Genomic DNA, 57671 nt, shown 5'->3' on the forward strand with positions numbered 1-57671 from the left:
GCGCTTCGATAAGTTATGCAACGGTTCTTTAATCTCATTCATCACTACTATGGCACTGTCTGTCTCCTTTTCTGCCATCAGTTTCTCTGCCAAGGCCACGCGATTATCAGGTCCACAAGAAACCAACATACCGCCCCACAGGATTATTCCTATCAAACTCTTCAATTTCATCTTCAATATCGTGTTATTCATACGAATCCATCATCACTTCTCCAGTCTCTCCATGAATCAATATCACTCTGGCCATATCCGGCTGAATGGAATCGCGTATATCAATCTCCCATACCGGAATACCTTTTTGCCCGTCTATATACTGATTTACACTGACGTGGGTAGTATCTGATAAATTAATATTCCTCAGTTTGGCAAAGATATGAATATCCCTCCATGTATACTTAAAAGCTTTTTCACTTTTTTCGTGCAAACAAGAATCAGACGCCTGTGCCTGCTCATCTTCAGGAAAACGAACTTCTACTTTTTCCAATGCTTTTGTTGTGGTCACCGAATTGATCTTCCGTATTACTCCCCATCCCAGCCAGCCGTCTTCCAACTCCATTTTAAGATAGATGCCTCGTTCACCGCTGAGCCGGTATGCAGAGTCAATGGGCAAGTAGATGCGAGTGTAACGGTCACCTTGTATAAATATCTCCCCGTAAGAAAATGTATTCAGCAACCATGCAGCAGAACGGGGATTGTGACTCTTACGCGTCCGGTCGTGGGGAGCGATATTGACAATTATATACTCACGGGTCTGCACACCGGAAGTAAAACAACTGTTCAGCCAGAACAGAAAAACCACCAGTATATTGGTACACAACCCTACTACGGCAGCTCCACACATAAAAGCATAGACAAAGTTTCTCCAATGATACCATTTCCCTGTACTTCTCTTACGGGTATACGCCATCCAACTGCACATCGTTATCGCCATAAGCACAGCAACAATCTTCTGGTTCAGCCCTAAATAACCACCGGAAGAAAATGCGGTATGCATCAACATCTCTTCTTCCGTATGCCACACCCTACAATGTAGAAGGAAAAGAAAGACGAAAACAGGCACTATGATTTTCCATAGCGCCACTTTTTTCTGCGTATCAGTCGTTTTCCGCATCCTTAAGCATCTGCCTGATTACATCCGCATGATCGAGATAATCGTTTCCTGATAAGGTCAGGACATTGGTCAGACCGATAATATTGCTGTTAGAATCGTAAGAAGTCAGTAAGCAATACATCTCCTGCCCTAATTTATCCTCTTCCACATGAATCTGAACCGGTGCGCTGTATGCTCCGGGCAACTCTGCCAGATACTCAAAGTCTTTTCTGAGAAACGCTTCCAGGATTCTGTCTATATCGGTTTCATCGCGCTTGAACTTCTTCAAGCCCACCTCTTTGATCTTACCCCCACTCTCACTATTATAATAATCGAAATTGCTCAAATACGCTGCAAGCAGGCATATTAATACAGCAATTACTCCGACCGTCCGAACCAACCAACCCGCTACAGGGATAAAACCAGGAAAAATAACAATAATAACAGCGACTACAGCCAGTCCATAATAAAGCATCGGCTTAACATTGTTCTTTCTTTTTTCAAATTTCACCGGGTTTGCTGCATAGAATTCACCCATATAGCTTGGGTAGAGTTTTGTTTGATTTTCCATAAATATTACTTTTTATAATGATTAATAATAGTTCCATCTTTCCTGGTTATCGTATGAAAACAAAAGTAAAAAGTAACCTGTAAATAATGAAACAATCGTGGGGGATAAATGAAGGGGACAACCCACAAACTAAACAACTGTTTTTCAAATAATAACTCAATAGAAAGGATAGACAAATAAGGGGACATTTGCATAAAGTGACTGATTCCACCCACAGCTTTTCATGAAGAACCAATGGAGGAGCAATATTATCTGTCATCAGATATATGCTTTCTTCCTTGTCTCCATATTTTTATAATTACTACTATCTGATCCACTTCTCCGAACCGGATAACATCTTTTTCAGGAATCAGATATTTTCTCCGATTCATCTGCAAGAAAAGCAACTTCCTTTATAACTTGTATTCCCCAAAAAAAACGGGATGATGAAATTTATATCTCATTATCCCGGTATTTACATTCTTAATTACTAATGTTTCATTCTTCCAGCATCAGCCCCACACCTTTCACCGTTTTAATGCTGACTGATGAATCTTCAGCTATCAACTTACGGAGTTTTGTGACGAATACATCCAGGCTGCGGGAAGCAAAATAATCATCTTCCGTATTCCAGAACTTATCAAGAATGGCTTCACGACGTACTACATCCCCTCTGTTCTCACAAAGCATTTGCAACAGTCCTGCTTCACGGGCGGTCAATGTCTTGTTTTCACCGGATGCATGTTTCAATATGGCGTGCGTAGCATCAAGCACATATTCCTTTCCAATCTTGTAACATTCGCTTTCGTCCTTACTCTTTTCACCTTTGGAGAGTTTCAACAAAGCATGAATATGAGCATCCAGTTCTTCGGGAATGAAAGGTTTCTTGATATAATTGTTGGCTCCCAACTCATAGCCTTTCAATACATTTTTGGGAGAAACCAAACCGGAAGAAAAGATTATAGGCGTCTCTTTATCCACCTCACGGATGCGCTTCACCATCTCATAACCATCCATGACGGGCATTTCTATATCCGAGAGAATGACATCGGGACGATGCTCCCTCCACATTGCCAATCCTTCTTCACCATTGGCAGCTGCCAACACCTCATAGCCCTCTATGATATCTTCCAATCCGCTCTGAACGATGTAACGCAGGCTGGGATCGTCCTCAACTAACAATAACTTTATTGTATCCATGTCTTTGATATGAATTGTATTAACTTCCGGTTGTATGCCACAAAAGTAATAAATTATTCGTTAACCCGAAGATAACATTGCGATATCATTCATTCTTATGCTAATTATCGCAAGCATGCTCTTCACAATAGGATATGCACAACAGACTTGCACAACTGGCACATCTCAATGATCCGGTACATATCAAGAAAGATTTAGGAAATCATTTTATCGGAAATGAAAACTTTGGCGGTCTAATCGTAGGGCCTCCACCAAAGTCACCGCCGCCGCGTTTATCAAACACCACGTTGCGCAGAATCTCGTACATTATTCCTCCTACATCCAGTCCCAGCTTAAACTTCTCGAAGCGGTAATAGGGTATCACAACGGGAACCGTCTGCCAACCTCCACGCATGGCATCGTAATAACGCTGGGCACCGACCTCCACACCAAAGCGCTCGGACATATCAAGAGACATCGTAGCACCATAACTATTAGTGCTCATCCCGTAAGAATTACCGATATCATACGAACCGAAGACATTGAAGGCAACCCGGTCGGAAGCACGATAAGTCAGCCTGCCCGCAGTACTGAAGGCTTGCCCGGTGATGTGAGACATATTTATCTTCATGGCATTGGCACGAAGTTGCAATGATAGCCGATCATTAAAGATATGCTGATATCCTAACGAAGCATTATTGAAACGCCCGATGCCCGGAAGACTGGTCTGACTCCCGGAGCCGAATACCGCTCCATGGGGAAATTGCCTTAATACGCCTCCCGTACTATAATCGCCCCGGAATAGCGGAGAAGGATTTATATGATAAGGTATACGGAGTTCCTCTTTCAAGGAGAAAGAAGGCAAATCACCTAACTGTATAGGATTTATCAAAGGATATACGGTTTTTTCGGGAAGCAGGTTGACGGATGGAAGCTGAAATGTAGCTTTCGGCTTTATCAATAGGCTGTCAAGAGTGAAGCGTACACCATCTTCCTGTGCAGAAAGCAACTGCAAACCAGAAATGAACAGAAAAAATAATCCCCAACGAATTGGGAGCCAAGATATGCCAACCCTGCGTGTCATAATCCACCTCCTTTGTTTTTTACGGACTCTGTATACAAAAATAGCAAAACCCTATCTGAATAACAAATAGTTGGGCACATTTCATCTTTACCAGCAGGCTTTTTTAACGCAAGGGGAATTGTAGCGTAAATTCACTGTAACTCCCTTCCACACTTTCTACCTTCACCATACCGCCGTGGGCACTCACCACCTGCAACACATAATTCAATCCTAACCCGAAACCTGATGCACCCGTCTTACGACTGCCGGAAGCAATCCTCTCGAACTTATTGAATATCTTATGTTGTTCGCTCAAAGGAATGCCAATACCGTTATCATGCACTCTGACAATGATCCCATCCTCTGTCTTTGTACCTGAAAGAACGATCAGAACCTCTTCATTAGAGTACTTGACGGCATTGTCCACCAGATTGGAAAGTATCTCACGCAGACAGAAAGCATCCGCATAAACACTACATCCTTCTTCACAATCAATATCAAAATGAACCGTCTTCGCCGCTTTCAACTGATACTTTTCCGCTATATCCCGCAGCAACGGTCTTAGGACAACTTCTTCTTTATGTAGTTCCAATTCTCCACGGTCTATCTCTGTCAGCATTACTACACGATTGGAAAGTGTCAGCAGATGTTCGCACTCATCCCCCATCACTTGCCTGTAACGGGCCAGTTTCTCCGGTTTATCCGCCAACTTACCACCTGCCAGGATATGCGCTCCCATCATGACAGACTGCAACGGTGACTTCATATCATGTATCATGGAGTAAGTAAAGTCCTTCTGAAACTGCTCCAACCGACGCTGTGCCCGCAACATACGTATCTGAAAGAAAACACAGAGAGATACGAAAAGGAAAGCAATAAGCAGCGGCACCTGCATATACCATGTGGCACTCATAATAGTACGTTGTGGTGAACGAACCACAGCAAAGATGCAGCTCGTACTATCCTTATCCAACGGAAACAACCGGGTAGTGATATCCCCGAAGTCAATAGCCGGACTACCTGTATAAAGTATCAACTCCCGGGACGGATATCTGATCCAATGGATATCCGCCCTATCCGGAAAACCTGTTTCCAAAAGCTGTTTTCTGAACACACTGTCGGCAAACTGCAAGGAAAACGGAATAGGCACACGGCTACGCAGACTGATCGTATCCTGTATATCATAAGCCGTCTTCATACGGAAGCCTTCATCAAACTTATTGTAAAGATGCCGAATGGTAAGCAACTGTATTCGGTAGCGATAACCTTTCTCCAGATATACCTTATAAAGCTCGTCCATCATACGCAGCGGATAAGGGAGAAATTCTCCCGGCGAGCTATCCCAATTAAAATCAGGGTTAGCCTTAGTGAAAAGCGGATATCTATGTAAGTCTGCCTCCCGGTAGAAAGCCTCTTCCAATTGCTCCTCCGCCTGATACCGTATCTTTTGAGAGGTCGTGTAATACAAATATCCTGACCAGACAGCCAGCAACAGGAATACTCCCGCCAAGCTGACCATAGAAATTGCTTTAAGAGAAATAGGCCTGCCCGTACTTCTTTGCCGGATTTCTGCTTTGGCATGTGTCAGAGTAGCATTGGTTCTCTCAAAGAGTACGTTGCTTTGTGCCTCTATCTCTTGCCAGTTTTCTGTGGTTATCAAGTTCTTCATCCGGCTGACGGGATGTTTCATTTCTTCGACCAACGTATAGAAGTCCTGTTGTTGTTTCTGCAAGTCATGCCGTTGGCGGAATACCGACTTCATCTGTACAATCAAGGCATAGACAGCCGTACCCAGCAATAGCCATGTAATGAATGACAGTAGCAGGAGTCTCTTCTCCATCTCCTTGGCAGGGAAAGAAAGAATGGCACGGACAGCCTCCCCACGGGATTTAAAGGTGAAAGCTGTTTCGGAAGTAACAGCGGCAAAGTTACGGTTACTTACCTGAGGATTGGTAGTTGCCAGCACCTCATTTGTATTTACATTAATGCGCTCCACGGTCAGCGTTCCATCCATGTCTAACTTCCGCAACTTATTGTGCAACACGCTATCTATGGTGGCCAACGGAATTTCTTTTATTCCATACACCCGTTGCAAAGCCTGTGCCGCCTGCTGGGAAGTACGCTTATTCCTTTCATCCCCATCTATCCGCTTGTATTTAGGATTGGGTGCATACGCTATGATAGCTATTGAATTATCAGGATAAGGAAGGTTGTTCACCAGATTATCCACTGTCTCCGTGAAAGACATCCAGAAGCACTTGTTCAGTGATTTCTCCGCTTCCTGCATCTGTGCATGAAAAGCATAAAGCATTCCGCCCAACTGTATTAACACAACAGCAATCAGACTCACCAGTGAAAGAGAGATGACAGTACGTAATTTCATCTTATCCGTTTATATTCGCCTGCAAAAATAGCAAATAACTATGGATCACGAAGTAATGCACTACTTTTTATATCGGACGAGAATGCGTTCGTTCCAGCCAATGGCAAGGCATGATGAAAAGAAACGAACGGAAATCAGCATCTTACTGATTAAAAGAGGAATATAAAAATACATACAACTCTAAAAAAACAAGAGAGCTCTCCAGAGTCGCAAAAGTGTCGTTAACCTAACGATAACATTACGATAACATTCATCCTCATGCCCCTGCCCTATCTTTGCAACATCAAAAGTAACGAAATATATAACTTAAAAAATAAAACGATTATGAAAGCTTTAGTATTATCAGTAGTATTCGCATTGACAGCAGTAGTAAACGCAGTAAGTGGTAATAGCATAAAAGACTTCGCCTACAACAGTGAGAAACAGGAAAACGGTGTAGAAACCCAGACAGTCTACAAAGTAAAAGAAGGCAAGTACCTGGAACGCCACCTGCAATACAACTACACACGTGATGAAAAAGGACGTGTATCAGCCAAGGAAATCCTGAAATGGAACCAGGACAACAGCCGCTTTGAAAAGCAGTATTGCCTCAACTTCAGCTACACCGACAACGAAGTAAGCGTGGAATATGTAGCATGGAGCAGCAAAGCCGGTGATTATACAAATGTGAAAGCCAAAGCCGTTTATCAGACGAATGAAAATGGCATGAATTACATGGCTTATAACCGGAATGAGAAGGGTAACCTCTAACGATAAACGCCCTCTTTTAAATTCCTAAAGAAATGCGGCTACCGGAAAAGCAATTTTCCGATAGCCGCATTCTTTGATTTATCCAATATACAATTCGGAGGGAATCAGTTTAAAATCCACAAATTGGTTCTCTACCGGATTGGCCTTCAACAAGAAAGGAACGATGCCGTCCGAAGGAAGCGCTTTGCGCGGAAGAGCCGATTGCTTATCGAATTTATAAGTAGCACACCAGGCATCGGCATCACCAGATACACTCCTGCCGATACGGAAACAGAACTCACTCTCGCTATCGCGCAACGTATTAATCAGCTTGCGGCAATCATCCGGCACAGTAGGGCTATCTGACAATTCGCTGATCTTTTCTGCCATTTGCGATAACCATTCCACATCGTGAATGTGCTTCTTGTCGAGGGCAAAAACAAACACTGCCGGATAGTAATCGTTATCTCCCGGTCTCCACAAGGCACTGTTGGCCTGCACCACTGCTGCATATACGACGGGAGACTCTGTATATTTCTTCTTCCAGCGATCCTTGAACAACCAGGGAGCATTGCCTGCCACTGCCCTGAAGAAGGGAGTTTCCATATCCCGGGGTGTTTGCAGATAAGGTTTCAGCCTATCCAGACGAGTAGGATTATCGAAAGTTTCCTCTCCTTCTTCATCATCTTCCGGCACGGAGGGCCTGTTACGCAGTCCGTTTACGTCACACCCTTGCGCTTCCAGTTTCGCAATATCTTCTTCTGTCAGGTTATTCTCCCAGTCTTTGCCGGGGTTCACAAAAAATGCCATAATAATTCTAGTTTAAGAGTTAATATTCTGTCAAATAGTTAATATAATAAATGCATATTGGTTAAGTCTCGATTCATCCGCTACCTGACAAGCAAGAAACACAATAAGCCTATCCTGATATAAAGAAGAATTCCCTGGTTTTCCATAATTTTACTTTCTGATATAGATTAATAGTAGTTCCATCGCAGCTGCCAAGGAGACTGTTACAAAAATAAGAAGATACCCATGAACCGGAAAACAAACAGGGGGGATAAATGAGAAGGGAGTTTAACTTCATAAAAATCTGTTTTTCAACCCGTTATTATCCAGCAAAAGTAAGAGCAAAGGGGATATTTTCAATTTCCAAAAGAAACAGCAGGCGTTTTAAAGGAAAAAAACAAAGAATTCCGACCTTAATCATTCAAAGTTCTTGATTTCACAAAAGCCTGAAGGTTATGATTATTACAAGTGAGTTATTGGCGGAATTAGTTCCTTTTTGTAACGGTTATGATGCACCACAGATTACACAGATTTACACAGATTAGGAAAGATATCTCTGATTATTAATAAATTAAATCTGTGCTAATCTGTGTAATCTGTGGTGAAATAATTCCTTTCTGTACTGTTATGAATATATTTTAGACACGGATTACACTGTTGTTTTTATATACTACAACAGTGTAATCCGTGTCTAAAATCTCATTTATCATTTGATTCATTACTATACCCAATGAATCAATTCCGCCAACAGGTCACAAGTAGGATAAGAAGAGTGATAACCCACTGTAAATAAACCCCGTACCTACTTCTTCAGTAAAGTATAATTAATCAAATATCATTCCGTTATGAAGAAACGTAAGTCTCACTTTATCGGAACATTTGTCTCCTTACTATGAGACATCCGTTTCTTCCCTAAGAAACTTTTGTTCCTTGCCTGTGGAACAAGAGTTTCACAGGCAAGGAACAAAAGTTTCAATAGGGAGAAACAAAACAGAACAAATAGAGGCACGACAAAGCACCTATGTCTCCCTCCCCAGCCACAAGGAAAGACGTAATCTCACGACTATACCTCCCGCTTGACAACAAGCTTATTTGCAGAATTCCACCATCGGATTAAGAAACTCTTTTTATTAACCTAACGATAACATTACGATAACATTCATCCTCATGCCCCTGCCCTATCTTTGCAACATCAAAAGTAACGAAATGTATAACTTAAAAAATAAAACGATTATGAAAGCTTTAGTATTATCAGTAGTATTCGCATTGACATCAGTAGTAAACGCAGTAAGTGGTAACAATGTAAAAGACTTCGCCTACAACAGTGAGAAACAGGAAAACGGGATAGAAACCCAGACAGTCTACAAAGTAAAAGAAGGCAAGTACCTGGAACGCCACCTGCAATACAACTACACACATGATGAAAAAGGACGTGTATCAGCAAAGGAAATTCTGAAATGGAACCAGGACAACAGCCGCTTTGAAAAGCAGTATTGCCTCAACTTCAGCTACACCGACAACGAAGTAAACGTGGAATATGTAGCATGGAACAATAAAATCGGTGACTATACAGACGTAAAAGCCAAAGCTGTTTACCAGACGAACGAACAGGGAGTAAACTACACTGCCTACAACTGGGATAAAAAGGAAAACGCCTGGAACCTAACCGTAGGACAAGATAACCGCTTTACTCTCTAACCGGAAAATAAAGCGTGAACTCACTGAAACGCCCTTCTTCGCTCTCTACTTCCACCCGACCCTCATGCGCTAACATCACTTGCTGCACATAGTTCAGTCCCAGACCGAAGCCCGTAGCTCCTCCCTTACTGCTGCGGGCAGCAGCGACCGAACGCTCAAAACGGTTGAAAATACGTGCAAGGTCTTTCACAGGAATACCCAAGCCATTATCACAGATTTTAATCTTGCTGAAACCTTTCTCCGACTCACAGATGATATCAATCTTTACTTCGTCACGGGAGTATTTTATTGCATTATCCAGAAGATTACTCAGCACTTCACGCAGGCAGAAAGCATCTGCATAAACAGTTTCACAACGATGATAGAGGGTATTGAACTCTATTTTCTTACCGGCTTTCAGTAATATTTTAGCTGTTAAATCGTCAATCAACGGGCATAAGGGAACCTCTTCAATATTCAGTTGCAAATGTCCCTTATCCAGTTGTGTCAAAAGCAATACCCTATCGGATAAAGCCAACAAATGTTCACACTCTTCCGTCATGACTTGCTTATATTTCTGTTCTTTCTCCGGTTTGTTAGCCAGTTTACCACTTGCCAGACTATGCGCTCCCATCAATATAGAGTTTAGTGGAGACTTCATATCATGAACCATAGCATACGTAAAATCCTTCTGGAACTGCTTCAAACGATACTGCATATAAAGTAAATGTATTTGGAAGATGACACATACACATACAAACAGAAAAAGTATTCCCAAGGGCACCAGCAAATACCAAATGGAAGAAAAGATATGTTTGGTAGTTGAGGATACCACACCTTCAATGAAAACGGTGCTGTCCTTATTCAAAGCAATCATATTCGTTCTTAAATCAAGTATACCCGGAAAAGGATTTCCCGTATAAATCATCAATTCCTCAGACGGATAACGACACATACGGATGCCAGCATCGGTTGGCATCCGGTGTTCTTCCAGAAACTGTATAAATAAAGAGTCTGCATAGTGCAAAGAGAAAGGAATGGGTACCTTACTATAAGTATCTATTGCATTCTGGTTGTTATAACCATAATACGCATTATCGCTTATCTCAGACTTTTCACGAATATCCTCAGTACCAACATGTACATGAGTAGCAACCAGAGCTATTTTCTTCTCACGCATAAAGGCATTCAATGCCAGTCTTTGCCTTTCATAATAGGGAGAAAATATCATGGTATCTGACTTTTCCGCTTTTTCTAAGTAATATCCATTAATTTGCCGATAAAGTTTCATCCGACGGATAGTTTCGTTGTAAAACATATTGTCGAAACAATCATTGACCACCTGTGCCATCTTCTTCCGATTATCCTGATACAGATAGCCTGTCCATATCAATAACAATACTAAAGCACTCAATAAAGCGATTAAAGGCAGAACTTTCAATGAAAAATATTTCTTCTTTTCTTTTTGCGCCTCCAATTTAGCTTTAAGAAGAGTCTGTTCCGTTCCATTCAATAAACGGACACTCTGCTCTTCTATCCTACTCCACTCCGATCCGGGGATATCCGAAAGAAGATCTGTAACAGGAGACTTCATACGCTCTGCCAACGTATAAAAACTGTTTCGTTGTTCTTCAATATTATGATGCTGAAAGTTAATAGAACGTATTTGTTTTACAAATGCGAACACCACTATCCCCAATGCCAAAGATGTACCCAAAAACAACAGTAAAATCTTACGTATTCCCCACAAAAAAGGAGTCTGGAGTACAGCTTCTACAGCTATTCCTTTCTCCTTATTTATAAATGCGCGTCTAGAAGTGAACACGCCAATGCCTGCCGACGCATACGGTTGCGTAAATTCCAAATCTTCCCCTGTTTCTGTCTTAAATTTACGGATAGTAATTTTTCCCTCAACGGACTTTTTTTGTAATTTACAAGTTAACAAAGTATCCAGGGTAACTAAAGGAAGTTCTTCAGCATGATACACTTTTTGTAAAATCACTGATGTTTGTTGAGCAAAATAAAGAGTCATTTCATTTTTAGACTCCTTCATCTTTTTGCTCAGATACATGCTATAAGGCATGAAATTCATATGAGTAACAGTTCCTACCGCCAAAGGTAAAGAATTTACCTGCCCACCTATCCCCTCAACAAAAGATTGTTCAAAGCAGTCATCCAAGATGGCTTGGGTCTCTTTTACATGATCACAATAAGCACGATATATGCCTACACCTTGCAAAAGAAATATGAGCAACAAAACAACAATTGAAAAGGAAACAAGTATCCGTACTTTCATTATGCATTTATTTTGGCTGCAAAGGTAACAAATTATTCTATTAACCTAACGATAACATTACGATAACATTCATCCTCATGCCCCTGCCCTATCTTTGCAACATCAAAAGTAACGAAATGTATAACTTAAAAAATAAAACGATTATGAAAGCTTTAGTATTATCAGTAGTATTCGCATTAACAGCAGTAGTAAACGCAGTAAGTGGTAACAATGTAAAAGACTTCGCCTACAACAGTGAGAAACAGGAAAACGGGGTAGAAACCCAGACAGTCTACAAAGTAAAAGAAGGCAAGTACCTGGAACGCCACCTGCAATACAACTACACACATGATGAAAAAGGACGTGTATCAGCCAAGGAAATCCTGAAATGGAACCAGGACAACAGCCGCTTTGAAAAGCAGTATTGCCTCAACTTCAACTACACCGACAACGAAGTAAACGTGGAATATGTAGCATGGAACGGCGAAGCCGATGATTACACAAATGTGAAAGCCAAAGCCGTTTATCAGATGAACGAGAATGGCATGAACTACATGGCTTACAACTGGAATGAGAAAAACAACTCCTGGAATCTGGTAACAGAACACAATGCAACAAATTGGAACAACGCTTTGCTGGCAAACAGATAATTACTCTAACAAGAATTCTCTCTTACAGTTTCCAATGAAAAAACGCGGCTGCCAAAAGATAATCGATAATCTTTATAGGCAGCCGCGTTTGCAATTATTACCTAAAGTCAGTCTTCGTGTTTAGAATATTCAGAAAATTCGCAACCAAACTCTTCTACCATCATATTATCCATCTCATCGGCTTTCAATGCCAGATTCACCAGATTAGTCAGGATTTCATCTTCCGATGCATCCGTAATGTCAGACAGATGTACACGATATGCTATGTAGATCTGGCGTCCTTCAATACCCAGTTTGTAAGGACTGAAATCTTCACCCAGGATATAATCGAGCACCCTTTCCACCTCTTTCTTTGGTAACAGATTGATAGGAGAAACAGCAAACAGATAAGTATTTTCATAAACAAAGATACGCACTTCGGAACTGCCTTTATGGAATGTCCAGGAGTCATAACCGTCACGCGCAAGAACCGGATTAACTCCCATCTCACGGATGGCACGTTCGCAGAAGGTACTCAATGAAGACGGTTCGCGCTCTTCAAAGATACCCTCGGGCAGCTTTTCGCCGCATGAAGGGCAGAATTCTTCCTCTTCCGATATCAGCTCGTCACAACTGTCGCACTGCACCTGAAAAGCTGTACGGTCCACAGCCTCCACAAATTCAAGCAGCTTCCGTAATGCTTCCACACGGATGCCGAAACCCATATTGTCGGCATTACTCAGCTTACTCACCGTTACACCTACCACTTCGTTCTTTTCATTGAAGATAGGACCGCCGGAGTTACCGGGATTCACTGCCGCATCAGTCTGTATATAGTACTTTCCATCCACCAGCTGTTTGGGCGAAGACACAGAGCCTTCGGTCACCGTAAAAGGCATGCCATAAGGATAACCGGCCACACAAACCTTTCCACCGATGGACAAGGAATTATCTCCTGCCAGATTCAGGGAAGGCAGAGCCGAGAAATCACCGTCTACGGACAGCAGGGCTATGTCCAATGAAGGGTTCACCAGTACCACCTTAGCCAGATAAGGATTCCGGTCATTATCATGTACCGCCACTGCATGAAAGCCTTTCACCACATGGTAGTTCGTCACAAAAAGATCATAGTCTTTCAGATAGAAACAGCTGCCTGATCCACCTGCATGGGTTACTTTGAAAACCAACTGATATATATTGTTCTGTTCCATTGATTCATTGTTTTTAATCTGTTATTGTTGTCCGCCAAGTGCCTGTTGCATCATCTTCTGTTGAAGTTCCTGCGCCAGACGCATATACTCGGCCATATCTCCCCTCATCATGGCAGCCTGCATATCGGCCTGCGCCTTCATGATTTCCTCTTGCAGAGATGCTGCCATACCCTGCATTTGTTCGATGGCTTCTGCCGATATCTCTTCCAGGTCATCTTCATCCGGTTCCAGGTCACCTTCCATTATTTTATCCATCGCATTGTAAAGGATTTCAGATGCATCCTCCATCGACTTGCCGCTTGCTTTCTCAAGCGCATGCGAAAGAATCACGTTAATGTCATCCTGCACATCATTATAGAAGTAAGCTTCATAGAAAATATAGAGCAGACGTACCGCACTCCGCTCATAATTTTCCGTCTGAATGGCTTCAGTAGCTTCTTTATAGACACTCATAAAGTTCTCCTGCATATTCTTCAGAGACGAACGGCGCTTGGTAGACACCAATGTATCTACGAAATAAAGATCAGCCGCCAGTTCCTCCTTAGGCATGGCGAGCAATTTCTCAAGGAAAGCCTTTCCTTTCGCTACCACCTCGGCAGTAGGCAGTTCGGCATCCATATCGTCCACCGCTTTATCAAGATCATTCAATAACTGGCCTTGCGGACGGGCAAAGTAGGAAATCTGATAGAAAGTCGTATCGAGCACATTCCAGGAGTAGCCATATTTCCGGTCGGCATCATACTCTTTCACAGCTTCCAGTGTTTCGTGGCCCAAGATTTGCAAACCTTCATAAATGCGGTCTATCTCTTGCTGCGGATAAGGGGTGACCTGCGGCTCATAGCACCGTGTAGCACCGAACTTCGTACAGAACTCGTCATCATATTTATCACCGATATGGCAGATATTCTGTAACACGAAGTACATCTTATGGGGATGGCTCTGCGAGAGAGAACACGTGTACTCCATTCTCAACTTATCGTTGTCCTTCACAAAGCGAGGCAACAGCAGCTTGTTCAGATTCAGGTCTGCAATCTGTCGAAGCATGGCTACACGCCCTTTCTCGGGCAAGTTCAGGAAGTCGGCACTGATACGGTAAAATCCGTCTTTTACAGAAATATGCACCAGGATAGAACCGTGGGGAATATGAAATTCAGTACCATCCGCATTGCCATACTTCGTCCGGAAGTCCGCATTCAGGTAATCCAGCAAACTGTGGAAAGCTTGCAGGTACTCGCCTTGGTTATATAAGTCCACGCTCTTTTCGTAAGCCTCCGTATGAATGGAACTTTGCGTGGAGTCCACTACGGGAGGAATAAATGTAAGTGTTTGTTTCATGTTATAATATGGTTTTAAAGGATATCTGTCACCTGACAGGCAAGGTTTATATCATTGTATATCTCTTCAAGCAGATGTTCATTGTCCAGTGCCCGCTTGCGAAGGCAGAGGAAACCGTCGGGCATCACGCCTGCGTAATAAAAAGTACCTTTGTTGAAAGAGAGCATCATATCGTGCCCGAATGTTTCGCGCAGACGGGTAATCCGGCGCATGACCGCCGGTGTCAGTATCATACGGGCGGTTACTTCGTCATCGGCATAAACCACGAAATACTTCTCGAAATCCGGGTCTTCCAGATGAACGAAGCGGGCATTATAGCGTTTCTTCAAGCCCTGGATATTCTTTGCCAGATAGCCGGCCTTCTGTTCCAGATGGTCGGGCAGGATAATCGTGCTGCCCTTAAAACTACGCTCCAGACGGCACCAGCCAAACATCCCGCGGAAGTTATGCGCACTACTTTCGTACCTGGAGGCGAACAGCGGACGGAGCACATAGCGGTAAAGCATCACGAAATAGCCTGTTACAGAGTTCAGTTCCAACTTATTCATCAGTCCATAGGAAACACCTATATCGGCTATATAAAGGGTACGATCTCCCCGCGGCACTTCCAGATAAGCATAGGTGGTAGCCGCCAGTGCCGGATCGGAGAAAGAAGAGTTAAAGAGCCTGCTACCGGATAATATGCGCTGGTCCAGTTGCGAAGAGAAGGAGAAAAGAACGGATGGAAACATAGCAGACATAATGCTGCGCATGATATTATTTTCCTGCCCTTGGAATTTCATGAGAGAGCGGCTGAATGCGAAGTTCAGCACAATAAATCCCATAAAGACCGGGAAAATGTATTGCGTAACCACACTGTAGTTCTCTAAGCCGATATATCCAACAAGATAGCCGCCAAACAGGACGAACATCATCCAGCAAAACACAAAGAGATAGACTATGATGCTCAGAATACGAACAATCTTCTGCCAGAAATATACACGGGACAGTTCGGTACGAAGCCTTTCGGAAAGGCTTCTGAAGTCAATTGATTCCATATTACATCTACTTTAAAAGTGCACTGACATCCACATTCCGCTGTTCCTGCTCGGGAATATCAATCAGTTCTTCCTGATGATGATTCTGCCGACCGGCTACGATGGAAGAGGGAAACATCTCAATGGAGTTATTATAGTCGGTGACCGCAGCATTATAGGTGCGGCGTATGGCTTGCAGTTGCAATTCCATATCTTCAATGCTCCTTTGCAGTCGGACGAACTGCTCGCTTGCCTTCAGTTCCGGGTAATCTTCTACGGATAATTGAAGTTTGGAGATTAAAGAAGAAAGCTCATTACCGGTTCTTATCTGTTCACTCTCCTGTGAAGGCTGAAAAGTTCGTGAACGAAGTTCTGCGATACGGGTCAGCGTCTCATTCTCATGCCCCATATAGGACTTTACGGCAGCTACCAAATTCGGTATCATATCGTTCCGCTGCTTCAATGCCACACAAATGCCGCTACGGCATTGCTTTACCCGATTCCGTTTTGCAATCAGATTATTGGCAGTCCAGATATACCAAAGTACCAATAAGATGATAAGGGCTATTCCGATATAAAGAAGTATTCCCTGGTTTTCCATAATTTTACTTTCTGATATAGATTAATAATAGTTGTATCGTATCTACTTACGAGAACGGAACAAAAATAAGAAGATAGACATAAAACAGGAAAGAAACAGGGGGGACAAATAGAAAGTAACATTTTCACTATAAACCTATGTTTTTCAACTGATTATTATCATCAGGCAGAGAAGAGGCAAGGGGATATTTTCAATGATAAGGGGAATGGCCCGATAGAATAACAGGCAAAACAGAGGATAATGATCTAATTCATGCTGGAAAAAGAAAGGAATGATTTATTCAGCCAGCAAGTTTTATTAGCGCTTTATACCTTACTAAACTTGCATGCCGACTTATAATCGTTAACCTAAAGATAACATTGCGATAACATTCCTTCTCTCCCTGCCGCCTTACCTTTGCAACATCGAAATAAACCCAATGTATCACTTAAATAATAAACAAGCCATGAAGAAATTTCAGAAAACAGGAATCGTATTGGCAAAAGGCATTGCAATCGTTTTGGCAGTTCACGTATCAATGGTTGTGGTCAATCCTATATATACAGGACTGAAACACGCCATTGCAAATATATTCTTCAATTAATAAAAAGAACAGATGATGAAAGCGGATATCTCAATTGTACAAAGCAAGAAAGGAACCGAAATCATGGTTTCGGGAAATAAGATCAACAAGTATGGAATACTGGCTGCAATCCTCTTTACAGTACCTATATTGCTCCTGTTCCGATGGATACACGGAGAAAATATGGCTCATGTATCATTACTGATATTCTGGTTGTGTGCCCTGATAGGTTTTGGAGTAAATCTATTGCTTCATGCACTTTTCTTCGGAATCTTTTCGCCCAAAGGTTTCCGGTCCATCTCTTTCGTAAAGCATAAGGGAGGCATACGCTTCTGCCACTGCAACGAACCCATCAGAATGTGGCAATATCGCACAACCTGCTTCTTACCTATTCTGTTGTTAGGCATCCTTCCGCTTTTGTACGGCATGGTAACAGGGAGCTATTATTTCACATTATTCGGAACATTCTTACTTATCGGTAGCATAGACGACATCTGCATCCTCTGGAAACTGCGTTCATTCGGCAAAGATGCATTTATCAACGACTGTTCACAGGAGTTGCGATTCCATATATGGTAATGTCAGGATCGTGCCGGAAAATAAAGAGTAAACTCACTGAAACGGCCTTCTTCACTCTCCACTTCTACCCTGCCCTCATGTGCCAGCATCACTTGCTGCACATAGTTCAAACCTAAGCCAAAGCCTGTGGCTCCCCCTTTACTACTGCGTGCCGCCGCCGCAGAGCGTTCAAAGCGGTTGAAGATGCGCGACTGGTCTTTCAAGGAGATACCCAACCCGTTATCGCATACTTTAATTTTGCAGACTCCCCTCTCCGACTCACAGATTATATCTATTTTCACCTCTTCACGAGAATACTTGATCGCATTGTCCAATAAGTTTCCCAGCACTTCACGCAGGCAGAAAGCATCCGCATAGGCCGTCTCACAGCGATGATAAACCGTATTGAATTCCACCCTCTTACCGGCTTTCAGAGAAATCTTCGCAACCAGATCATCAATCAACGGGCGCAGGGCGACTTCTTCCTTATGCAACTCCAAATGCCCTTCGTCCAATTGTGTCAGCATCAATACCCTGTTCGATAAAGCCAGTAGATGCTCGCTTTCTTCCGTCATCACCCGTCGGTATTTCTCTTCTTTTTCAGGCTTATCCGCCAGTTTCCCCCCTGCCAGCACATGTGCCGCCATCAGTATGGAGTTCAACGGAGACTTCATATCATGAATCATAGCGTAAGTAAAGTCTTTCTGAAACTGCTCCAGGCGATGTTGCATCCGAAGCACTTTCACCTGACCGAAGATACAATCGAGCATCACCAGGAATGTAATCCATAGGGGCAACAAAAGATACCAGATAGAAGTCGCCACATAACGATAAGGGTTCTTCACAACTCCCTGCACGCAAAGCGTACTATCTTCTTTCAAAGGAATAAACTGAGAAGTATAATCACCATACTTCCTGGAAGCGTATCCAACCTCTGTAACCGTACTGTCCGAAAAACGGAGAAACTGGCGAATACCACTACGCGACTTCATGCCCAACCGGCTCAAATGCCCGGCAAATACCGAATCCAGGAAGAAAGAAGACATAGGTATCTCTACACTGTCCTGATTGATTCTCTGCTGCACGATCAAGGCTGACCGAAGGCGATAGTTTTGGTCAATCGTGTTATAGGTATGTACCACAAACAAACGGTTTATCACATACTCCGATTCCTTTCCCCGCAGAAACTTCTGTTGCTCTTTAGCGAAAGGAGTCTCTTCTAAAATGCTCACATCTTTGTACGCCCCTACTTTTGTGACATGTGAAAGGAAATGTTGATAACGATTATACATCACCTCATCATAGAAAGCTGCTTCAAAACAATCATTCACCTGATAAGCAGTCTCACGAGCAGCTGTACGGTACAAATAGGCAAACCAAGCTACCATCAACAAACAACTTGCCAACAGACTGACTATGAAGAATACCTTAAATGAATGTTGTTTACGGGCCTGACGTTTCCGTTCCTCTTCTTTAGCCATAGAAAGTGTTTGCTCCGTCATATCCAGAATCTGCCTGCTCGATGTTTCTATGGCCTCCCACTGTTGTTCGGGAATCTGCCTGCGCACCTTACCTATCGGCAATCTCATTTTCTCCGCCAGAGCATAGAAAGCAGAGCGCTGTTCTTCAATCCCCCGGCGCCGGCTGATGATATACTTCATCTGCTGTGCCCAGCTGTAAATGAGGAAAGCAGTCAACAACAAAGTAGGAAGGAACAGGAAAAACACATCCTTTACAAGTGGAAGGAAAGGAGAAATGATGGTAGCTTCTATCGCTTTACCCTTACCTTCATTCAGCCATGCTTGCTCCGAAATAACCGTTTTGAAATGCCTGTAAGCGGAATATTTACTGTGATCTTCTACCGAATCAATCCGTACGGTCCTATCAATGTTCTTCCATTTCAGCTTCTTTTCCAACACCTTCTCCATCTCATCCAAAGGTATCTCCACATGATAAACACCTTCCAAGAAAGAAGCCACTTGCTGATATCCCAGAAATACCAGTTCATCATAAGACATCTTTTCATCTCTACGGATGTACGAATAACAAGGTATGGTATTGTCAGGAAAAGGCAGGTTATTCACCTGATTATCCACCGTTTCTATAAAAGCCTGCCGGAAACATTCGTTCAGTGTACGCTTCGCCTCATTTTTATAGCTGTCATAAGCATATATCATGCCTCCCAATTGTATCACCACAACGAGAAACAATCCTATGATGGAGAGGATATAGAGCGAGCGAAGCTTCATCTTGCTATTGTTTTGGGGACAAAGATAGCGTTTTTCTGCATTAACCTAAAGATAACATTACAATAACATTCATCCTCATCTCCCTGCCCTATCTTTGCAACATCGAAAGAAACAAAAATGTATAACTTAAAAAATAAAATCATTATGAAAGCTTTAGTAATATCAGTAGTATTCGCATTGACATCAGTAGTAAACGCAGTAAGCGGGAACAATGTAAAGGATTTCGCCTATAACACGGAAATGAACGAAGGTCGCGTAAAGACGGAAACCGTATTCAAAGTAGAGAACCGGAAGTATCTGCACAATCATTTGCAGTATAACTATGCGTACAATGCCGAAGGACTCGTATCAGCCAAAGAGGTATTGAAGTGGAACAAGGAGAACCAACGTTTTGAGAAGCAATATTGCCTGAATTTCTCTTATGACGGAACGAATATAAAAGTGGAATACGCAGCATGGAACAGTAAAATGAATGCTTATGCCGACGTGAAAGCCAAAACTGTTTACCAGATAAACGCAATGGGGACAAATTACCAAAGCTACAAATGGAACAAGAAAGATAATTCCTGGAACCTGACGGCAGAACACAGTACGCAAGCGGAAGAAATTATGCTGTTTGCTGAAAAATAATCCGTTGGTTATTTTCTTCCTGCAATATATACTCCCCCTATAATGCAGCCTGCACCAATCAGCGCAATGATCGTCAGATGTTCATTCAGCAGAATTGCAGAGCCCACCAAGGTGAACAGCGGATTGAGATAGATATAGTTGGAAGCACGAACCGTACCGAGGTTTTTCAGTACGACATTCCAGATGGCAAAGCAAACCAATGAAGCAAGTACACCCAAGAATAACAGGTTCAACAGGACAGAAGGCTCCATAAGCAAAGAAAGATCTGCCTGCCAGGGCTGGAACAGGAAAACAGGAAGTATGGTCAATATCCCATAAAAGAATATCTTGCGGGTAATGAAGATTGTATTATACCTCCCTGTCATCTTCTTCATTATCAAACTATAAAATGCCCAGGAAAGAGCGGCAAGCAGAGTAAGAAAATCGCCCAGCGGAGAGATTTTCAAAACAAAACTACCATTATAAACCACCATTGCCACTCCCACCAATGCCATCAGCGAACCGCCTATCAAACTGCGGGTAGCTTTCTCCTTCTTATAAATCATCAAAGAAAAGATAGTGGTGAGCAGCGGAGCCGTACAAACAATGAATGCAACATTAGTGGCCAGCGTGATGCCCAATGCCATATTCTCCGTCAGAAAATAAAAGGAGCCGCCCGTGATACCGCCAAGAAACAGCCAGAGTTCATCTTTCCAGCAGTTTGCAAACAGCTTGCGAGGAGATATGAACCAGATTCCCACATAAGCAATCAAGAAACGAAGCAGGAAGATTTCTTTCGGCGAAAGTCCGTTGGCAATTAAAACTTTGGTGGAGATAAACGTCAATCCCCAGATTCCTACGGTGAGGATTGCTATCAGATGATAGGTGTAATTTTTCTTCTCATTCATACACTCCCTATAAATTGAGGGCAAAGATATATCATTTCTTCTTTTTGTACAATAAAACAGGCGGTTTAATAAACGCGAAAAACGTTTTTAAAGAATTCGGGTGACGTTTTTTAAGAATCTTACCCGCATTTATTAACAACGTGTTTTTAGCCCTTTTCAGCCATTTGGCATAAAAATAAACAAAAAAGGATGAAATCTTCTCAGACTTCATCCTTTGAAATATCCTAAAAACACTTTTGTGTAAAATCCTATTGAATTAACTTAGCCATTTTTTGTATTACATTACTTGAATTAGTTTTAATAAGCACATCACAAATATAAAGAATAAAAAACACTTTGTCAAGTATTTCTCCTGTTTTTTTTACAATTTCTTCTAAGATACTACTAATTAAGAAGATCATCCATTTGAGTTTCTCTAAATCTTTTAGATTTCCTACAAAATCAGTCCTTGCTATTTGATTGTTGTACTATTATCTTTTTCCTGTAATTCCTGACTAAACCTGTTGGCGGAATTCATTCATATCAGTGCAGTAATGAGGCAAATGATAATTTAGCGCAGCCCAAGCCTGAAAGGCTTTCATCTTATAGCCCGGGGCGTTGCCCCGGGAATGAATCGTCCCCCACAATCTTACGCCCTGTAAGGGCAAAAGCCAGTGTGCACTGTTATGCCCTTACAGGGCGCAGGAATAAACATTACTTAATTCCCAGGGCGTTGCCCTGGGAATTAAGATAAAAGGCTTTCAGCCTTGAACTGCGCAATAATCATCTGTTTCATTCATAACCGCTACAGAAACGAATTAATTCCGCCAACGGGTTGACTAAGTTTATTTTCTAACTCCTCAATAGAAGGAAGGCTGGATTTAATATCTTTTGGGTAACGCTCTGCCTAACTCATAATCGGAAATACCTATCGGCTTGTGCACGTCACGTAAAGCGTATTCAGTCATGATACAGTCTTTATTCTGATGTGACCAACGGAAATCGGCATAATCATACAAGGAAAGTAAATAAGTAAGGTGCTTTTTTGATGTACTACGCTACGAATCTGAAAATAAACCCGTAAATTTGCGCCGTTTAATAAAGTATATAACTAAGTATCAACCCTAAAAAACGAAAGAAAACCATTATGGAGTACAATTTCAGGGAGATTGAAAAGAAGTGGCAGCAAAGGTGGGTGGAAGAAAAAACCTACCAAGTGAAGGAAGACGAGACGAAGCAAAAGTACTATGTACTAAACATGTTCCCCTACCCATCCGGTGCGGGACTACATGTAGGACACCCGCTGGGATACATTGCCTCGGACATTTACGCTCGTTACAAACGACTGCAGGGCTTCAATGTACTGAATCCTATGGGATACGATGCTTATGGACTTCCCGCCGAGCAATATGCCATACAGACGGGACAACATCCCGCAATCACTACCATCAACAATATAGACCGATATCGCGAACAGTTGGACAAAATAGGCTTCTGTTTCGACTGGAGCCGTGAAATCCGCACCTGCGAACCGGAGTATTATCATTGGACGCAATGGGCATTCCAGAAGATGTTCAACAGCTATTATTGCAATGATGAAAAGCAGGCCCGCCCTATCGAAGAACTGATACAGGCCTTCGAACAAATAGGTACCAACGGCATGAATGTGGCTTGTGGCGAAGAACTCAGCTTCACTGCCGAAGAATGGAAAGCTAAAAGCGAGAAAGAGAAACAGGAAATCCTGATGAACTACCGCATCGCCTATCTGGGTGAAACGATGGTAAACTGGTGTGCACAGTTGGGTACGGTTCTGGCCAACGATGAAGTGATAGACGGTGTATCTGAACGCGGAGGTTTCCCCGTAGTTCAGAAGAAGATGCGTCAATGGTGTCTTCGTGTTTCTGCCTATTCACAACGCCTGTTGGACGGACTTGATACCATCGACTGGACAGATTCTCTGAAAGAAACTCAAAGAAACTGGATCGGTCGCAGCGAAGGTGCCGAAGTACAGTTCAAAGTGAAAGACAGCGATCTGGAATTTACCATCTTCACGACTCGCGCAGATACGATGTTCGGTGTTACTTTCATGGTGTTGGCACCGGAAAGCGAATTGGTAGCCCAGCTGACTGCTCCTGAGCAAAAGGACGAGGTTAACGCTTATCTGGAACGGACAAAGAAACGTACCGAACGTGATCGTATCACAGACCGCAGCGTGACGGGTGTATTCTCCGGAAGTTATGCCATTAATCCTTTCACAGGTGAGGCAGTGCCCATCTGGATCAGTGACTATGTACTTGCCGGTTATGGTACAGGTGCCATCATGGCTGTACCTGCACACGATAGCCGCGACTATGCTTTTGCCAAACATTTCGGATTGGAGATCCGTCCGTTGGTAGAAGGTTGTGATGTCAGCGAAGAAAGCTTTGATGCCAAAGAAGGTATCGTTTGCAACTCTCCGAGACCTGATGTAACTCCTTACTGTGATCTTACATTGAACGGACTGACCATCAAAGAAGCTATCGAAAAGACCAAGAACTACGTAAAAGAACATAATCTGGGACGCGTAAAGGTGAATTACCGTCTTCGTGACGCTATCTTCTCCCGCCAGCGTTACTGGGGTGAACCGTTCCCGGTTTACTACAAGGATGGAATGCCTTATATGATCGATGAAAGCTGTCTGCCGCTTGAATTGCCGGAAGTTGCCAAATTCCTTCCTACCGAAACCGGAGAACCACCGTTGGGACATGCTACCAAATGGGCTTGGGACATCGTAAACAAATGTGTGGTAGAGAATGAGAAGATAGATAACGTCACCGTATTCCCTCTTGAACTGAATACCATGCCGGGCTTTGCAGGTTCCAGCGCTTACTATCTGCGTTATATGGATCCGCACAACAACAAAGCATTGGTTGATAAGAAAATAGATGAATACTGGAAAAGCGTCGACCTCTATGTAGGTGGTACGGAACATGCTACGGGACACTTGATTTATTCACGTTTCTGGAATAAATTCCTGCACGATGTAGGAGTGTCTATCGTGGAAGAACCGTTCCAGAAGTTGGTTAACCAAGGCATGATACAGGGACGGAGTAACTTTGTCTACCGTATCAAAGATAGCAACAAGTTCGTTTCTCTGAATCTGAAGAATCAGTACGACACTACCCCACTCCATGTGGATGTAAATATCGTATCTAATGATATTCTGGATCTCGAAGCTTTCAAAGCATGGCGTCCTGAATTTGCCAGCGCTGAGTTTATCCTGGAAGATGGCAAGTACATCTGCGGATGGGCCGTAGAGAAGATGAGTAAATCCATGTTCAACGTCGTTAATCCGGATATGATCGTGGAGAAATACGGTGCTGATACATTGCGTATGTACGAGATGTTCCTGGGCCCTGTAGAGCAATCCAAGCCTTGGGATACGAACGGTATCGACGGTGTGTACCGCTTCATCAAGAAGTTCTGGTCACTGTTCTACGACCGCAACGGAAACTATACGGTAACGGATGAGCCTGCAACCAAGGAAGAACTGAAATCTTTACACAAACTGATTAAGAAAGTAACGGGCGATATTGAACAGTTCTCTTACAATACTTCCGTCAGTGCTTTCATGATTTGTGTAAACGAGTTGTTCAGCCTGAAATGCAGCAAGAAGGAAATTCTGAATGAGCTTGTCATCACACTGGCTCCCTTCGCTCCGCACGTATGCGAGGAGTTGTGGGATACTTTGGGACATTCAACTTCGGTTTGCGATGCCCGGTGGCCGGCCTACAACGAAGAATATCTGGTGGAAGATACAATCAACTACACCATATCCTTCAACGGTAAGGCACGCTTCAACATGGAATTCCCTGCTGACGAAACATCAGAGACTATCCAAAGCACCGTATTGGCAGACGAACGTTCCGCCAAATGGATAGAAGGAAAGTCGGTAGCGAAGGTTATCGTCGTTCCGAAGAAGATTGTAAACATCGTTGTTAAATAACAGATATGCAAATTACAAAACCAACCAAAGCCGAAGTGATGAGGGAGTTGAGAGACTACATCTTCATCACTGTTGGTCTTATCAGCTATGCCTTGGGATGGGCCGCGTTTCTGATTCCTTATCAGATAACGACGGGAGGAACCACCGGTATTGGCGCCATCATCTATTATGCCACCGGGTTTCCTATCCAGTGGTCATACTTCATCATCAATGCTGTCTTAATGACATTTGCGATCAAAATACTGGGTCCTAAATTCAGTATTAAAACTACCTTTGCCATCTTCGGGCTGACGTTCTTTTTATGGTTTTTCCAGATACTGGTAAACGGTTCTGATGGTGTTCCACCACTCATCCTGGGACCGGGACAGGACTTTATGGCTTGTCTGATAGGTGCAGTGATGTGCGGTGTAGGCCTTGGAATTGTTTTCAATTGCAACGGAAGCACGGGAGGAACGGATATCATCGCCGCCATCATACATAAGTATAAAGACGTTACGCTGGGACGTATGGTGATGCTTTGCGACGTGGTTATTATCAGTTCCTGCTACTTCGTGTTCCATGACTGGAGACGGGTGATATTTGGTTTTGTAACTTTGTTTGTTATCGGTTTTGTGTTGGATTACATTGTCAACAGTGCCCGCCAGTCCGTACAGTTTTTCATCTTCTCGAAGGAATATGAAAAGATTGCGGATCGCATTACCAAAGAGACACACCGTGGCGTAACGGTGTTGGATGGTATCGGCTGGTACAGTAAGCATAACGTAAAAGTCCTCGTTGTCCTGGCATATAAGCGTCAGTCCATCGACATTTTCCGTTTGGTGAAAGACATTGATCCCAATGCATTTATTTCTCAAAGCTCGGTTATCGGAGTGTACGGAGAAGGGTTTGACAGGTTGAGAGTGAAATAATACTTTATCTGAATATGCTTTGTTCTTCATCCAGATAAACGGATGTAATGGAAGAAGCGTCTAAAATGCTGTGGAACATGAAACTCGTAGTGACATGTTTCGCAGCATTTCTTTTCATAGCCTCTACTTTCCGGGGAAATAAATTTTCATATTCAGACGAATACCATACGAAACATGCCGGATAATGAAGCGGTTCGTTATCTTCTGCATGAAGGTATTTTCCGTTCTCACCTAAAGATTCTCCATGATCGGAAAGATAAATAAGAATAGCCGGCTTATTCTTTAACTTTTCAATAAGCTGATATAAAAACCAATCGGTATATAAAATAGTATTGTCATATGAATTAATAATAGCTTCCTGTGTACTTGACGATACGTTTTTTGAACGGAGAACAGGAAAGAACACCTCTTTTTCAAAATGAGAATTATACCACCAATGTGATCCTATCGTATGTAGAACAATCAGTTTCCGTGGATTTGTACCTTCTAATTCTTTCAGATAAGAAGGTAATAAAGCGCCATCCAGCCATTTATCAAACATATACACATTCTTCCCTTCATTGGCATATATCAGTGTATCTGCTTCGTGCATGAAATCCGAATAGGTATCTACAGGTTCCTGACTGGCCAGCCACGACGTACGAAATCCGGTTTTTCTGAAAAGAGAGATAAAAGACCTTTCTATTTGTGCTCTTTTATCACTTATACTATCCGCTCTTGTTAAAATAACAGGTAGACTGGTATGTGTGAATACCTCCTCTGTATAAACATAAGGAAAAGAACAAACCTGTGCATTGGATGCGAGTAAAGGTGTTGTATTTCTTTTATATCCATTCATTTGTAAATGGTCCGCCCGCAATGATTCTCCTAATACCACAATTGCAGTCAAAGTATCCACATCACAGTAAGTATTTTCCTTAAAATCAATTCGCATACCTTGCGATTGACGTTGAGACATATAATCCTTCAGTACATAGAAGAAAGAAGTCGGCATACGCCTTGATACGGAACCCGAAAGTCTTCCTATGCCATGAAATACAAATAAGAGGCATAAGGAAACCACAACAAACAATTCCCACCTTTTTACTCTTATCTTACTGCAACGCCAATACACGGCAAATAAAGAGTATACCAGAGCAATCAGGATGAACAGGAACAGTTTCCAAGTCATAAAGTCCATCCCGAAGCCTGCATCATTCACTACAATCAAATCAATCAACATCGGAGTCAACGTAATGTGAAGTGAATAACGGAAATAAGCAAAAATGCCACTTAACAACACTATTGCCGGAAAAGAAACAAAGAAAACATATCTGTTAATTCCCAATAAAAGAAATAAAGGAAAAGAGGCTGAAGTAATGACAACCCATTGCAATGCAATTATCAGGAAATCAGTAAAACCTGAGAAAGGAACGTCCAGAAATTCCCATATAACAAAGAGAAGTCCATAACTTATAGTTAAAGACAATATGAACAAAACATATTTTAGGTCCCTATTGAGAAATATTCCCTTCATCTTTCGTACTTTTGCACAAATATACAACGATAAATAATACCAATTATTATGAAAAGAAAATTTGTATTTGCCACAAACAATGCACACAAATTGGAAGAGGTTACCGCTATTTTAGGCAACAGGATAGAACTTCTTAGCTTGAAAGACATTAACTGCCACGTGGACATTCCCGAAACAGCGGATACTTTAGAAGGAAATGCCTTATTGAAAGCCCAATACATCTTTGAAAACTATCAGATAGATTGTTTTGCCGACGACACCGGACTGGAAGTAGAAGCACTGAACGGAGAACCCGGAGTATACTCTGCACGCTATGCCGGAGACGGACATAATGCAGAAGCAAATATGCTGAAACTTTTGCATAATATGGAAGGAATGGAAAACCGGAAGGCTCAATTCCGCACAGCATTCGCACTGATTATCGATGGAAAAGAACATCTGTTCGAAGGTGTCATAAAAGGGGAAATAATAAAAAGCAGACGAGGTAATTCCGGTTTCGGATATGACCCGATATTTGTTCCCGAAGGTTATTCGCAGACTTTTGCTGAAATGGGTAATGATCTGAAAAATAAAATCAGTCATCGTGCCATAGCTACCAACAAACTCTGCAAATTTCTCAATAGCATACAATAAACCCATAAATATAGAGTTATTAGTTTGTAAGCAATACACTTACAAACTAATATAACTCTGACTTTTATGAGATTTTCATATATACTCTTATTCAGTTTATTCGCTTTTCTGCCTGTCAGTGCACAAAATGCAATAGGAGAGTGGCAGACTTATCTTTCTTATCACAACCCTACCCGTAGCGAAGTTATAGGAAACAAACTCTTCATTATTGCCAATGGTGGTTTATATGCTTATGACAAAGACGACACTAGCATCCATACCTACTCCAAATCTTTTCCTTTAAGCGATACGGAAATATCTTATATAGCTTACCAGTCTGTTTACAAAATATTAATCATCATTTATTCCAATGCCAATATTGACTTATTAGAGAATGAGGAATACGTTTATAATCTGCCTGATTATAAAAATAAGAATATAACACAGGATAAGTCCGTCAATCATGCCTGTTTCTATAAAGAATCTGCTTATTTATCCACAGCATCGGGCATTCTGTGCGTCAACCTGAAAAAGCGGGAAATCAGCAATTATTATGCACTGAATAAAAATGTCCTGGCGTGTAATGTTTCGGATGGAAAACTTTATGCAGCTACTTCCGACGGATTGTTTGCAGGATTATTGACAGACAACCTGCTGGACATTAATAACTGGGAGAAAGTATCGGATGATACATCCGAATTTCTTTCTAAATACCGGGACATTCCTTTTAAAGAAGAGGTACCGGAAAACATAATTCCTAACAGTCCTGTACGAAACTATCCTTATTTCATGAATTTTACCGGCGAAAGATTATTAATAGCCGGAGGCGGACATATAGCAAACAGGCTTGAACGTCCCGGAACCATCATGACATTCGAAGATAATATCTGGAAAAGTTTTCAGGAAGAAGGTATCAGTGAACAAACTAAACTTCGGTATGATGACATCAATTGTGTAGTTCAGGATTTTCAGGATAAGACACATCACTTCGCCGCATCGGCCGGTGAAGGTATCTATGAATTCAGAGACGGAAGATTTGTAAACTGGTATAGTATGCACAATTCCCCACTTGAAAGTGCATTGCCTGATGAACCTTCGAAAAACAATTATGTACGTGTGAACGGACTTATATATGATAAAGAAGATAACCTTTGGATGGTAAGTTGCGGTGTTGCTAAAAATCCGGTACAGGTATTAAGAAAAAATGGAAGTTGGGTAAGTCTCAATTACCCGGAAGCGACGGAAAGAAGTAACTTCGGACGCACCATCTTCGATAAGAGGGGCTGGCTATGGGCCACTTCTTCACGTATAGAATCGGGAGGAGTATTCTGTCTGAATTATAACGGAACGATAGAAGATACTTCGGATGACCAGCATAAATTCATCACCCAGTTCACTAATCAAGACGGAACGATTCTGGAACAACTGGCAGTTTATTGCATTGCCGAGGATAAGGAAGGCGCTATCTGGATAGGTACTAACAAAGGACCTTTGGTGCTGAATAATCCTTCGCGTTATTTCAACGATAATTTCTATTGCACACAGATTAAAATACCTCGCAACGATGGGAGTGACCTGGCTGATTTCTTATTAGTGAACGAAGCAATCAATGCCATTGCAGTGGATGGTGCCAACCGTAAATGGATAGGGACGGCAGCCAATGGAATCTATCTGTTGAGCGCGAACGGAATGGAAACCGTTCACCACTTCACGGAAGAGAACAGTCCGCTACTTTCCAATAGTATTGAATCTATCGCCATACATCCCCGCACAGGCGAAGTCTTTATCGGAACAGGGAAAGGGTTGGTTTCCTATCAAAGTGACGCGACAGAGGCTGAAAATAGCTTTAAAGAAAGCAATGTACGCGCTTATCCTAATCCTGTAAGACCGGACTATGATGGAGTGATTACCGTAACAGGTATGGTTTATGACAGTGACGTGAAGATTGTGGATACCGCAGGCCATCTCATCTACCAAGGTACTTCCTTAGGCGGACAATTTACCTGGAACGGAAGAAATAAACAAGGTAAAAGAGTATCTACGGGAATTTATATGGTGCTTGCTGCGGATAGTGAAGGAAAAGAGGGGGTGGTTACCAAAATAGCATTTGTAAGATAGAAGATTATCCTAATCTTTTAAATATTTAGGGAGAAAAGCCTTTTCTTATCTTGCAGTTCTTTCATCCCTCGTCAACTGCCCTGTCCATCGACTTTCCGGCTGAAAGTATCTCCTGAAGGAATGTTTTTTGGCTTTCAGCCAATACCTTCCGATAAACAACGGATTAGTTGGCAAGGGGGCAGTTCTTGTGTAAATACGTACAAGAAAAGAAGCAATGTTTTAACGGTTATCATTGCTTCTTTTATCCCAAAACAAGCAATGATATTGATTGATAAACACTACTTAATAGGATTGGATAACGCATCTATATATCCAATGTCTCCCATCTATATATCCAGCGCCTCCCATCTATATATCCAACACATACGGTCTATATCTCCAACACCGTGAAACACGTGAACTTTCCCACACAAAAAGTTTCTATATGGAATAGCACTTATTTTTTTAGCGTTACTTATTAAACATGAAACGTCCCGTGCTTGTAGTATCGACTGAAGACTGAAAGTAGAAAAATTCTTTCTTCAGGAGATACTTTCAGCCGGAAAGCCGATGGACAGGGCAGTTGACGAGAGATGAAAGAAGTGAAGGAAAGTAAGAACACTTGCAACTTTAATGTTGGCAAGTGCAAAGTAAGTATATAAGCATTGTTAGAAAAATGGCGCCCTTACAAGCTATGTAAAAACACTTGTAAGGGCGAATTGTCATTCGCCCGGAGTGCACCAAGCGAATTCATATCTTATCTATCGGATCATAATCCCAGCTTTGCCGAAATCTCCAGCATCCTCTTGATAGGCTTCACCGCTTTCTCAGCAATTTCAGGATCTACTGTTATCTCCGGTGATTCGTCTTTCAGGCAATTATAAAGCTTTTCCAGCGTATTTAGCCTCATGAAGCTACATTCATTGCAGGCACACGTACTATCGTTAGGAGGAGCCGGAATAAACGTTGTCTGCGGGCATTTCTTCTGCATCTCATGAAGAATACCCGATTCGGTGGCAACAATATACTTCTTTTCGGGATGATTCACCGCATATTTCAGCAGAGCTGCCGTAGAACCTACCACATCAGCCAACTTCAGAACTACGCTCTTACATTCGGGATGTGCCAAGACCACTGCATCGGGATGCTGCGCTTTCAGTTCAACAATCTTTTCAACCGAGAATTGTTCGTGTACATGGCATGCACCGTCCCATAATAACATATTGCGCCCGGTGATAGAGTTGATATAATTCCCCAGGTTTCTGTCCGGACCAAAGATTATTTTCTCATCTTTGGGGAAGCTTTCCACTATTTGCTTTGCATTGGTGGAAGTCACCACGACATCCGTCACCGCTTTCACGGCGGCCGTCGTATTCACGTATGATATCACCGTATATCCGGGATGCTCTTTGACAAACTGACTGAATTCATCCGCCGGACAACTGTCCGCCAACGAACAACCGGCAGCCATGTCAGGCACCAGCACCTTCTTCTTCGGACAAAGCACCTTGGCTGTTTCGCCCATGAAGTGGACGCCGCACATCACAATGATGTCCGCTTCCGTCCGTGCCGCCCATTGTGCCAATGCCAGACTGTCGCCAACGTAATCGGCTATGTCTTGTATTTCCCCCTTCTGGTAGTAGTGCCCCAGAATAATCGCATTCTTTTCCTTTTTCAGTTGCTTGATAGCTTCTATGAGATTATCCATAATTATATTTTTTATTTCTCTTTCTAATTTAAAAATCCTTTGATAGTAATGATAGGCTGTTAATAGTGTCGACAAGTTAATACGATTTTTCTTGCCGGAGAAGTTATTAGTATGAGATAAAACTTTATTCGTACGTTATCAACGGGCAAATAAGATATATATCTCTTGATAATAAGCCATCTATAAAACTCCATTAACAGCTTGTTGATAAAGTGCAAAGTTAATAACTTTATAGTTATAAACCGGTGTAATAGGGCTGAAAAATGTGTTTATATAACCTCGGAAAGTTTCTCTTAACTTTTTTGGAATGTTCATTCCGGTGGGTGCATATACGTTGTTTTGAATATTGCAAGAATTATTTTTGAATTTCTTTCCCGTTTGTTTTGACAGCTTTTCAACGGTTATTAACAGGGATGTGAACGGAAAGAAGTATCTTTGTGGGCAGGAAATAAAAAGATAACATATAAGTAGGTAGTTTGTTCCGAACTTGTGTGTTTTGTCCGTAACAAAAGAATATAACTGTCATGCGTAAACTAAAGATAACCGAACTGAACCGTATTAGTGTAGAGGAATTTAAGGAAGCTGAAAAGTTGCCTTTGGTGGTGGTATTGGATAATATCCGCAGTCTTCATAATATAGGTTCTGTGTTCCGTACTTCGGATGCTTTTCGGGTAGAATGTATCTATTTATGTGGCATAACAGCCACTCCCCCCCATCCTGAAATGCATAAAACGGCTTTGGGAGCTGAATTCACCGTGGACTGGAAGCATGTTGATAACTGTGTTGAAGCGGTTGATAACCTCAAAAAAGCAGGTTATACGGTTTATTCCGTAGAACAGGCTGAAGGCAGTGTCATGCTGGATGAACTGGTGCTGGATAAGGCTGGGAAGTATGCTGTGGTTATGGGAAATGAGGTGAAAGGAGTTCAGCAGGAGGTTATTGACCATTCCGATGGATGTATTGAGATACCCCAATATGGTACGAAACACTCATTGAACGTATCTGTAACTGCCGGTATCGTTATCTGGGATTTATTCAAGAAACTGAAATAACAGGGTGTTGATAAGTTGTTTGAACTCGGTTCAAACAGTGGTTATTATGTCCTTATCAATAGAGATATAAACAATGGTTCATAGTAGTTTTCAACATAGATAAGTATTTGAAATACATGATTTTCTATAATGACTGCTTTCCATTACTAACAGTGTTCTTAACATCATATCAACAGGAGGGTTCAAACTATGAAAAAGGTTTTATTAATTCTTTTATTCTGTATTTTCCATAGCTGGAATGGTAAAGCGCAAGCAGACTTTTATTCGTTGCAGCCATTGGGCGACAGGTATATTTATGACTCTGAATATTTTGATGATTCACGTGAATTGCAAGTATACCGGAGTGGGGTAGATGCTACTTTGAAGAGTGATTCATTGTTGACTATCTATGTATTCGATGCTCAATATCCACCTACTTTCAATTTGTTTTGTTCTACCTTTGAGTTGATTTATCCGGGTATTCCCTGTATAATCGTTGGTATTTCGAATCCTAACAGGCAGAGTGAATTAACTCCTCCTTATACGGATGCAGAATCGGTAAAGGGGTATGATGATCCTGGGAAGGCTGATTCTTTATTGTTATCTTTGGAAAAGGAAATTATTCCTTTTATAAAGAGCAGGTATAATACGGGTTCTCGGAATATACTGGTAGGACATTCGTTAGGCGGAACGTTTGTGACGTATGCTTTACTTAGCAATCCGGATTTGTTTCAATGCATTCTGTCCGTCTCTCCTAACTATATGTATAGCAGGAAGATGATGATTGATAAACTTTCAGAATTTATTAAAGAGTACAAAGAGGATAATCAGCTTTATATGTACCTGGCAAACGGGAAGAAGGATAAAATAGAAGAGTCATTTAAGCCTGCCACAGAGGAGGCAATAAAGATTTTATCCGCTTGTCCGAAGATTGTTTTGAACTATGATTCTTTGAATATAGAAAAACACAGTCATACGATCTTTGAAGGTTATTACAGGGGGCTGTTGGGATTGAAAAACTACGTAAATAAGGAGTAGGATATTTCTATTTTAAAGTTGTCCGCTTTCTACCAGTAAAATAACCCGCTCGGTAAGCGCATCATCTCCTGTGGGATCATATTGCTTTTTCAGACTGGCACCGAACAGTGCAGCGAAAGTCTGATAGAAACCTGCTTTAAAAGGTCCCATGAAGGCTTTTACCAGTTCGTAACCCGTGGAGTTGGTTTGGCGGTCCACTAACTTGATCAATAACTTTCCTTGAGAGAAAGAAAGCTTTTTCATGCGTGGAGTATATTGTTCTTTCAGGCTTTTTTCTACCGCTTTCATGTGTTTCTGACGGCTCTTCTCATCGGGTAAGGTCATCATATATTCGTAAGTTTCAATAACTGCACGGTTGATTTCTTTGGAGATAGGCAATACCTTTTTTACGTTATATACCAGTCGGTTATATTCATTCAATTGTTTCTTGTTCTTGAATTTGAGAGGTTTGAAAATATAAACGGTAGGTATCTTTATATACGGGATAGTGTCTCCTTCGTAAACGCACATAGGAACCAGATATCCTTCGGTTTTTGTTTCCTGAGCCTGGCATAAGGACGTTCCGAACAGAAGGAAGACTGCAATGATTAATATGTTAAGCCGTGCGTTCACGGCCACAAAATTAAGTGTTTATCTTCATATTTTGTCTGATTGTCGATGTTTTCCTTGTCTTGTTAACTTATTTATGGTAATTTCGTGGCTATTAAACTTATTTACACGAATGAAATTACTCAAGTCGGGAGTTTTTCTGAGTATGTTGTTAATAACTCCTGTACTTGAAGCTCAAAATACAACTGTGTCCCTATGGGAAGAGAACATAGAGCAACTCTCTATGGATGAAGAAGAAAAGAATTGGGAAGATGAACTTGAAGAGCTTTCCAATCGCCTGCAGGAACCTGTTAATATCAATGTTGCTACTAAACATGAATTAGAGCAATTTCCTTTTCTTTCGGATATTCAGATTGAAAATATCTTGGCTTATGTGTATATACACGGGCAGATGCAAACCATTTATGAACTGCAATTGGTGGAGGAAATGGATAAGCATACCATCGACTTGCTGTTACCTTTTGTTTGTGTGCATCCTGTTGCGGAAAAGAGAGGTTTTCCCCGGTTGAAAAGTCTGTTGAAATACGGTAAACAGGAGGTATTAACCCGGCTGGATGTGCCTTTTTATACCCGTAAAGGGTATCAGAAAAATTATTTGGGACCTTCGATGTATCATTCCCTGAGATATGGGTATCGGTATGGAGACTATTTGCAGATGGGAGTCACAGCGGAAAAGGATGCCGGAGAACCTCTTTTTGCCTTGCACAACGGAAAAGGATATGATTACTATTCCATTTACTTTCTGCTTCGTAATCTGGGCAGATTGAAAACACTGGCTGTAGGTAATTACAAGCTGAGTTTCGGTCAAGGCTTGGTAGTCAGTACGGATTTCCGTTTAGGTAAGACTTATTCGCTTTCGACTCTTGATAACCGTAGCGGTGGTATCCGGAAACATAGTTCGACGGATGAGTATAATTATTTTCGGGGAGCAGCGGCAACGGTGGAGATTATTCCTGCGCTTCAAATATCCGGTTTCTATTCCCATCGTTCCATGGATGGGGTAGTGGAACAAGATGAAATCACATCCATTTATAAGACCGGACTGCATCGCACGGAGAAGGAAGCGGAAAAGATGAACGCTTTCACTTTGCAGTTGATGGGCGGAAATATTAACTACGAAATGAACAACCTAAAAGTAGGATTAACAGGCATTTACTACTTTTTCAGCCATACTTTTCAACCGGAGTTACGAACCTATGCCAAGTATAATATGCAGGGAAATAACTTCTATAATGCAGGCATAGATTATAAATACCGCTTGAACCGCTTTACCCTGACAGGTGAAGCAGCTATGGGAAAGCGAGGTTATTCACTGCTAAATCAATTGAAATATAATATATTAACCGGTTATCAACTATCAATTGTTCATAGATATTATACCCACGATTATTGGGCTATGTTTGCACGTTCCTTTGGTGAAAGCAGTACGCCGCAGAATGAGAATGGCTGGTATATGGCAGCCGAAGCAGCACCCTTTGCCCATTGGAAATTCTTTGCTTCACTGGATTTATTTTCCTTTCCCTGGTGGAAATACCGTATCAGTAAACCGTCCCAGGGAGTAGACGCTATGTTTCAATCTCTCTATTCTCCCAAACGCAATTTATCCATGTATATCAATTACCGCTATAAGCGCAAAGAAAGAGATGTGGCGGGCACAAACGGGAAAGTCATTCTCCCTACCTATTATCATCGCCTGCGCTATCGGCTGACTTATTCACCGGATAATCTACAGTTACGAACAACGGTGGATTATAATCATTTTCATTCGCAGGGGCGGGAGGGGTGCCAGGGTTACCAGCTTACCCAATCCTGCTCCTATGCTTTTTCTTTTCCGCTGAAACTCTCCGTACAAGGCACCTATTTTCACACGGACGATTATGATTCCCGCATCTATGCTTCCGAAAAGGGTTTGCTTTACACCTTTTATACTCCGTCTTTCTATGGGCAGGGATTTCGCTTTTCCGCCTGTGCCCGCTACGATATGAACAAAGCTTTTATGCTTCTTGTTAAGTTCGGACAAACCATCTATCAGGACCGTGAAACCATTGGTTCGGGTAATGACCTGATACAAGGAAATAAAAAAGCTGACTTGCAGATGCAGCTTCGTATAAAGATTTAATTAACTTTGCCGTTATAAACCTTGAGAATTATGACTGTTATTTATCCGTCTCCCATTTTCGGTCCTGTTCATTCCCGCCGTTTGGGAGTTTCTTTAGGGATTAACTTATTGCCGGAAGATGGTAAAGTGTGTTCTTTCGACTGCATTTATTGCGAATGTGGTTTCAATGCCGACCATCGTGCCAAAAAGCCGCTTCCCACCCGTGAGGAAGTCCGTACTGCCCTTGAAGTCAGACTTCAGGATATGCAGCAGAACGGACCTAAACCCGATGTGCTTACCTTTGCCGGAAACGGTGAACCGACGGCTCATCCGCATTTTCCTGAAATCATAGAAGACACATTGGCTCTTCGCGACAAGTATTTCCCGAATGCTAAAGTCAGCGTATTGAGTAATTCTACTTTTATTCATCGTCCTGCAGTATTCGATGCATTGAATAAGATAGATAACAATATCCTGAAACTCGATACGGTAGACGAGGAGTACATCCGTACCGTGGATCGTCCTAACGCACATTATTCAGTAGCTGAAATCATTGAACACATGAAGGCTTTCAAAGGTAATTGCATCATTCAAACCATGTTTATGAAAGGCAGTTATCAGGGAAAAGATGTGGATAATACTTCTGACAAATATGTTCTTCCCTGGCTGGAAGCCGTGAAAGAGATAAAACCTCGTCAGGTGATGATTTATACTATTGACCGCGAAACGCCTGACCATGATTTGTGCAAAGCCACCCATGAGGAACTGGACCGCATTGCGGCCTTAATTAAAGAAACGGGTATTCCGGTAAGTGTTTCTTACTAAATAATTTAATAATATACATTTTATGAAACCTATTGCAATTAAAGACCTTTCAGATAACTTCTTTGAAATTATCGGTAAAGAATGGATGCTGGTGACGGCAGGTAATAAGGAGCATTTCAATACTATGACTGCCAGTTGGGGCGGCATAGGCTTCCTATGGAACAAACCAGTGGTTTATGTCTTTATCCGTCCGGAGCGTTACACGTTTGAGTTTATTGAGAAGAGTGAATACTTTACGCTCTCTTTTTTGGGAGAAGAAAACAGAGCTATTCATAAGATTTGTGGAAGCAAGTCGGGTAGGGAAGTGGACAAGGTGAAGGAAACAGGGCTGAAACCCATTGTTACGGAAAAAGGAAATATTCTTTTTGAACAGGGACGCCTTAGTCTGGAATGTCGCAAGCTCTATACGGATGTAATGAAAGAAGATTGCTTCATTGATCCTGCTGTATGTAAACAATGGTATGGTGGTGCTCATGGCGGCTTGCACCATATTTATGTAGCGGAAATTACCGGAGCATGGATAAGGGAATAAAGGAGATTTTTCTGTAAAAAGGATGCTGGGTGACTATGTATTCACTTTATACACAATCACCCAGCATTATCATAAAAACAATTATTGTTTTCATTCAATTAATTCTTTCGCTCTTTCCAATGCCACATTGATATTCGGGCAAATGTTCTTTTCACCCAAAAGCTCGTAGAAACCAGACTTCTTCAATACTTTGTGTACCTTCTCATTTACTCCGGAAAGTACGATTGTTGTTTTTTCACGTTGAGCCATTTGGCAAAGGCTGGTCAGGTTATGAATACCTGTGGAATCAATGAAAGGCACTTTTCTCATACGGATGATACGTACTTTGGGACGGTCGCCCAGTCTGGACATGATTTCCTCGAATTTAGTGGCGATACCAAAGAAGTACGGACCATTGATTTCGTATACTTCCACACCTTTCGGGATAATCAGGTTTTCTTCGCTCATCTGGATGTCGGACTCTGCATTCGGGTCTATTTCGTCTTTGATGACGGAGATTTCAGTAGTCTCCATCACACGACGCATGAAAAGTACACAAGCGATGACCAAACCTACTTCAATGGCAATTGTCAGATCGAAGATAACCGTCAGGAAGAAAGTAATCAGCAAAACGGTCACGTCTGATTTCGGACTCTTCAATAAAGCCTTGAACGTACGCCATCCACTCATGTTATAAGAGACTATTACGAGTACGCCTGCCAGACAAGCCATCGGAATATATTGTGCCAACGGCATAAGAAACAGAAGGATGAGTAACAGCACAACTGCATGAACCATACCTGCAACAGGGGTTTTACCACCATTGTTGATATTTGCCATCGTACGTGCAATAGCTCCTGTGGCAGGAATACCACCAAATAGAGGAGTGACCAGATTGGCTGCTCCCTGTGCAATCAATTCCGTATTAGAATCATGCTTGTCACCAATCACACCATCCGCTACCGTAGCTGAAAGCAGTGACTCAATAGCCCCCAATACGGCAATGGTAATGGCAACAGGGAAAAGGTTTTTAATAGCTTCCCAATTTAAGGAAGGCATCACTGCATCGGGAAGTTCCGCTTTAATACTGAAACGGTCACCAATGGTGTCGATACAGGTAATACCACCGTATGTTTTCATCAGATATACCGCTACCGTCACTACGATAATTGCAATCAGCGAACCGGGTATCTTCTTTGAGAACTTCGGAGTAATGGCAATAATTGCAATGCTGACAATACTGACAATTGTATTCCACCAATTGATCGTATCAAAATGATTAAAATAAATAATCCATTTTCCTACAAAATCTCCCGGCACCTTCTCTCCGCCAAAATTCAGCCCGAAGATATCGGCAATCTGTGTCGTAAAAATAGTGACGGCAATACCACTGGTGAAACCTACAATAATAGGATAGGGGATAAACTTGATAACAGCACCTAACTTGAATACTCCTAATAGTATTAGAATAACTCCTGCCATCAGTGTGGCGACAATCAGTCCTGCCTCTCCATATTGCTGGATAATGCCATAGATGATAACGATAAAAGCTCCTGTAGGACCTCCTATCTGTACTTTACTGCCTCCCAGCATGGAGATGATGAATCCGGCAATGATAGCCGTGATAATACCTTTTTCAGGTGATACGCCGGATGCGATACCGAACGCAATGGCAAGCGGAAGAGCAACGATACCCACAATGATACCGGCCATCAGGTCTGCCATAAATAATTCTTTTGAATAATTTTTCAAAGCCGTGTATAACTTCGGCTTGAATTCGAACGCCTTCATGGATAATCTGTCTTTTTTGTGAAACGAGGCGCAAAATTAGACAAAATAATGCATATTCCGGATTATTAAATGAAGAATTATTTGATATCAAGTGAGAATAAGCATTTTCTATTATAGATTTTATCTATCCCTGCATAGACAAATCCGATGAATAAAAAGTGTGTGAATCTCAAACAAAAAGCCTATTTTTGTGTTGTAATAAAAATGACTAACGACAATTGATACGTAATTTACTAACTAAATAAGAAAAAGATTATGGCTAAAAGTGTTAAGGGAACTCAAACAGAAAAAAATCTGTTGACCTCATTTGCAGGAGAATCACAGGCAAGAATGCGTTACACTTACTTTGCAAGTGTAGCTAAGAAAGAAGGCTACGAACAAATCGCTGCTATTTTCACTGAAACGGCTGACCAGGAAAAAGAACACGCCAAGCGTATGTTCAAGTATCTGGAAGGTGGTATGGTAGAAATCACTGCAAGCTATCCTGCCGGTGTCATCAGCACTACATTGGAAAATCTGAAAGCAGCCGCTGCCGGCGAACACGAAGAATGGTCATTGGATTATCCTCACTTTGCTGACGTGGCAGAAAAAGAAGGTTTCTATGAAATCGCTGCTATGTACCGCAACATTTCAATTGCCGAAAAAGGTCATGAAGAAAGATACCTGGCTTTCGTAAACAATATCGAGAATGCTACTGTATTCGCTAAAGAAGGTGAAGTGGTATGGCAATGCCGTAACTGCGGTTTCATTTATACAGGTAAGGAAGCTCCCGAAGTTTGTCCGGCTTGTTTGCACCCGCAGGCTTATTTCGAAGTGAAGAAAGAAAACTATTAAGAAATTCTTATTTCTACGATAAAGAACGCCCGGGTGTCTAATTAAAAACATCCGGGCGTTTTGCATTATAAGCAGAGTATCTTAACTCTCCTCCTTCAAGAAGGAGGTGGTAGGTATTAATAAGGTTTTATCTTATTTCTTTGCGTGCGGATAGTCAATCGTATAATGCAATCCGCGACTTTCCTTACGCTCTATTGCCTGACGTGTAATCAGATAACCTACATTGACCATATTACGCAACTCACAAATAGCTCTGGATGCCTTGCTGCGCTTGAACAAGTCTTCCGTCTCTTCATATATCATATCCAAACGTACCCAAGCGCGTTTCAGACGCAGGTTGCTGCGTACAATGCCCACATATGCGCCCATAATCTGATTGACCTCTTTCATGCTTTGGGTGATAAGCACCATTTCTTCATTGGTCACTGTTCCTTCGGCGTTCCATTCCGGTATCTCACGATTGAATTCATAGCGGTCGAGTTCGCTTAAAGCATGTTTGGCGGCAGCGTCAGCATAGACAACCGCTTCAATCAATGAGTTGGAAGCTAAACGGTTACCCCCGTGCAGACCCGTACAAGAACATTCTCCTACGGCATACAGGCGGTTGATGGACGACTCTCCGTTCAGATTCACCTTGATACCACCGCAAAGGTAATGGGCGGCAGGAGCTACCGGGATATAATCTTTGGTAATATCGATACCCAGACTGAGGCATTTCTCATAGATATTCGGGAAATGCTTCTTGGTTTCTTCCGGGTCCTTGTGCGTGACGTCCAGATAAACGTGATCGTCGCCGCGTTGCTTCATCTCACTGTCGATGGCACGTGCCACGATGTCACGCGGAGCGAGTGACAGACGGGGGTCATACTTCTGCATGAACTCTTCGCCACCCATATTGCGCAATACACCGCCGTAGCCGCGCATGGCCTCTGTTATCAGGAAGCAGGGGCGGTCGCCCGGATGATAAAGTGCGGTAGGGTGGAACTGTATGAACTCCATGTCCTGCACGAAACCTTTGGCGCGATATACCATCGCTATTCCGTCTCCCGTAGCCACCAGCGGATTGGTAGTGTTGCGGTAAACGGCACCCACGCCACCGGTAGCCATCAGTGTTACTTTCGAGAGGAAAGTATCTACTTCGCCCGTATCCTCATTCAGTACATACGCTCCATAGCATTTGATGCCCGGAGTATGACGGGTTACGATAATGCCCATGTGATGCTGTGTGATGATTTCTACGGCAAAATGGCGGTTGAATATCTCGATATTGGGATGCGTCTTTACGGCTCTGATGAGGCTTTCCTGTATTTCGGCACCGGTGTTGTCCTTGTGGTGCAGGATGCGGAACTCAGAGTGACCGCCTTCTTTGTGCAGGTCGAAGTCTCCCCGCTCGTTCTTGTCGAATTCCACTCCCCAGTCTATCAGTTCCTTGATTTGTCCGGGTGCTTCACGCACCACTTTCTCTACGGCGGCACGGTCACTGATCCAGTCACCCGCAATCATGGTATCCTCAATGTGCTTGTCGAAGTTATCTACCAGTGTGTTGGTCACTGAGGCGATGCCCCCTTGGGCGAAGAAGGTGTTGGCTTCTTCCAGTTCCGTCTTGCAGATGAGTGCTACCTTACCTTTATGAGCCACTTTCAGAGCGAAACTCATACCGGCTATACCGGAACCAATTACTAAAAAGTCGAACTCTTTAATCATATTTCGTATGTTTAAGTACTGCAAAGCTACAAAATAACTGGGTTGCTTGTACTTTTCGTGTATATTAATTCACGAATTTATGATAAATATTGCTTGATAACCTCATCCAGCGACTCTTCTTTTGTAAGATTTATTTTCTTCCGCATACGCGAACGGATCATATTGACGCTGTTTCGGTTGATGCCCATAATCAAGGCTATCTCATCCGTGCTCTGGTTCATGCAGATGAGCATGGCGAGCAGTTCTTCGTTGCGCGTCAGATTCGGGTATTTCTCCCTTAACTTGGGCAGGTAGAGTGGATATATGGCGGCAAAAGACTTTCTGAAGTTATTCTCGTCTTCCTTGCTGAGCAGGTTCTGTCCGGTCAGCTGGCTGATGGTATTCAGATTGTTGGTAGCCATAATCTGTTCTATTTGTTTGGACAGTTCCTCGTTGTGCCGGTTCAGTTCCTGCTGGCTGGCGATTAATTTCTGTATTTCCTGTCTGCGCTTTTCCAATAACAGACGGTTTGCTTTCTTCCGGGTGAAGAAGTAGGCGATGGAAATGATAAGTATCAACAGTAGCGCAATGGAGATGCAGATATTGAAGACTAACCGGCGGTGTTGCAGTTCCACCTGTGCGGAGAGCAGTTTGTTTTCTTTCTCCTGGCGTTCGGTATCAAAGCGGATATTGGCGGCGGCAACGACACGCAGCCTTTCATTGTAATTCAGGGAGTCGGCAAAGATGTGGTTACGGTCGTAGCAACGGAAGAAGGCATCGTCCATTCTCATGTTCCGGTAGTATTCCATAAGTATCTGGTTGGTGCTGTATTCCATTTCTCTCATATCCATTTCCCTATATCCCTTTGCGGCTTTCTCTATCAGTGCGATTCCCTGGGTGGCTTTTCCTGTATGAAGCAAAGCGCGTCCCAAGTGAAGGTTCAACTGATGTCTGGCCCATTGCGGCATACGGGCGCTGTCCGGGCAAATGCTCAATGCGAGGTCTAAGGCTTTTTGCACGGAGTCCGGATAATCCTGGTAAGCATCCACTGCGAGAGCCTTGTTGACGAACACCCCTTTAAAACTCCTCTGTGCAGCCGAAACTTTCTCTGCCTGGTTCAGATAATAGAATACGGAGTCCCTCTCCTGGGTTTTACGGAATATCTCTGCACGGTAGCGGTAAAGGTCACCCAGCCCGAAACTGTCTTTCAGAAGTGAGTAGTGCTGGGCTTTCGCATTCATTTGCAGTGCACGGTCGTACATACCCAATTCGGCATAAAGGTTAGCCTGCTCTCCATAAGCTATCACGATGTTAGGCGGGGCTATGCTGTCGGTATAGCTGTTGATGGCCTCTTGATTGGTGGCTACTGCTTTCTCGTACTCGCCTACGAGGCGGTAATAGATGCCCAGCCGGGAGATGATGCGGAGCATATTCTGAAAGCTCCCTCCCTGATGGTAACATTCCATGGCCCGTTCCAGTAGCCGGATGGCTTGGGGAATATCATTGCCGGAATAGACATAGACTCCGCTGACTAATTCTGCCTGCGGAATGTAACGGTCAGCATCCTCATATTCGGGCAGCTGCAAGTATTCGTCTGCCAGTCGGATAGCCACTTGGTTGTCTCCGTACATCTGGTGCAGACTTGCCCGGGTGGATAACAGTTCGTGCTTGCAGTACTGTTGCAGGAAAGGGTTGTCGCTGATACTGTCCAGATACTCGATGCCGGGCTGGAACTGTTTGCTGCCCAGATAGCTGAAATAAGAGAGGTTTAGTATTTGGCGGGCATATTTAGCCAAAGTGTCGTTGGGGATGGTTGCATTTGCTGTTGCAGCCAATAGTTGAGACAGTTTTTGTTGGGCTTCGTCAATGGCTTTTTGGTGCTTTTTTTCTCGTAATAATGCATTTAGTTCCGTGATGGTTTGTTGCCACTTTTGCGCATCATTACTGTTTGTAGAATTCGGACTTGTTGTACAGGCTCCTATGGATACTATAAGGAGCAACAGGAGTATTTTTATTTTCATGGGTTTGAAAGTTTATTTTGTTTGTCAGGCAAAGATACAATTCCATTTTAAAATAGAAATAAGCAGTGTTCCTGTTTTTTGCATTTTATATATATTGATAATGAAGGTGATACAGCTTTGTACATTAGATTGTATATTGCTAATTCATGGTTTAATCTTATATTTTCTGCAAATTTGTACACAGATGGACAACTAACCAATTCAAAAAAAGTAAAGTGGAAAAGATGGCACGATTATGTATGAAAGAAATTAGCAGGGCTTTGATAGAAATGATTTCCGATGAGTCGCCTAATGCTTCGAAAGATATGCTGTGCGGAACGCGCGGAGCTGTTTTCCGTGAGATATTTATTTTTCATTATCCGGGTTTTATAAAAGAACTGCAGAAGCTTGTTCCCGGTGCCACGAAAGATGAAGAACTGCTTTGTATGCTGGTTGCCCTGGGGCAGTCTGCGGATGAGATTGAGCAATTGTTTTGTTTGTCGGCGGAACAGATATACATGTTTCGCAAGGCGGTGTGCTGGAAGATGAGGCTGGAAGATGATAAGCTGTTGGCGGATAGGCTGCGGGAGATATTGGAAGGATAATTCATATCATTCCATAAAAATGCCTATCTTAGCGGCAAAAATAAGACTCAATGAACCGTATCTTCCATGCCCGTATTGCCGCAGGGCAATATTTGTTTTTGTTGATAGCAACGGCGGCCACTATCCATGAAATGTGGATGAAGCATGCCGTCATGGCCATCATCTTCATGTTGCTGCTCATCATCGCTATCGAGCGTCTCATTCATACCACTTACACGCTGACGGCGGATGGGCGCCTCATTCTCTATTTCGGGCGCTTCACCCGTTCGAAGGAGGTTCTCCTGAAAGATATTATTTCCGTGGAGCGGACTTCGTCCATGAAGATAGGGTGCTTTGCCGTGATGCGTTATGTGCTGGTGCGCTACGGAACGGAAGGGAAGTGTGCCGTGCTGCTTCCGGTGAAAGAGGATATGTTCATTAAAATGCTTCGGGAGCGTTTGCGCGAGGAGGCATCATCAGTGTAAGTCTTGTTAACAGAAATTCTTTTTCGGTGAAGAAATATTAATTCCCGGTTCCACCTTTGCAGTCTTCCGGAAAGTCGTTCGTCTAATTTTCAAAAAGTAAGAGAAATGATGATGAATTTAACTTGTGCTATTTTGCATACCGACAGACAGGTGAGAGAACAACTGGAAATGTTCATTGCCAAGACGCCTTTTCTTTCTTTGTGTGGAGAGTACAGTAATCCCATTGAAGCGTTGAAGGGGTATTATGAGAAAAAGGTAAGTATTTACTTTGTAGGGATTCAGCAGGAAGAAATGGAGGGAATAAACGGAATGGAATTCAGTAAATTGCTCTCCCCGTCCACTCGCGTCATATTTATTGCTGATACTCCCCGCTATGCTGCCGAGTGCTTCCGCCTGGATGCACTGGATTATCTGGTATCCGAGATTAGTTTTCTCGTCTTTTTCGAAGCGGTGAACAAGGCTTCGCGCTGGTTCAATCTGAAAGGCGAAACAGGGATGCCGCTTAGCATTCTCCCCGAAAAGACACAAACGGAACTGCCTAAGGTTATTTATGTGAAGTCTGACAGTCGGATCATTCGTCTGGCTATGTCCAGTATATGTTATATCGAGGGGCTGGGCGATTATGTGAAGATTTACAGCAAAGATGAACCGAAGCCTGTATTGAGTTTATGCAGCATGAAGTATATGGAAGAGAAACTGCCTTCTGATGATTTTATCCGCGTACACCGTTCGTTCATTATCCGCAAAGATTGCATTCGCATGATAGAGGGTAACAAGATTGCTTTGGACAAGAGAAGTATTCCTATCGGAGAGGTTTACCGGAAGAAGTTGAAGAGTTATATTTCTAATTATTCTGTTCTTTAATGAGCGGTTATGATGCACCACAGATTACACAGATTTACACAGATTAGGGAAGATATCTCTGATTATTAATAAATTAAATCTGTGCTAATCTGTGTAATCTGTGGTGAAATAATTCCTTTCCGCACCGTTTTAAAGCATATTTCTTGCATATACTTCATTAAAAAACGTGAAGTATCAGAATTAAGCCGCCACACCGCCACTTTTATCTTTTTTTCTCGTAGCCGCTAAAGAAAACAATAGTAAATACTTATTCTTTCCACCATGGAAAGAATAAGCATTCTCATGAAAGCGGCTTAAGTTTAGGCAGGAGAAAACGTAGGAATGCCTGGAAAAGAGCTTAGCTTCCCTTTCCTATCTCAGTTTTGACTTAGCCAGTCTTTCTCCGAACGTAATATTCAGGTTTAAGCTGAAACGGCTTTCCTGCATCAGACTGCTGCGTGAGTTCATTTGCTTCCGCCAGGTGGCACCCAATGAAAGGTAAGAATAGCGGATGGGAAAACTCACTCCTCCGCTGACCTCCAGATAGTGCATCTTTCCGTCTCTCAGATTAATATAAGAATTGCTGAAACCGACCCCTCCCATTAGTTCTGTGGAGCGGGGCAGGCGCGGATTGGTAGTGTAAATCCCCCCTATGTTCAGTTTATGCTGATTTTCATATTTCATGGAAGCATAGGACGAGGTGTTACGGCTCCAATCCATGTAATTGTAGTCGGCGGTGACCACCCAGCGTTCGGTAGTCATTGATACGCCTGCGCCCATATGCATAGGCAGATACTGTTTCCGGCTATGATATGACTTGTCGACGCCTTCGCTGGTGGAAGAGTTGCTATAAGTCAGATTATTATCGTGGTTAATCTGGAGAGAGGGGGCAAATACCAGTCCCGCCGCCCATTTCCGCCTTCCGGCGGTATTGAATTCATAATGTAGTCCGAAGTCGGCGTAAAAAGCGCGCTTGGAAGATTCATACTCCACAATGGCACCTTCTTGTGTTTCGCTCTGTGTCACTGTGCCCAGTATCATGCCCAGATTTATGCCTACAGACAATCGTTTTGTCAATGCAAAAGCGTTGGTGACGTAACAGCGGTATAATCCTCCCGTCCCTTCAAATAAGGAATAGGTATAACTTCCGGGCATTCCTTCCACCGGCTCTTCGGTCTGGATGACGTAGCCCACGCTGCTGTAGGGTGAAGCACCCACTATGGCATACCAACGCGGCAGCACGCGAAAGCCCATGCTGAAACGGTTCGGATTGCCCGAAGCGCTGGAACTGTGTTCGTTCTGAAAAGAGTATCGGGCGTAAGAAGCCGATGCGCCGACGTCGAATATGAAGCAAGTGCTGTCCATCCGGGTGATGGCTGCCGGGTTCAGGGTATTCTGGAATCCGGTGCGGTTCAGGGCGATGCCTATGTTGCCCATACCGGCATAGCGTCCGCCGTCACTGGCGCTCAGTTCGCCCACTCCATACATGGAGGTGGGCAGGTTGGTGGTATTCTGGGCTATGATGGAGAGGCTTGCCGTACATAAACTGCACAGCATAAGGGGAATCCGGTGGTGTTGTTTCATTTTTCGTTGTATATTTTAAATCTGACATCTAATCTGCATTGTCTCTCCCGGGAGGGGTCGTTGGTGAAAATAATCTGGTTGAAGGTTGTCGCCATTTCATCATCCGGCGGAGCCAGCAACAGTTTCTGCCGCTTGATGCCCCATGTGCCGAAGTTGTTGCGGATGAACTCGGTCACATCGAAAGAGTAGTACGTCTCCCGTCCGGACATCTCGTCCACGGTCAGGTTCCCGGTCTGCACCGTTACGCCGTCGCTGCCATACACATAATCTTCCAGTACGTTGTTCTCGTCCGTGATGTAGAGGCGTATGTCTTCCGGCAATTGGTTCACCCGGTTGTAGCTTTGGGCGAGCGGATAAAGATAGAGTATCGCTTTTTCGATGGAGACAATTTCTCCGGCATCCTGCAAGTTATTGAGGTGGGGAAACTCTATCTGATTGTAGAATCCTGTCAGTCCCTGCATATAAGCCCGCATACCCATGCTGTTGGAATGAACGAGGTTTTCTATTCCGCTTACCATCGTGGCGAGGGGAGTTCCGGTGCGGTCGGTGCGGACGTTAGTATACGCATAATCCTTGTTTACGCTGAAGGTGAGCTCCTTCTCCGTGCGCAGGTTGGTGATTTCCTTGTAGTGAAGGGTGATGGCCATCGAAGAGTCGTTCACCATGAATCCGGTGATACATTCTCCGCTGTTTTCGGCTATGAAGGCCAGGCCGGGAAATTTATCTTTGAACTTGTCCTGGCTGTCGAAATACTCTTCTTCGTTGATGAGGTCGTTCAGCAATTGTTTTCCCAGCTCATCGGGCAGACGTATCTCCAGCTCCTTCTTTATGCCGGGACGCGGGCTGAAAGTGAAGCTGGAAAGGGGAGTGCTCTCTATGGGAAGAATGGTGCTGTTGTACAGGTCGTCGTCATCTTCCAGTATGATGGGCTGTTTCAGCCGGTAGACGGAAATGCGTTGCTGTGTCAGTGTGTCGCCCCAGAAGTGGCCGGTGTGCGTCATTCTCAGCACGAGTGAGTCGAAACTGTAACTGTAATCCTCGTTGGGGCTGAAGCTGGCAACGGAATATTCGGCATAGTAGGCGGCGGAAACTTCGCCCCATGAGTCGTCCTTGTAGTGTCCCAGTTGGCAGACGGTGTCGCCACGGGTTTCTATCGAGTCCATGAGGATGGTGCTGATGTCTACCGTGCAGGTGTCTACATATACATTATAAAAGGAGCTGTCCACCAGACTTTGTCCTAATTTTGAATTCTCATCCTGACAGGCGCAGAAGGCGGCGAGCATTACAATCAGGCTATACAATAACTTTTTCATTGCTGTTGGTTTTTAGAGTTACGGGCTGTCGCTTGTCGCTCGCAACAGCTTTTTCCGTCGCAAAGGAAAATGAATCTTCCGTCTCTTCCTATTTTAATCGGTTATCGGGCAAGTTTTATCGGTAAAGGTATTTATCGGAAATTTGTTGCTGTTTGTCGGTTATTTTTGCGAATGTAGTACCCGGAGCCTACTTTTGCTACCAAAATTATAGTAATCAAAACAAGTTCTGAAGAAAAATGAATCGACTATTATTTGTAATGACGCTGCTGGCGGTTGGATGCCTGGCCGGCAGTTGCACGGACGACGACGAATACACGCAAGGTGTATGGATGAGAAGGTCGGACCTGGACGGTGTTGCACGGGGATATGCCAGTAGTTTCACTATCGATAATAAAGGCTATCTGTGCTGCGGACTTCGTGGAACGAACAAGACATACCTGAAAGACCTTTGGGTATACGATATGGACGGTGACTACTGGACGCAATGTGCCGATATGCCCGATGAGGCAATCGGTCGTCACAGTGCGGCTTCATTCGCCTTGAATGGGAAAGGGTATGTCACCACCGGTGCCCAAAAGAATGAGACGACGAATCTGGCGGATACCTGGGAGTACGACCCGAATACGGATACCTGGACACAAAAGGATGACTTCGGCGGAGGCGCGCGCTACGGTGCACTGGCCTTTTCCATAGGAGGTTACGGATATGTCGGCACGGGATATAACGACAATCATCTGAAAGACTTCTACCGTTTCGACCCTGCCGCCGCAAGCGGGCAACAGTGGAAGATAGTAAACGGATTCGGAGGATATAAGCGCTACTATGGCACGGCTTTCGTGATAGATGACGTGGCTTATATCTGTTGCGGGCAGAACAATAGTACTTTGGTGGATGACTTGTGGAGATTTGACGGTAGCGACTGGAAGCAGTTGCGCGATATTGCCGATACGGATGATGATGAAGACTATGATGATGATTATGCCATTACACGTATGGGTGCCGTAGCTTTCGTCATAGACGGAAGGGGGTATCTGGCTTCCGGAAGCCGTAGCGGTGTGACCAGTGATTATTGGGTATACGATCCCGACCAGGATTTATGGTATGGTGATTCTGATGATGACTTTACGCCGATGACGGATGTGCATAATGTCAGTTCCGGGGCTTCTTCGCGTGCCTATGCGGTTTCTTTCTCTACGGGCAAACGCGGCTTTGTGCTGACGGGTGCTTCGGGAACCAGTTATTTTGACGATGTTTACGAACTCTTGCCTTACGAGCAGGAAGAGGTTGATTAGTGTTTTGTATATAGGTTAGCGCTCTATATTAAGGATTTATGAAGCTGATGTTTATTGTGAAGTTAGGTGTACTGCCCTTTGTGGCAGTATGCCTTTCTTGTTGCTCCGGCCGCAAGAGTGTCGGTAGTGAGGAATTTGTCTGCCGTCCGGTGCAGGTGGAGGGTGGTTACGGGTATGTGGTGCTCCACGAAGAAGACACGCTGATTTATCAGCCTTATATACCTGCCATTGGTGAGAGAACACCTTTCACATCAGAGGAAGATGCGTTGAAGGTGGGCCGCCTGGTGTGTCGCAAGTTGACGGACAAGCGCCCCCCTACCGTGAGCAGGGAGGAGATTACTGAGACTCTGCCGTTTATTCGTCACCAGTCAGGTCGCTGACCTCATGGCGTATTGGTGAGCAATCGTAAGGATAGTCTTTCAGCAGCTTTCCCTGGATGACTTTCTTTGTGTTGCTACCCGGTCTTGTCAAGGTCAGGGTGTAGTGTGCCGATAAACGCTTGTAATAGATGTCGGCGCGATATGAATTTTTCTTCTGGTTTACCATGTCCTTTTGAAAGCTTACTTCTCTCAATTCGTTGTAATACAGCCCTCTGTAGGTGAATGGCCTTTTTTCTTCTTCGAAGATGATTTTTCCGTTCACGATGTCTTTGGGAATCTGTACATGGTTGCTTTCTTCTTGGGGAAACCAATTCTGGAGAGGTTCCGATACTTCATATTCGAAGTTATATATTACGTAGGCATTATAGAATGGGAAGAGGTTTATCGGTCTGGTTTCTTCGTTATCCGTAGATTTATCTATCCAGTTGATTCCCCAGGGCTGCGTTCCTATCTCTTTTATTCCGTCGCCTTCCTCCAGGGTATAGACGAGGGATTCTATCTGGTAGAAGTTGGTGCATGGCTCCTGTCGGATGACAATTTGTTCCGAGTAGAGTCCTTTTGCGGTGCTCAGGTTGATGATCATTGTACGTTCTCTTCCTTCAAAGTTATCATCTACTTGTATGGTCAGGGCATTGCTCTTGTCGCGGATGATGCTGCCCCAATGAAAGCGTACCGTACCCATCCCTTCCAGTCTCACAGGATATCCGTATTCATCTGTCATGATGCCTCCGTCGAAATAGGTGACTGAGGCTACAATCCAGTTGGTTCTGGTCATCGGGATTTCTATGGTGTTCAGGTCACCTTCTATCCGGACTTCCTCTGTAAATGAGAAACGTTCGTCGTTTCCATCCTCACAGGCGGTTCCGCAGAAAAGAATGACGGTAAAGAGTAATAGCGTTGGGAGTGCGTCAGTTAGTTTCATGTATTTTTCGTTTTGAATAGTTTTTGTTTATTAGACGCAAATCGTTTTGAATTGCTGCAAACAAAGGTATGTTTTTTTTGGTAAGAAAAGACAAGAGGGTATGTTTTTTGTAGAATAATAATGGAGTAGAGACTAAACGGGTGAATGAAAAAAAGACAAAGAAAGGGTAATTCTTTTGTGCAGATAAGAGAGGTTTTTATTAACTTGCAGGCAGTTTACAAATAAATAAAAGCTATGAAATACCAAGTTGCCATTATCGGTGGAGGTCCTGCGGGATATACTGCTGCCGAAGCTGCCGGAAAAGCCGGACTGAGCGTAGTGTTGTTTGAAAAGCAAAGCCTGGGTGGAGTCTGTCTGAATGAGGGCTGCATTCCTACCAAGACCTTACTGTATTCGGCAAAAACGTATGATGCCGCGCGTCATGCTTCAAAATATGCGGTCAGCGTGACCGAAGTTTCGTTTGACTTACCCAAGATTATTGCCCGCAAACAAAAAGTGGTGCGTAAACTGGTGTTGGGCGTTAAAGGTAAGCTGACTGCCCACGGAGTGAACATCGTGCAGGGAGAAGCTGCCATTATCGACAAAAACACCGTGCAGTGCGGCGGTGAAACTTACGAATGTGAGAACCTTATTCTTTGCACCGGTTCGGAAACTTTCATTCCTCCTATCCCCGGAACGGATAGCGTACCTTTCTGGACCCACCGTGACGCATTGGACAACAAAGAACTTCCCGCATCCCTTGCCATTATCGGCGGTGGAGTGATCGGTATAGAGTTTGCCTCTTTCTTCAGTAGCCTCGGTGTGCAGGTCACTGTCATCGAAATGCTTGATGAAATCTTGGGAGGCATGGATAAAGAACTTTCTGCCTTGCTGCGTGCGGAATATGCCAAGCGGGGAATTAAGTTTATGCTGAGTACGAAAGTGGTATCCATTGCCGAGGCTTCTTCCGGAGAGGGGCAACCGCAGGTACAAATTAATTATGAGAATGCCGAAGGAACCGGTGCCGTGCTTGCCGATAAACTATTGATGAGTGTGGGCCGCCGTCCGGTTACAAAGGGCTTCGGACTGGAGAATCTGGATTTACGGAAGATGGAGCGGGGAAATATTTGCGTGAACGAACGGATGCAAGCTTCTGTTCCGGGCGTGTATGTGTGTGGCGACCTGACGGGGTTCTCTTTGCTGGCTCATACAGCCGTGCGCGAGGCGGAAGTAGCCGTACATACTATTCTTGGCAAGGAAGATGCCATGAGTTATCGGGCTATTCCCGGTGTGGTATACACCAACCCTGAGATAGCGGGAGTGGGACAGACGGAAGAAGCCTTGCAGATAAAAGGCATTCACTATCGCGTAGTGAAACTTCCGATGGCTTATTCCGGCCGTTTTGTTGCTGAGAATGAGGGCGTGAACGGAGTCTGCAAACTTCTGATTTCAGATGATGAAACCATATTGGGCGCACATGTACTGGGCAATCCGGCTTCCGAAATCATCACGCTGGCAGGTATGGCTATCGAACTGAAACTGACTACCACGGAATGGAAGAAAATCATCTTCCCGCACCCCACGGTTTCGGAAATCTTTAAAGAAGCGTTATAAAGGTACAGAAATGAATTATTTCACCACAGATTACACAGATTAGCACAGATTTAATTTATTAATAATCAGAGATATCTTTCCTAATCTGTGTAAATCTGTGTAATCTGTGGTGCATCAAAACCGCTACAATCATGAAGAAATATCTTTTGTTGCTTGTTCTTTCCCTCTTGTTTGTTCCTGCAATGTTGTGGGGACAGAATGGAAGTGCCGGGAACCTCTCTTCCCGTCTGGATACCCTGATTAAGTATAAGCTCCCTGCCGGCTCCAATGTCGGCATATCCATATACGATCTGACTGACGGAAAGTCCTTGTATACTTATCAGTCGGATAAACTTTCCCGTCCGGCTTCTACCATGAAGCTGCTGACTACCATTACCGCCCTTGCCCGTCCCGAGGCGGATGAACCTTTCAGGACAGAGGTGTGGTATCAGGGAGTGATTGAACGGGATACGCTGAAAGGTGATTTGTACGTTGTCGGTGGTTATGACCCGGAGTTTGATGATGAGGCTTTGGACTCGCTTGTGAATACGGTGGGGCGTTTCCCTTTTTCGGTGATAGCGGGCAATGTGTATGGCGATGTCTCCATGAAGGATTCCATCTATTGGGGTAGCGGTTGGGCATGGGATGATACGCCCGCTTCTTATCAGCCTTATCTCTCGCCATTGATGCTGAATAAAGGGCTGGTGACCATAACTGCATCTCCGGGCGTAAAAGGTGATACGGCAAGTGTGGAGTGTGTTCCGGTTTCTTCTTATTATACCGTGACGAATGAGACAAAATCCCGGACTCCTTCCGCCGGACGTTTCGGCGTTTCCCGCGATTGGTTGCAGAATGGCAATAATGTGGTTATCAAAGGAAATGTGGAAAGTAAGCGGATGGGTGCGGTGAATATTTATTCTTCACAGGATTTCTTCATGCATACGTTCCTTGAACGCCTGCAAGCGAAAGGCATCCAATGCCCTGCGGGTTATGCTTTCAATGAACTGACGAAGGACAGCCTTTCGGTACAAATGGCTTTATTTGAAACTCCCGTTCAGGACGTGGTCAACCAGATTATGAAAGAAAGCGATAATCTCAATGCCGAGGCTTTGCTTTGCCGTTTGGGGGCACAGGCCACCGGCAAGAAACGGGTTTCCGATGAAGACGGACTTGTCGCTATCCGCAGACAGATGAAAGCTCTGGGAGAAGATGCGGATAATTATAAACTGGCAGACGGCTGCGGACTTTCCAATTACAACTATATCTCTCCCGATTTGCTGGTTTCCTTTCTCAGGTTTGCTTACTCGCGCACGGATGTTTTTCAGAAGCTGTATAAGGCTTTGCCCATCGGCGGCGTAGACGGAACATTGAAATACCGGATGAAACCCGGAACTCCTTCTTATAAGAATGTACATGCCAAGACAGGTTCTTTTACGGCCATTAATTGTCTGGCGGGCTATCTGCGTGCCGCAAACGGGCATGAGATAGCTTTCGCCATTATGAACCAGAATGTACTTTCGGGAGCTAAGGCGCGCGCTTTTCAAGATGCCCTGTGTGATGAAGTGATAAGAGGAAAATAAACGGGGCTTGCCACTATACATGATAGGCAAGCCCCGTTTTCTTTAACTTTTTATTTATACTGTGCCCAGTCTACATTCTTCATATCCCCACTCTTTGCCAGTTCGGCGTGCATACCTAATGCAGCGCGGAGGGCGTGTGGAGTCTGAGCTTTACCGTCGGTCATTTTCAGGTAATCCCACAAGATATTCTTGTAGTCGGGATGTGCGCAGTTCTCGATGATGGCCTGTGCACGTTCTTTCGGACTTTTGCCACGCAAGTCGGCAACACCTTGTTCGGTGATGATGATGTTGACATCATGTTCGCTGTGGTCGGCATGCGATACCATCGGAACGATGGCGCTGATCTTACCTTCTTTGGCAACGGACGGGCATGTGAAAATAGAGATGTAAGCATTGCGGGTAAAGTCGCCTGAACCACCGATGCCGTTCATCATTTTCGTACCACCGATATGTGTGGAGTTTACGTTTCCGTAAAGGTCTGCCTCGATAGCTGTATTTATGGAGATGACACCTAAGCGACGAACCACTTCCGGGCTGTTGGATATTTCCGAGGGACGGAGCACCAGTTTGTCGCGGAAGAAATCCATATCGTCATAAATGCCTTGCAGACAGTCGTTCGTAACGGTCAGCGAACAAGCACTACCGAACTTCACACGACCGTCGCGAATCAATCCGATAACGGAGTTCTGAATAACTTCCGTGTACATTTCAAATGCCGGGATGGTCTTGTCACGTCCCAGTGCACCGAGCACGGCATTGGCGATATTGCCTACACCCGACTGCAGGGGCAGGAATGTTGACGGGATAATGCCGCGTTTCATGTCAGCAGCCAGGAAGTCGGCCACATTCTGGCCAATCTTGTCGGTCAACGGGTCAGCTTCTGCAAAACTACGGGCTTCATCCGGCCAGTTTGTTTCTACCACGCCTACAATCTTCTTCGGGTCTACCTGGATATAAGGCTGGCCGATGCGGTCACTCGGTTTGTAGATAGGGATTTCGCGACGATAAGGCGGATCGAGCGGTTCGTATACGTCATGCAATCCCATAGCGTTCTTGCTGTGGGCAGCATTCAGTTCCACGATAATCTGGTCGGCAAGGCGGCAAACGGTAGGAGCTATGCCACCGGCTGCGGTCAGATAAATCTTGCCGTCGGGAGTCACTTCGCAGGCTTCGATAATGGCAATGTTCACTTTGCCCATGAAACCATAACGAACTTCCTGTGCCATCTGAGACAAGTGGATGTCGTTATAAGCGATTTCTCCGCTGTTCACTGCTTTACGGAAATCGGAATTGGTGGTGTAAGGAGCACGGTAGCGGATAGCTTTGGCACGTGAAAGTATGCCGTCGCAAGAGTCACCGGTAGAGGCACCTGTAAAGATACCTATCTGGAAAGGGTTTCCTTTTGCATGTTCTGCTTCCGCGATTTTTGCTAATTCAGCCGTAACGGCTTTGGCTGTTCCTGCGGGAGTAAATCCGCTCAAGCCGATGTTGTAGCCATGTTTAATCAGGCTTGCAGCTTCCGCTGCCGAGATGTAATTGAATGCCATAATGTATTTAGTTATTTTTCCTGTGTGAAAATTCATAGGCGCGGTCGTGAGGGCTTTTAACTCTCCACTCTCAATTCTCCACTCTCCACTTATTTAGTATTTCCGTTGTAGTATTTCCGACCAAATGATAGCTTTTCGTGCTTCTTCCGCTGATTGAATGGAGTATTCGGAGTCAGCTTTGGGAGTTTGCGGAGTAGACGGAGGGGGAGAAATTTTCTGTTTCGGCGGGGCTGTAACAGGTTTGGGAGATGTATTTGCAGAATCTCCACCGAAGATATGTTTTGAAGAAGAGAATTGATATTCTTTTTGGGTAGCGGGGGCGGGAGTTGTTTCAACTTCGGGACCTTCGGGAATGTAGCCGCCGTAAGTCTTTCCCCAGCTTTGCGGAATGGGCATTGCGTCTTCGTCAATTTCCCCTTCCGGTAAGGGCATAGCGGGATTGTTGTCAGCATTCTTCTTTGCCTCTTTCTTGAATTGCTTGACAATTCCGATAACGATTATGCCTGCGATTAACAGAAACTGTAATATGCCATCCATGCTCATTTAAGTTTTTCACCGCCAAAGGTAACTAAATTATCTGAATTACAGCCAATTTTTAGGCATGAAAAAAGGGCAGCTTCACAGCTCCCCTTATTTTTTTAACCTAAACCTTAACTATGAAAAAATCTAATGTTTCTTTCATTGCACAAATTTGTGAAATATTTCCAACTACGCCAAATATCTGCCTTGAAAATGTTTACTGTCTTAACATTAATTATCAGAAAGGCCTCAAAATCTAACTATTGAGTGTTATTTTTCTCTTGTTTCGTCTGTAAATTAGAGGTGAAGGCGTATCTTTGCAGTCGAAACTTTTTCACCACGGATTGCGCGGATTAACACAGATTATCTTTGTAAGATGAGAAGTTGCTGAGGAGTTGGCAGAAAACTCAAG

General features: G+C 43.5%; 48 protein-coding genes and 1 pseudogene (1 of these 49 cut by a window edge). 23 read left to right on the top strand and 26 right to left on the bottom strand.

Going from position 1 to position 57671, the window contains the following annotated elements; all coding sequences use genetic code 11:
• The 6 genes from BUC01_RS05640 to BUC01_RS05665 form a co-directional block, all read right to left on the bottom strand.
• Window positions 1-171, bottom strand: partial view of a tetratricopeptide repeat protein gene (locus tag BUC01_RS05640; protein ID WP_025831427.1) — the 5' end (the start) only. It extends 1470 nt beyond the left edge of the window; the window shows 171 of its 1641 coding nt (coding positions 1-171); it begins with the start codon at window positions 169-171; its stop codon lies beyond the left edge, outside the window.
• A 13-nt stretch (window positions 172-184) separates the two neighbouring features.
• Complete coding sequence (locus BUC01_RS05645) at window positions 185-1111, bottom strand: hypothetical protein (protein WP_034524242.1); 927 nt, start codon at window positions 1109-1111, stop codon at window positions 185-187.
• Window positions 1095-1661 carry a hypothetical protein gene (locus BUC01_RS05650; RefSeq protein ID WP_073312994.1) on the bottom strand — a complete coding sequence of 189 codons (567 nt, stop codon included), beginning with the start codon at window positions 1659-1661 and terminating at the stop codon, window positions 1095-1097. Before BUC01_RS05650 ends, BUC01_RS05645 begins: the two co-directional genes overlap by 17 nt.
• Window positions 1662-2138: 477 nt before the next feature.
• The gene (locus BUC01_RS05655; RefSeq protein ID WP_034524241.1) at window positions 2139-2840 is read right to left on the bottom strand and encodes a response regulator transcription factor; all 702 of its coding nucleotides are present in this window, start codon (window positions 2838-2840) and stop codon (window positions 2139-2141) included.
• Between the two features lie 202 nt (window positions 2841-3042).
• A complete protein-coding gene (locus BUC01_RS05660; RefSeq protein WP_073312996.1) occupies window positions 3043-3903 on the bottom strand; it encodes a hypothetical protein in 861 nt (286 codons plus the stop codon).
• Between the two features lie 103 nt (window positions 3904-4006).
• Window positions 4007-6265, bottom strand: coding sequence for a sensor histidine kinase (locus BUC01_RS05665; protein WP_073312998.1), 2259 nt, complete (start codon window positions 6263-6265; stop codon window positions 4007-4009).
• 258 nt (window positions 6266-6523) lie between these two features.
• Here BUC01_RS05665 and BUC01_RS05670 point away from each other — a divergent pair, with 258 nt between their 5' ends.
• Entirely contained in the window at window positions 6524-7015 is a 492-nt protein-coding gene (locus tag BUC01_RS05670; protein WP_051568767.1) for a DUF3836 domain-containing protein, read from the top strand.
• 78 nt (window positions 7016-7093) lie between these two features.
• Here BUC01_RS05670 and BUC01_RS05675 read toward each other — a convergent pair whose 3' ends face one another.
• On the bottom strand, window positions 7094-7804 hold the full coding sequence (locus tag BUC01_RS05675; RefSeq protein ID WP_025831423.1) for a hypothetical protein: 711 nt from the start codon (window positions 7802-7804) through the stop codon (window positions 7094-7096).
• Between the two features lie 1146 nt (window positions 7805-8950).
• On the opposite strand from BUC01_RS05675, the gene BUC01_RS05680 reads away from it, so the two are divergent.
• On the top strand, window positions 8951-9481 hold the full coding sequence (locus tag BUC01_RS05680) for a DUF3836 domain-containing protein (RefSeq protein ID WP_081795777.1): 531 nt from the start codon (window positions 8951-8953) through the stop codon (window positions 9479-9481).
• Here the strand turns inward: BUC01_RS05680 and BUC01_RS05685 are convergent.
• Window positions 9471-11324, bottom strand: a complete 1854-nt coding sequence (locus BUC01_RS05685; protein WP_243462434.1) for a sensor histidine kinase — start codon at window positions 11322-11324, stop codon at window positions 9471-9473. The genes BUC01_RS05680 and BUC01_RS05685 overlap by 11 nt on opposite strands.
• A 509-nt stretch (window positions 11325-11833) precedes the next feature.
• Here BUC01_RS05685 and BUC01_RS05690 point away from each other — a divergent pair.
• A complete protein-coding gene (locus BUC01_RS05690) occupies window positions 11834-12385 on the top strand; it encodes a DUF3836 domain-containing protein (RefSeq protein WP_081795776.1) in 552 nt (183 codons plus the stop codon).
• Between the two features lie 107 nt (window positions 12386-12492).
• On the opposite strand, the gene BUC01_RS05695 is transcribed toward BUC01_RS05690, so the two are convergent.
• From BUC01_RS05695 to BUC01_RS05710, 4 genes are read right to left on the bottom strand one after another with little or no spacing between them, the layout of a single operon-like run.
• Entirely contained in the window at window positions 12493-13575 is a 1083-nt protein-coding gene (locus BUC01_RS05695; protein ID WP_025831419.1) for a trypsin-like peptidase domain-containing protein, read from the bottom strand.
• Between the two features lie 21 nt (window positions 13576-13596).
• The gene (locus BUC01_RS05700) at window positions 13597-14910 is read right to left on the bottom strand and encodes a hypothetical protein (protein ID WP_073313000.1); all 1314 of its coding nucleotides are present in this window, start codon (window positions 14908-14910) and stop codon (window positions 13597-13599) included.
• A 14-nt stretch (window positions 14911-14924) separates the two neighbouring features.
• On the bottom strand, window positions 14925-15947 hold the full coding sequence (locus tag BUC01_RS05705; RefSeq protein ID WP_025831418.1) for a DUF3137 domain-containing protein: 1023 nt from the start codon (window positions 15945-15947) through the stop codon (window positions 14925-14927).
• A 7-nt stretch (window positions 15948-15954) separates the two neighbouring features.
• A complete protein-coding gene (locus tag BUC01_RS05710) occupies window positions 15955-16527 on the bottom strand; it encodes a LemA family protein (protein WP_073313002.1) in 573 nt (190 codons plus the stop codon).
• Window positions 16528-16972: 445 nt separating this feature from the next.
• Here BUC01_RS05710 and BUC01_RS25415 point away from each other — a divergent pair, with 445 nt between their 5' ends.
• Window positions 16973-17110, top strand: a complete 138-nt coding sequence (locus tag BUC01_RS25415; protein ID WP_175560864.1) for a hypothetical protein — start codon at window positions 16973-16975, stop codon at window positions 17108-17110.
• A 12-nt stretch (window positions 17111-17122) separates the two neighbouring features.
• On the top strand, window positions 17123-17668 hold the full coding sequence (locus tag BUC01_RS05715) for a metalloprotease family protein (RefSeq protein ID WP_073313004.1): 546 nt from the start codon (window positions 17123-17125) through the stop codon (window positions 17666-17668).
• 2 nt (window positions 17669-17670) lie between these two features.
• Here the strand turns inward: BUC01_RS05715 and BUC01_RS05720 are convergent, their stop codons facing one another.
• Window positions 17671-19896 (bottom strand): sensor histidine kinase, encoded by a 2226-nt coding sequence (locus BUC01_RS05720; protein WP_073313006.1) that lies wholly within the window; start codon window positions 19894-19896, stop codon window positions 17671-17673.
• Window positions 19897-20040: 144 nt separating this feature from the next.
• On the opposite strand from BUC01_RS05720, the gene BUC01_RS05725 reads away from it, so the two are divergent.
• Window positions 20041-20526, top strand: a complete 486-nt coding sequence (locus BUC01_RS05725) for a DUF3836 domain-containing protein (RefSeq protein WP_025831411.1) — start codon at window positions 20041-20043, stop codon at window positions 20524-20526.
• Window positions 20527-20534: 8 nt separating this feature from the next.
• Here the strand turns inward: BUC01_RS05725 and BUC01_RS05730 are convergent, their stop codons facing one another.
• Together BUC01_RS05730 and BUC01_RS25825 are read right to left on the bottom strand one after the other, a co-directional pair.
• Window positions 20535-21413, bottom strand: coding sequence for a DMT family transporter (locus tag BUC01_RS05730; protein ID WP_025831410.1), 879 nt, complete (start codon window positions 21411-21413; stop codon window positions 20535-20537).
• A gap of 784 nt (window positions 21414-22197) precedes the next feature.
• Window positions 22198-22378, bottom strand: a pseudogene (locus BUC01_RS25825) (PDDEXK nuclease domain-containing protein); the annotation flags it as partial.
• A gap of 161 nt (window positions 22379-22539) precedes the next feature.
• Between BUC01_RS25825 and leuS the strand changes: the two are divergent.
• Both leuS and BUC01_RS05750 read left to right on the top strand, forming a co-directional pair.
• Window positions 22540-25377, top strand: coding sequence for a leucine--tRNA ligase (gene leuS / locus BUC01_RS05745; RefSeq protein ID WP_025831408.1), 2838 nt, complete (start codon window positions 22540-22542; stop codon window positions 25375-25377).
• 5 nt (window positions 25378-25382) lie between these two features.
• Window positions 25383-26285 carry a YitT family protein gene (locus tag BUC01_RS05750; RefSeq protein WP_073313008.1) on the top strand — a complete coding sequence of 301 codons (903 nt, stop codon included), beginning with the start codon at window positions 25383-25385 and terminating at the stop codon, window positions 26283-26285.
• Between the two features lie 4 nt (window positions 26286-26289).
• Here the strand turns inward: BUC01_RS05750 and BUC01_RS05755 are convergent, their stop codons facing one another.
• Window positions 26290-27507 (bottom strand): phosphoethanolamine transferase, encoded by a 1218-nt coding sequence (locus tag BUC01_RS05755; protein WP_175560865.1) that lies wholly within the window; start codon window positions 27505-27507, stop codon window positions 26290-26292.
• Window positions 27508-27849: 342 nt separating this feature from the next.
• On the opposite strand from BUC01_RS05755, the gene BUC01_RS05760 reads away from it, so the two are divergent.
• Complete coding sequence (locus BUC01_RS05760; RefSeq protein ID WP_025831405.1) at window positions 27850-28434, top strand: non-canonical purine NTP diphosphatase; 585 nt, start codon at window positions 27850-27852, stop codon at window positions 28432-28434.
• A gap of 66 nt (window positions 28435-28500) precedes the next feature.
• Window positions 28501-30531 carry a type IX secretion system anionic LPS delivery protein PorZ gene (porZ, locus tag BUC01_RS05765; protein WP_025831404.1) on the top strand — a complete coding sequence of 677 codons (2031 nt, stop codon included), beginning with the start codon at window positions 28501-28503 and terminating at the stop codon, window positions 30529-30531.
• Window positions 30532-31279: 748 nt separating this feature from the next.
• Here the strand turns inward: porZ and nadA are convergent.
• Window positions 31280-32299, bottom strand: a complete 1020-nt coding sequence (nadA, locus tag BUC01_RS05775; protein WP_081795772.1) for a quinolinate synthase NadA — start codon at window positions 32297-32299, stop codon at window positions 31280-31282.
• A gap of 443 nt (window positions 32300-32742) precedes the next feature.
• Between nadA and BUC01_RS05785 the strand changes: the two genes are divergently transcribed.
• Window positions 32743-33270, top strand: a complete 528-nt coding sequence (locus tag BUC01_RS05785) for an RNA methyltransferase (protein WP_073313015.1) — start codon at window positions 32743-32745, stop codon at window positions 33268-33270.
• 189 nt (window positions 33271-33459) lie between these two features.
• A complete protein-coding gene (locus BUC01_RS05790) occupies window positions 33460-34287 on the top strand; it encodes an alpha/beta hydrolase (RefSeq protein WP_025831402.1) in 828 nt (275 codons plus the stop codon).
• 12 nt (window positions 34288-34299) lie between these two features.
• Here the strand turns inward: BUC01_RS05790 and BUC01_RS05795 are convergent, their stop codons facing one another.
• Window positions 34300-34899: a DUF4294 domain-containing protein gene (locus tag BUC01_RS05795; RefSeq protein ID WP_025831401.1), complete on the bottom strand. Its 600-nt coding sequence runs from the start codon at window positions 34897-34899 to the stop codon at window positions 34300-34302.
• Between the two features lie 109 nt (window positions 34900-35008).
• Between BUC01_RS05795 and BUC01_RS05800 the strand changes: the two genes are divergently transcribed.
• From BUC01_RS05800 to BUC01_RS05810, 3 genes are read left to right on the top strand one after another with little or no spacing between them, the layout of a single operon-like run.
• Window positions 35009-37015, top strand: a complete 2007-nt coding sequence (locus tag BUC01_RS05800) for a helix-hairpin-helix domain-containing protein (protein WP_073313017.1) — start codon at window positions 35009-35011, stop codon at window positions 37013-37015.
• A 30-nt stretch (window positions 37016-37045) separates the two neighbouring features.
• Complete coding sequence (locus BUC01_RS05805; RefSeq protein WP_025831400.1) at window positions 37046-37819, top strand: radical SAM protein; 774 nt, start codon at window positions 37046-37048, stop codon at window positions 37817-37819.
• Between the two features lie 22 nt (window positions 37820-37841).
• Complete coding sequence (locus tag BUC01_RS05810; RefSeq protein WP_025831399.1) at window positions 37842-38351, top strand: flavin reductase family protein; 510 nt, start codon at window positions 37842-37844, stop codon at window positions 38349-38351.
• 90 nt (window positions 38352-38441) lie between these two features.
• Here BUC01_RS05810 and BUC01_RS05815 read toward each other — a convergent pair whose 3' ends face one another.
• Window positions 38442-40121: a SulP family inorganic anion transporter gene (locus tag BUC01_RS05815; protein ID WP_025831398.1), complete on the bottom strand. Its 1680-nt coding sequence runs from the start codon at window positions 40119-40121 to the stop codon at window positions 38442-38444.
• Window positions 40122-40376: 255 nt separating this feature from the next.
• Between BUC01_RS05815 and rbr the strand changes: the two genes are divergently transcribed.
• Entirely contained in the window at window positions 40377-40955 is a 579-nt protein-coding gene (gene rbr, locus BUC01_RS05820) for a rubrerythrin (protein ID WP_025831397.1), read from the top strand.
• Between the two features lie 132 nt (window positions 40956-41087).
• Here rbr and nadB read toward each other — a convergent pair whose 3' ends face one another.
• Both nadB and BUC01_RS05830 read right to left on the bottom strand, forming a co-directional pair.
• On the bottom strand, window positions 41088-42659 hold the full coding sequence (gene nadB / locus BUC01_RS05825; protein ID WP_025831396.1) for an L-aspartate oxidase: 1572 nt from the start codon (window positions 42657-42659) through the stop codon (window positions 41088-41090).
• Between the two features lie 77 nt (window positions 42660-42736).
• Window positions 42737-44659, bottom strand: a complete 1923-nt coding sequence (locus tag BUC01_RS05830) for a tetratricopeptide repeat protein (RefSeq protein ID WP_073313019.1) — start codon at window positions 44657-44659, stop codon at window positions 42737-42739.
• 224 nt (window positions 44660-44883) lie between these two features.
• On the opposite strand from BUC01_RS05830, the gene BUC01_RS05840 reads away from it, so the two are divergent.
• The 3 genes from BUC01_RS05840 (at window position 44884) to BUC01_RS05850 (ending at window position 46571) form a co-directional block, all read left to right on the top strand.
• Window positions 44884-45243: a hypothetical protein gene (locus tag BUC01_RS05840; protein ID WP_025831394.1), complete on the top strand. Its 360-nt coding sequence runs from the start codon at window positions 44884-44886 to the stop codon at window positions 45241-45243.
• A gap of 50 nt (window positions 45244-45293) precedes the next feature.
• The gene (locus tag BUC01_RS05845; RefSeq protein ID WP_025831393.1) at window positions 45294-45707 is read left to right on the top strand and encodes a PH domain-containing protein; all 414 of its coding nucleotides are present in this window, start codon (window positions 45294-45296) and stop codon (window positions 45705-45707) included.
• Between the two features lie 111 nt (window positions 45708-45818).
• Entirely contained in the window at window positions 45819-46571 is a 753-nt protein-coding gene (locus BUC01_RS05850) for a LytR/AlgR family response regulator transcription factor (protein ID WP_073313037.1), read from the top strand.
• Window positions 46572-46922: 351 nt separating this feature from the next.
• On the opposite strand, the gene BUC01_RS05855 is transcribed toward BUC01_RS05850, so the two are convergent.
• Window positions 46923-48134, bottom strand: coding sequence for a BamG family beta-barrel-assembly machinery protein (locus BUC01_RS05855; protein WP_025831392.1), 1212 nt, complete (start codon window positions 48132-48134; stop codon window positions 46923-46925).
• A complete protein-coding gene (locus BUC01_RS05860) occupies window positions 48131-49447 on the bottom strand; it encodes a DUF4270 family protein (RefSeq protein WP_025831391.1) in 1317 nt (438 codons plus the stop codon). Before BUC01_RS05860 ends, BUC01_RS05855 begins: the two co-directional genes overlap by 4 nt.
• 236 nt (window positions 49448-49683) lie before the next feature.
• Between BUC01_RS05860 and BUC01_RS05865 the strand changes: the two genes are divergently transcribed.
• Both BUC01_RS05865 and BUC01_RS05870 read left to right on the top strand, forming a co-directional pair.
• Window positions 49684-50739: a Kelch repeat-containing protein gene (locus BUC01_RS05865; protein ID WP_073313021.1), complete on the top strand. Its 1056-nt coding sequence runs from the start codon at window positions 49684-49686 to the stop codon at window positions 50737-50739.
• A gap of 38 nt (window positions 50740-50777) precedes the next feature.
• On the top strand, window positions 50778-51119 hold the full coding sequence (locus BUC01_RS05870) for a DUF4907 domain-containing protein (protein WP_025831390.1): 342 nt from the start codon (window positions 50778-50780) through the stop codon (window positions 51117-51119).
• Here the strand turns inward: BUC01_RS05870 and BUC01_RS05875 are convergent.
• Complete coding sequence (locus BUC01_RS05875) at window positions 51094-52041, bottom strand: hypothetical protein (RefSeq protein WP_073313023.1); 948 nt, start codon at window positions 52039-52041, stop codon at window positions 51094-51096. The genes BUC01_RS05870 and BUC01_RS05875 overlap by 26 nt on opposite strands.
• 234 nt (window positions 52042-52275) lie before the next feature.
• Here BUC01_RS05875 and lpdA point away from each other — a divergent pair, with 234 nt between their 5' ends.
• Together lpdA and dacB are read left to right on the top strand one after the other, a co-directional pair.
• A complete protein-coding gene (lpdA, locus tag BUC01_RS05880; protein ID WP_073313025.1) occupies window positions 52276-53634 on the top strand; it encodes a dihydrolipoyl dehydrogenase in 1359 nt (452 codons plus the stop codon).
• A gap of 131 nt (window positions 53635-53765) precedes the next feature.
• A complete protein-coding gene (gene dacB, locus BUC01_RS05885) occupies window positions 53766-55193 on the top strand; it encodes a D-alanyl-D-alanine carboxypeptidase/D-alanyl-D-alanine endopeptidase (RefSeq protein WP_025831389.1) in 1428 nt (475 codons plus the stop codon).
• 50 nt (window positions 55194-55243) lie between these two features.
• Here the strand turns inward: dacB and BUC01_RS05890 are convergent, their stop codons facing one another.
• A complete protein-coding gene (locus tag BUC01_RS05890; RefSeq protein ID WP_073313027.1) occupies window positions 55244-56740 on the bottom strand; it encodes a butyryl-CoA:acetate CoA transferase in 1497 nt (498 codons plus the stop codon).
• 93 nt (window positions 56741-56833) lie between these two features.
• Window positions 56834-57277 (bottom strand): hypothetical protein, encoded by a 444-nt coding sequence (locus tag BUC01_RS05895; RefSeq protein ID WP_025831388.1) that lies wholly within the window; start codon window positions 57275-57277, stop codon window positions 56834-56836.
• Window positions 57278-57671 lie beyond the last annotated feature (394 nt).

This window comes from Bacteroides stercorirosoris, assembly GCF_900142015.1.
Taxonomy (GTDB): Bacteria; Bacteroidota; Bacteroidia; order Bacteroidales; family Bacteroidaceae; genus Bacteroides; species Bacteroides stercorirosoris.

Coding starts and splice junctions, on each gene's coding strand:
- BUC01_RS05890 (WP_073313027.1), bottom strand. CDS start 56,740: ATGGCATTCAATTACATCTCGGCAGCGGAAGCTGCAAGCCTGATTAAA.
- BUC01_RS05855 (WP_025831392.1), bottom strand. CDS start 48,134: ATGAAACAACACCACCGGATTCCCCTTATGCTGTGCAGTTTATGTACG.
- BUC01_RS05760 (WP_025831405.1), top strand. CDS start 27,850: ATGAAAAGAAAATTTGTATTTGCCACAAACAATGCACACAAATTGGAA.
- BUC01_RS05645 (WP_034524242.1), bottom strand. CDS start 1,111: ATGCGGAAAACGACTGATACGCAGAAAAAAGTGGCGCTATGGAAAATC.
- BUC01_RS05830 (WP_073313019.1), bottom strand. CDS start 44,659: ATGAAAATAAAAATACTCCTGTTGCTCCTTATAGTATCCATAGGAGCC.
- porZ (WP_025831404.1), top strand. CDS start 28,501: ATGAGATTTTCATATATACTCTTATTCAGTTTATTCGCTTTTCTGCCT.
- BUC01_RS05715 (WP_073313004.1), top strand. CDS start 17,123: ATGATGAAAGCGGATATCTCAATTGTACAAAGCAAGAAAGGAACCGAA.
- BUC01_RS05710 (WP_073313002.1), bottom strand. CDS start 16,527: ATGGAAAACCAGGGAATACTTCTTTATATCGGAATAGCCCTTATCATC.
- BUC01_RS05850 (WP_073313037.1), top strand. CDS start 45,819: ATGAATTTAACTTGTGCTATTTTGCATACCGACAGACAGGTGAGAGAA.
- BUC01_RS05895 (WP_025831388.1), bottom strand. CDS start 57,277: ATGGATGGCATATTACAGTTTCTGTTAATCGCAGGCATAATCGTTATC.
- BUC01_RS05750 (WP_073313008.1), top strand. CDS start 25,383: ATGCAAATTACAAAACCAACCAAAGCCGAAGTGATGAGGGAGTTGAGA.
- BUC01_RS05755 (WP_175560865.1), bottom strand. CDS start 27,507: ATGTTGATTGATTTGATTGTAGTGAATGATGCAGGCTTCGGGATGGAC.
- BUC01_RS05670 (WP_051568767.1), top strand. CDS start 6,524: ATGCCCCTGCCCTATCTTTGCAACATCAAAAGTAACGAAATATATAAC.
- BUC01_RS05815 (WP_025831398.1), bottom strand. CDS start 40,121: ATGAAGGCGTTCGAATTCAAGCCGAAGTTATACACGGCTTTGAAAAAT.
- BUC01_RS05705 (WP_025831418.1), bottom strand. CDS start 15,947: ATGGAATCAATTGACTTCAGAAGCCTTTCCGAAAGGCTTCGTACCGAA.
- lpdA (WP_073313025.1), top strand. CDS start 52,276: ATGAAATACCAAGTTGCCATTATCGGTGGAGGTCCTGCGGGATATACT.
- BUC01_RS05860 (WP_025831391.1), bottom strand. CDS start 49,447: ATGAAAAAGTTATTGTATAGCCTGATTGTAATGCTCGCCGCCTTCTGC.
- BUC01_RS25415 (WP_175560864.1), top strand. CDS start 16,973: ATGAAGAAATTTCAGAAAACAGGAATCGTATTGGCAAAAGGCATTGCA.
- rbr (WP_025831397.1), top strand. CDS start 40,377: ATGGCTAAAAGTGTTAAGGGAACTCAAACAGAAAAAAATCTGTTGACC.
- BUC01_RS05875 (WP_073313023.1), bottom strand. CDS start 52,041: ATGAAACTAACTGACGCACTCCCAACGCTATTACTCTTTACCGTCATT.
- BUC01_RS05840 (WP_025831394.1), top strand. CDS start 44,884: ATGGCACGATTATGTATGAAAGAAATTAGCAGGGCTTTGATAGAAATG.
- BUC01_RS05845 (WP_025831393.1), top strand. CDS start 45,294: ATGAACCGTATCTTCCATGCCCGTATTGCCGCAGGGCAATATTTGTTT.
- BUC01_RS05650 (WP_073312994.1), bottom strand. CDS start 1,661: ATGGAAAATCAAACAAAACTCTACCCAAGCTATATGGGTGAATTCTAT.
- BUC01_RS05790 (WP_025831402.1), top strand. CDS start 33,460: ATGAAAAAGGTTTTATTAATTCTTTTATTCTGTATTTTCCATAGCTGG.
- BUC01_RS05700 (WP_073313000.1), bottom strand. CDS start 14,910: ATGAAACAAACACTTACATTTATTCCTCCCGTAGTGGACTCCACGCAA.
- BUC01_RS05660 (WP_073312996.1), bottom strand. CDS start 3,903: ATGACACGCAGGGTTGGCATATCTTGGCTCCCAATTCGTTGGGGATTA.
- leuS (WP_025831408.1), top strand. CDS start 22,540: ATGGAGTACAATTTCAGGGAGATTGAAAAGAAGTGGCAGCAAAGGTGG.
- dacB (WP_025831389.1), top strand. CDS start 53,766: ATGAAGAAATATCTTTTGTTGCTTGTTCTTTCCCTCTTGTTTGTTCCT.
- BUC01_RS05805 (WP_025831400.1), top strand. CDS start 37,046: ATGACTGTTATTTATCCGTCTCCCATTTTCGGTCCTGTTCATTCCCGC.
- BUC01_RS05665 (WP_073312998.1), bottom strand. CDS start 6,265: ATGAAATTACGTACTGTCATCTCTCTTTCACTGGTGAGTCTGATTGCT.
- BUC01_RS05655 (WP_034524241.1), bottom strand. CDS start 2,840: ATGGATACAATAAAGTTATTGTTAGTTGAGGACGATCCCAGCCTGCGT.
- BUC01_RS05680 (WP_081795777.1), top strand. CDS start 8,951: ATGCCCCTGCCCTATCTTTGCAACATCAAAAGTAACGAAATGTATAAC.
- BUC01_RS05695 (WP_025831419.1), bottom strand. CDS start 13,575: ATGGAACAGAACAATATATATCAGTTGGTTTTCAAAGTAACCCATGCA.
- BUC01_RS05675 (WP_025831423.1), bottom strand. CDS start 7,804: ATGGCATTTTTTGTGAACCCCGGCAAAGACTGGGAGAATAACCTGACA.
- BUC01_RS05730 (WP_025831410.1), bottom strand. CDS start 21,413: ATGAATGAGAAGAAAAATTACACCTATCATCTGATAGCAATCCTCACC.
- BUC01_RS05810 (WP_025831399.1), top strand. CDS start 37,842: ATGAAACCTATTGCAATTAAAGACCTTTCAGATAACTTCTTTGAAATT.
- BUC01_RS05800 (WP_073313017.1), top strand. CDS start 35,009: ATGAAATTACTCAAGTCGGGAGTTTTTCTGAGTATGTTGTTAATAACT.
- BUC01_RS05785 (WP_073313015.1), top strand. CDS start 32,743: ATGCGTAAACTAAAGATAACCGAACTGAACCGTATTAGTGTAGAGGAA.
- BUC01_RS05865 (WP_073313021.1), top strand. CDS start 49,684: ATGAATCGACTATTATTTGTAATGACGCTGCTGGCGGTTGGATGCCTG.
- BUC01_RS05690 (WP_081795776.1), top strand. CDS start 11,834: ATGCCCCTGCCCTATCTTTGCAACATCAAAAGTAACGAAATGTATAAC.
- BUC01_RS05870 (WP_025831390.1), top strand. CDS start 50,778: ATGAAGCTGATGTTTATTGTGAAGTTAGGTGTACTGCCCTTTGTGGCA.
- BUC01_RS05725 (WP_025831411.1), top strand. CDS start 20,041: ATGAAAGCTTTAGTAATATCAGTAGTATTCGCATTGACATCAGTAGTA.
- BUC01_RS05720 (WP_073313006.1), bottom strand. CDS start 19,896: ATGAAGCTTCGCTCGCTCTATATCCTCTCCATCATAGGATTGTTTCTC.
- nadB (WP_025831396.1), bottom strand. CDS start 42,659: ATGATTAAAGAGTTCGACTTTTTAGTAATTGGTTCCGGTATAGCCGGT.